Source organism: Rhizobium sp. Root491, from assembly GCF_001427205.1.
Taxonomy (GTDB): domain Bacteria; phylum Pseudomonadota; class Alphaproteobacteria; order Rhizobiales; family Rhizobiaceae; genus Agrobacterium; species Agrobacterium tumefaciens.
In genome coordinates this window covers 57,672-113,391 of the sequence record NZ_LMFF01000020.1, presented here as the reverse complement: position 1 = coordinate 113,391, position 55,720 = coordinate 57,672, and the positions used below count along the sequence as shown (strand labels likewise).

Here is a 55,720-nt window from a genome sequence, read left to right as displayed (position 1 = left end):
TCCGAAGAGCAGGTCGTCCCCAGATTAGAAAATTTACACATTCATTACCACCTCAACTGAGGATGTGATGGTTTTCATCCTTTCAAGGCGCACAACAAGTCGCTTGCCATGTAAGTCCGTCGCTATCCACCGTCCACGAACCCGTCTACGTCAAACGGGTGCTGCTTGCTTTGCACTACTGCACTCGATATTCGCGTGGCGCGACACCGAACTGGTTCCGAAACGATCGGCTAAAATGCGAGAGGTCATTGAATCCCCATCGGAAAGCGATCTCTCCAATAGAGCTGCCACGTTTGGTACGCAGATCGTCCGCGCATTTTTGCAACCTTTGCCGAAGCAAAAACTGGCTAAATGTCTCGCCGCTGTCTTCCAGCAGTCGGTGAACATAGCGAACCGAAATGCGGAAATGTTCGGCTGCCTTCGCCGGTGTCAGTGCCGGATCTGCCGCATGCGAAGTGATGTAATTGATCAGGGAAAAAGCGAGCTGATTGCGCAATGTCCCCCTTGCTCGGTCCCCCTCGCGATCGGATACGCCGAGAACCAGCGCAACCAGTTCCACCAAATGGTTGGTGATGGAAAAGGACGCGGCGGCGTCGAGATGCTCGGCATTCATCGCAATCGATGACAGATAGTCGGTCGCAAGACACGCAAGTGGAGCACTGCTTCCTCGGAGCAGAGTACGATGGTCTTCCTGAACAGGTCAGGACAGAGGTGCAGACCTTCGCTGACGTCAATATCGCCTGGCTAGCGGAGCGGCTGCTCGATGCCGGCCTGACGGATGAGAAGGGGAGCGATGCGCGGGCAAGATCAATCTTCGCCGCGATCGCGGGCGCGCAGCTCCTTGCCCGAAACCGGGCCGATATCTCGCTCTTCAACACGATGATCCAAAGCTATCAAGAGGCAGGCATGTTGCCGGGCGGATAGGAGCGGAGATTTAAAGAAGGGTGTATTGCGGGTGTGCTTCCAGTTTCGGTGCCTCAGTAGAGGAAACAAAATTGATCTGTAAGAAGATCTTTTAGTCCCATATGATCCCTATTGGCTAGTTTGACATACGCATATGCAGTGAGATACGTAAATATATCATAATGGGAAAGATGAATCGTTAAGGTATCATATGAAGTCGGTTCCGGAGGCTCTTCAGGACATAGGGCGGCTGCTCAAGACGTCGCGCAAGACTTTGGGCCTCACCCAGGAGCAGGTTGCGGATATGGCGGGTATATCGCGACCGCGGTACCGCGAGATTGAGGCTGGAGCCAGCGCTGCCCGTACGACCACTCTGATCAACATTGGTCGTGCGCTTGGTCTGGAACTGATGCTCATCCCTCAAGCAATGGTCCCGGCGGTTGAAGCTTTACTGCAGCCAGGTGGCGCCGAAGATGACCTTCCTGCTTTCGTCGCCAGTCCTGATGGTGATGGCAATGTCTGATGCGCCTCTTGATCCAAGATCTATAACCTCACTGGACGTGCTGCTGAATGACCTGAAGGTCGGCGTGATCGTGAGGACGCCGGGAGACTTCAACGCGTTCAGCTTTGAGGAGAGCTATCGACAGACGGGTGGTTTCCCAGTGCTCAGTTTGTCATTTCGCGCGGCACATGGGGGTTTGCGGAAGGACCCGAAGCCTGTCGCAAGGGCTTTGCCATCGTTCTTTGCGAACCTTCTTCCAGAGGATAAACTGCGCGAGGCGATGGAGAAGCACCATTCAGGCAGCGTGCGAGCAGGAAATGATTTCGACCTGCTTGCAACACTCGGATCGGATCTGCCGGGGGCTGTCCGAATTATGCCGAGCGAAGGCAGCGTTGTTTGTAATGAGGGTTTGACACCCCCGAGACCGAAGGCCCGGTTTTCGCTCGCCGGCGTGCAAATGAAACTCTCCGTCATCAAAAACACAGGCAAGGGCGGCGGTCTGACGATCCCCTTAGGCGACGAGCAGGGTTCATATATCGCCAAGTTTCCATCGACATCATTTCCCAGTGTCTCGGAAAACGAATTTGCAAATCTTGCATTGGCCGAAGCGATTGGTATGGACGTGCCGGAACGCGAGCTCGTGGAACAATCGCTGTTCGAGGGTATCCCGGAGGAGTTTGAGACATTGTCCGACGGCAAAGTTCTCCTCGTCAAACGTTTCGATCGCGTTGCCGGTGGTGAACGCATCCATATCGAAGATTTCGCTCAGGTATTCGGCGTCTATCCGTCTCAAAAATATGAGGGGGCCGCATATCATGATATCGCTGTGGCTATTGGGATCGCCGTTTCTTCAGCGGCAGCCCTCGAGTTCGTCCGACGACTGGCTTTGGCAGTCCTGACAGGCAATGGCGACATGCACCTCAAGAATTGGTCGCTGATTTATCATGGGAAGGGTGACAAGCCGGCACTCGCCCCAGTCTATGATGTGCTCTCGACAGTCCCTTACATTCCGTCGGACGCCATGGCACTGTCGCTGGCCGGTGAAAGGCCGTTCAAGGCAATGAACGCCCAGCGATGGAAAGTCTTCGCGCATCGTGCGCGACTGCCTGAAGCTGCTGTGCTGAAGGCTGTTACGGAGACCGTCGAGCGCGTCAACCAGTCTTGGTGGTCTCTGCCTGAACGAGCTGTTTTACCCGATAGAGTGTTGGAACGGATTGATGCCCACATCAAGCTGATGTCGCCGATCCTCGGCACGTGCGCGAATTAGCAATTGGTGTTTTTGCGTAACTCGTTAGCAGTTTCATAGCCCACCAAAACCGATAAGGTCGCTGGTTCATATCCTTTCAAGGTGTTAGGACTTCAGACACATGCTGATCGCCTCGCCCGTCACGCCGTAATATCCGCGGCGTTGCTCCCATTTGTTCTTAGCATCGCCTGACGGATTTGTTGCCGCAACCATGCGCAGCCAAGATCGCTTTCCATATGAAGCGGCCAAACCATTGCCACGGGCGGAAAAGAAAGTGCCAGTGGCACCGGGCTGACCTCAAGTCCCAACAGCGGCCCATAACGAAGCGCGATGCGCGAAGATACGGTGGCAATCACCGCAGACGAACGCGCCGTGGCCAATATCGACATGAAATCGGGAGCCGCCGCCACCACTTCCAGCTCTACACCCGCATGCTCCAGAGCATCCTTGACGCAGCCATGCAGGCTGTCGGTCTGCGAGATCACCGCATGTTGTGCGGCCAAATAGGCATCGATGCTCACCGGGTTGGTAAGCGTTAGCAATTGCGGATTGAAACAGCACAATACGCTGGATTGATAAAGCGGTTCGCAATGGTGCCGTGAGTCCGGCAGGAAACTGCACCCTACAGACAGATCGATGACGCCCGCATCCATCATCCCATCGACTTCTGCCGCATCGCCACCTCGGGCCAGAATACGAATACCCGGGGCGATATCCCGCAACCGCGCTGTCAGATCGGGCAGCAGCAACAGTTCCACCTCGCTGGAAAGCCCCAGCCGGAATGTTCGACGTTCGGTCGCCGGATCGAAGGCATCCGCCATCAACATCGCCGCTTGCGCCTGTCGCAGAGCCTGCCGCACCGGGCCAGACAAATTGAGCGCCCGCGCCGTGGGCTTCATCACCTGCCCGACACGGATGAACAGCTCATCCTGAAACAGCGTGCGCAGGGTGGCTATGTTATGGCTCATAGCGGGCTGCTGGATTTTCAATCGTTGTGCTGCACGCGTTACACTCATCTCTTCCATCATCGCATCGAAGGCGACGAGAAGATTGAGGTCGAAGGAACGAAGATTGAAATGATCGATGACCTGCATGAGTTGTATCGATTTGATTGCTGACTAGCGCATCCTTAGCTGATGGGCAGGAACTTGCAAGCCGTTCCGCACCACAACGTAAGGAGCAAACCCATGCCATCTCGTCGTTCCGTTCTCAAAAGCGCTCTGACTGGCTTCGTCGCAGCGCCCTTTGTCGCGCCATCAATCGTCTTCGCCAAGGCGCCTTTTGCCGCTGTTCAGGCACCGGGTTTCTACCGGCTGAAGATCGGCTCCGTAGAGGTCACAGCCCTGTCGGACGGCACAGTTGCCCTGCCGCTCGCCAAGCTCTACACCAACACTAGCGAAGAACACGCGCAGGGCGCTCTGAATGATGCTTTTCTGCCGGAAATCGTACCAACTTCCGTCAACGCATTCCTGGTCAACACCGGCGAAAGACTGGTGCTGATCGACGCAGGCACCGGTACCTATTTGGGCCCATCGCTCGGCAAGCTCGTGTCCAACATCGAGGCTTCCGGATACAAGGTAGGTGACATTGACGATGTCATCCTCACCCATATTCATACCGATCATTCCGGTGGGTTGATGAGCGAAGGCAAACGCACTTTCCCCAACGCCACATTACGGGTCAATGAGCGGGAGGCGAAATTCTGGCTGAGCCCGGAAAACGCCAAAGCGGCGACCGGCATCGTCAAGCAGCATTTTGGCGAGGCAGACCAGTGCGTGACGCCTTACGTGCGAGCTGGAAAATTTGAAACCTTCGGAGATAACCAAGCACCCGTCCCGGGTCTGGGCTCGATTCTTTATGCCGGACATACGCCGGGTCACAGCGCCATCACGCTGGAAAGCGAAGGCCAGAAGATCGTCTTCTGGGGCGACGTCACCCATGGCGATATCCTGCAATTCGATGAGCCCAGCATCGCCATAGAATTCGATATCGATCAGAAAGCCGCCGTTGCTGCCCGCGACCTTGCATTCAAACAGGCGGTGGACGGTAAATATCTGGTGGCAGGCGCCCATATTGCGTTTCCCGGAGTCGGCCACGTGCGTACAGATAGCACCAATTATGACTGGCTCCCGGTCAACTATTCCTAGGATTAAGATTGACGGTCGGGTTAAGCGATGGCTTGACGAGGCTCAAAATAGCCTCGTCTTCCGCAGCGCCAAAGGTTGTTCTCTACAAGTCCGGCCGGCCCGTATCCACCGTACTTGGTTCAGGTCGAGCGGACGGGAAAGCAGAACCATCTATACGTGCGAGACACGGCGCACCCAGCCAGTTTTCGCCGCGGAAAGCTAGGGCTGTGTCGATCTATGTGCGCGGACATGCTCTATGAGCGCACGCAGCTTGGGCGCCATGTTGCGGCGGTTGGGGAAATAGAGGAAGAACCCGGGAAAGGGGGGCAGATACCCGTCCAACGCCGTGATCAACTCGCCCCGATCGATGTATCGGCGGAACGTTTCCTCCAATGCGAACGTAATACCGGCGCCTGCGAGCGCGGTACGAACCATCAGATGCAGATCGTTCGTGGTGATTTGCGGCTCGACGCCAACGTCGAAAGGTATCCCACCTTCCTCGAACTCCCATCGATACGGCGCAGCACTTGGAGACGGACGCCAGCCGATACAGCGATGATGTACGAGGTCCCGGGGGTGGCGGGGCGTTCCATGGATGTCGAAATATCCCGGAGTCGCGAATACCACTTCTCTCTCTTCTTTTGTGAGTGGCACTGCAACCATAGCTACCGCGTTTTTTTCAGCGGACAGCGTTCGTGGTTGCAGCGTCGACGGTGCGATTCCTGTCAAGAGCTTAATTGAACACATTCATTGCGGCTCGCAGGGCATCGTTGATGCGCTCTTGCCAGCCCTGACCGCCCGCCTGAAAATGCGCGAGGACATCGCTGTCGATCTTCAATGATACAAGCTCCTTGGTGTTCGGGATTGCAGGCCGTTCAACGGCCGGTGCTGCGACCTTCTTTGCCGGTTTGAACAGCGCCTCGGCTGCGTCTTTCGGATTGGACGGTCGTCTGGGTGTTGCCATGGTCATATCCCTTTTGTGTCGTGCGCCTGAATAGCGCAGCCGGTCAGTTTCGTTTCCAGGCTGTATCTCCAACACAGCGGCGGTCGCACCCCACGTGTAGCGGCACGTTTCACTTCAGCGTCCAGGTTCCCATTGACGGAAAACCAGCAACGGTGGGCAATGGCACTCATATAGCCTTTGTTGTCGAGGGTCGTTCGATGGTCGATCGATTTTATGCTGCGGCATTAAAATATGGCGGCAGCGACGATGGGGCTCAGCCGGATTACGATGTCAATTATTATGCGGCGTTCGTCCGCGATCCGGATGGTCACAAGATCGAGGCCGTGACCTATTCCGCGAAATAGCCGCTAACGGAGGCACGTATGCGAACCCTTATGCAATTGTCGAAGCTCCCTCGACGTTGGGCCTGGCCACCGACGGTGCAGACCTCTTGCCCGACCGATTCTTGAGCCTCGGTCTTGCGGAGCGTCTCCACGCGCCACGCCGGGCGGCTGGCGGTGCCTCCTAAGGATCCAACAACCGAGACCGATACCGGTGTCCTAAATGCCAGGGCAATTATGGCGGGGTTACCCGAACTCGCCGACGCGGTGGAAGCGATGCTTGGTAGGGGCGAATTTCCAATCATACTCGGCGGCGATTGCACGATTGTGCTGGGGTCGATGCTCGCGTTTCGACGGCGCGGCCGCTACGGCCTGCTCTCATCGATGGCAACGCGGATTTCTTCTAGCCAGAGGCTGAACCCAACGGCGAGGGTGCCTCGATGGACCTCGCTTTGGCCACCGGCTACGGCCCGTCGCAGTTGACCAATATTGAAGGTCGTGGCCCTCTCGTCCCCCTGAAGACGCCGTCGCGTTCGCATATCGCGACCAAAAGGATCAGGAGGAGTACAGAAGCCAGCCGCTACCAAGGGAACTCAAGGCGATCGATCTTCCCGCCTTGCGCAAAATGGGCATCATGGCTGCTGCGCGCGAAGCGGTTGACCACCTCACCCGGGAGGAACTGGACGGATTTTTCATCCATCTTGATGACGATTGCCTCGACGACGCCCCATGCCGGCAGTGGATTTCCGTATGCTGGGCGGGTTGTCGTGGGGTGAACTGGGAACCGTGCTTCGGGTTGCTTGGCGAGTGGCAAGGCAGTCGGTATCGAAATCACCATCTATAATCCGCTCCTTGATGAAGATAGTGGGGCCGGGCGTGGTCTGGTCGACGTGCTCGCACACTGACCGTAAAAGGCAAACCGAAGCTAGGTTGCGCCGTGCGACCGAGGACGGGTGACATTAAAGCTGCGCAGTGTTCTTTGCCCCGCCGATTGCTCCTCATTCTCCCAGAAGCCGGTAGGGGTTTTGGTCTATCGTGTAAGCGCTAATGCCTTTTCCAGCACGGGATCCCGATCCATGCACAAAACAAAGGCGTCCGTGCAAGAGAGATATTGCGAGGCCTCAAATGCAACGGTCGCTCAACATGTTCGGACGTCCTTGCCTTCTTGTTCGGAGTCTTTGAATTTTGATCTATAGATTACGCTTATCGTCGAGTTGGCAGCGTTATTTTATCGCCTTCAGCCCCAAATTTACTGTTTGGGGTCTTGGAGGTCTGGCAACTAATCATCAATACGGCCACCACCATTGTCACCTCCCTCATGATTTTTCGTGCAGGACTTCCAGATAAGGATTCCGCGGCAATGGAAGCCAATGAAACGCCGGGAGCGGTGGAGAAACCATGATCAGCATGTCTGTGCGTAACACCGTGCATCTGGCTGCTGCTTTAAAAACCACTGCGTATCCAGGGAGCAACGCCTAGCAGCCGGGTCCAGCGAGCGGGTTTAACCGGTTCTCCAATAGTTGAGGTTAGCTGCCGCACGTCGAAGTCGGTGGTCGTCATGTTCTTCTGTATGACCAGGCTTCATCTCACGAAAAAGCACGTTTTTACATGCCAGCAATTATTTTTCGGAACTCTCCGTATGTCGTGCGGTTCGGGAGGCGTCCAATTTCGGACCTTTCGAAATCGTCACATGGAGGAGACGAGCCATGGCAAATCAAGGCGGTACCCATCAGGGCCAGAAAAGCAGTGGCAGCAAGAACGGCAACGACACACGCCAAGGATGACACCAAGCAGGGCGGCACGCATGAGCAGCATGTGAAGGGCGGCCAGCAAAGTCAGAAGAACGACCGGTGATACCGATCTGCAAACGGGTTCCCGTCGGATGGAAGGGAACCCGGAACGAAAAGTCGATTGGCCCCACAGAGGGGCCAAGGATACCAAGCGGAGGAAAAACCAGATGAAAACGATTATTCTCGTTGCGGCATTTGTTGGAGCCAGTGCGCTTTCGGCCTTTGCCCAGCAGGCTCCGGCCGCCAATCCCGGCGGAGACACGCCGGCTGTCGCGACACCGGATAGCAAGAACCCCACAGCGCCGGTGGAAGGCGCCAACAGCTTCACCGAGGCGCAGGCCAGGGAACGCATCGAAGAGGCGGGATATACCGGGGTCAAGGACCTGAAGAAAGACGACAAGGGCGTCTGGATGGCATCGGCCATGAAGGGCGAAAAAATGGTCGCCGTAGCGCTCGACTACCAGGGCAACGTTGTCGCCAAATAAGGCGCGCAGGATTTTTTGGGAGAAATGACATGAGAACCGTAACCGGACTTTTTGACGACTATGACGACGCAAGCGCTGCTGTCAGCGAACTTGAGACCGCGGGCGTGCCGTCAAGCGATATCAGTATCGTTGGCAGTAATGCCGACAGACGGCACGGAGAAGACACGAACGCCGCTGAAGGCGCGGGCACGGGTGCAGGGATCGGAGCCGTTGTCGGAGGCGCGGGCGGCCTGCTGACCGGGCTTGGATTGATGGCAGTCCCCGGCGTCGGGCCTGTCGTCGCGGCAGGCTGGCTTGCCGCGACGGCCGTCGGGGCGGCGGGCGGTGCGGTCGCCGGCGGCGCTGCCGGTGGACTCATCGGCGCCATGACCCGTTCGGGCGTTTCCGAGGATGACGCCAATGTCTATGCCGAAGGCGTAAGAAGGGGCGGCACGCTCGTCACGGCCAGAGTGGAAGAAGACCTTGTGCCAGAGGCGGAAGACATCCTCAGACGGTCCAACTATGTCGATCCGGTGGAACGCCGTGCCGCCTATAACGAGCAAGGCTGGACACGCTTTGACGACACGCTCAGCCCTTATGCGTCGGAAGACGTTGAAAGGGAGCGGACCCGGTATCGTCGTTCCGCAATTTAAGAGGAACCATCGTCGTTCACCAAGGGGTCTCGTCTTCTCAGGGCCCCTTGCCAACTCCTTGCAGGAGCTCCAATGGCCAGAAAACCAGATTCCACCTCGCCCGCCAGGAAAACCGTGACTGTTACCATCCACGACCAAAAACTTGATCGCGGATCCGGTGGCGAATTGCACCAAACCGTCGACGGCGACGGGTCCGTATTAACAACTGCTCAGGGGGGACCGGTCTCTGATGATCAGAATTCTCTTCGGATCGGTGCCCGTGGACCACTCGTCGTCGACGATTTCCATTTCCGCGAGAAGATTTTTCATTTCGACCATGAGAGAATTCCGGAGCGTGTCGTCCACGCCCGGGGTTACGGAGCGCATGGGTATTTTGAGACCTATGAATCGCTTGCCGCCTATACCAAGGCTGACCTGTTTCAGCGGGCCGGTGAAAAGACCCCTGCCTTCGTCCGGTTCTCGACAGTCGCCGGCAACAAGGGCTCAGCCGATCTTGCGCGTGACGTACGCGGCTTCGCCGTGAAGCTCTACACCAAGGAAGGAAATTGGGATCTCGTCGGCAACAACATTCCCGTCTTCTTCATTCAGGACGCAATCAAGTTTCCGGACCTCATTCATGCCGCCAAGCAAGAGCCCGACCGCGCCTTTCCGCAGGCGCAAACAGCGCATGACACCTTCTGGGATTTCATCAGCCTGACGCCCGAAAGCATGAACATGGTCATGTGGATCATGTCGGACCGGACTATTCCGCGTTCCTTCCGGTTTATGGAAGGGTTTGGCGTACACACCTTCCGCCTCATCAATGCGAAAGGAGAATCGAGCTTCGTGAAGTTTCACTGGAAGCCGAAACTTGGGTTGCAATCGGTGGCGTGGAACGAAGCGGTCAAGATCAACGGCGCCGATCCCGACTTCCATCGGCGTGATCTCTGGACTGCGATCCAGTCCGGCAATTTCCCGGAGTGGGAGTTGCAGGTGCAGCTTTTCGACCAGGACTTCGCCGACAGTTTCGATTTTGACGTTCTTGATCCCACCAAGATCATCCCCGAGGAGATATTGGCGCCCAAACCGGTCGGCCGGCTCGTCCTTGATCGTATGCCGGACAACTTTTTTGCCGAGACCGAACAGGTGGCGTTCATGACGCAGAACGTTCCGCCGGGCATCGATTTCAGCAATGATCCGCTGCTGCAGGGCAGGAATTTTTCCTATCTCGATACGCAGTTGAAGCGCCTGGGCGGGCCAAACTTCACACATCTGCCGATCAATGCGCCCAAGTGTCCTTTCGCGCATTTTCAGCAGGACGGCCATATGGCGGTGCGCAACCCGACCGGACGGGCCAATTATCAGCCGAATTCCTTCGGAGAGGGTCCAAGGGAATCGCCGATGCGTGGTTTCCAGCATTTCTCCGCTGAAGAGCAGGGGCCCAAGGCGAGGCTGCGGCCGGAAAGTTTTGCCGATCACTACAGCCAGGCGCGCCAGTTCTACATTAGCCAAACGCCGCCTGAACAACGCCATATCGCATCGGCGCTCACCTTCGAACTCAGCAAGGTGGAAACACCGGTCATCCGTGAGAGGATGGTCGCGCATCTTCTCAATATCGATGAAACGCTTGCTGCGACGGTGGCGCAGAAGCTCGGCTTGCAAGCCATGCCGAAGCCCGCGGATGCCGCCATGCCGACCCGTCAGGATCTTGAGCCTTCGCCGGCGCTCAGTATCGTTCAGCGTGGGCCCAAACGGTTCGAGGGTCGCAAGCTCGGTATTCTCATCACCGACGGTGTGGATGCAAAACTGCTGAAGGGGCTGACCAAAGCGGTGACGGCCGAAAAAGCCGTCTTCGAGTTGATCGCGTCGAAGGTTGGCGGCGTGATGGCGTCGGACGGCACCTTCATCGAGGCACATCATATGATCGATGGCGGTCCTTCGGTGCTTTTCGATGCGGTGGCGCTGCTGACATCGGCGGCGGCCGTCGATGAACTGATCAAGGAAGCAACCGCGAGGGATTTCGTCGCCGACGCGTTCCAGCACTGCAAATTCATCGGCTACGACCAGTCGGCGCTGCCGCTTCTGGAAAAAGCGGGAATTGCGGACGCCATGGATGAGGGGGTGCTGCCTTTGCCAGGCGAGGAGGGACTGGCGGCCTTTGTGTCCGAACTCGGCAAATTGCGGGTGTGGGCGCGCGAGCCGTCGGTGAAACTCGGCAAGGCCTCCGTTCCCGTTAATGAGCAATGACGAACATCTGATTTCCCACTCACCGACCAAAGCAACAGGAGACTAAAAATGGCTGAGAAGACATTGGAAGACCTTTTCCTCAATACGGTGAAGGACATTTATTTTGCCGAGCGCCAGATCCTCAAGGCGCTTCCGAAGATGGCGCGCGCTGCGCAATCGCCGGACTTGAAGGCGGCATTCGAAAAACACAGGGACGAGACAGAGGTCCATGTGGAGCGTTTGCAGAATGTCTTTGAACTGCTCGGCAAGCCGGCGCGCGGCAAGACCTGTGAGGCGATCCAGGGCATCATCGCGGAAGGCGAGGAAATCATGGAGGAATTCAAAGGCTCGTCCGCGCTTGATGCCGGGCTCATTTATTCGGCGCAGGCCGTGGAGCATTACGAGATCACCCGGTACGGCACATTGAAGACGTGGGCGGTTGAACTCGGCATGAAGGAAGCGGCCAAACTGTTCGAACAGACGCTGGGCGAAGAAAGCGCGACGGACACGGCGCTCTCGTCGCTTGCCCAGGCCAGAGCGAACGTGAAGGCCAAATCCAAGGCGGCGTGAGCGGTCCGTCACCTGGGAGGTGCCGCTCAAACCTGCGGCACCTTCGATTTTTCAGTTGTCTCTTTCATGCGAGGCTGAACCATGAGGCTGTTTCGCGACAATGGATTGGCGATTGTCCTTGTCCTGACTTCCGTATTGACGATCGGTGGTATGCTGGCGACCGGTTGGGCGGTTTACAATGAGGAGCTGGCGCAACATCACGCCATGCCTCTCACGTTTTTTTCTTATGCAAAGAGCGGTCATTTTCTTTCCGCTTTGTTTGAAAACTGGGAGAGCGAATTCCTCCAGATGTCGGCTTACGTGATGCTGACCGCATTTCTTTTTCAAAGAGGCTCGTCGGAGTCCAAGGATCCTGACAAGACTGCCTCGCAGGATGAAGACCCTGCCCAAAAAGAAGATGATCCCAAGGCGCCCTGGCCGGTAAAACTTGGAGGATTTATCCGTGCCATTTATTCCTATTCCCTGGGTCTGGCGCTGTTCTTCCTTTTTATCGTCAGTTTTCTCCTGCATCTGAAATACAGTGCCGACACGGCGGCGTTGGAAGCCGCCATGCACGGCGAGCCCGAGACGACGCTGTTTGCGCATCTGGGAAGCGTAGAATTCTGGTTTGAATCGTTTCAGAACTGGCAATCGGAGTTTCTGTCGACTGCGGTCCTCGTCGTTCTTTCCATCTTCCTGCGCTTTCGCGGATCGCCGGAATCAAAGCCGGTTGCCGCTCCTCACGGCGAGACCGGCGGGTAGGGAGGAGGCATGATCAAATTTTCGGACGAGGGAGACTGGCGGCACCTGTGCGTCGATATGCAGCGCGTTTTCGCCGAGGATACACCATGGCATGTCGAATGGATGGACCGCATCAGCGAAGAGGTGGAGGCCGTGGTTCAGGCGGATCCAGCCCGCTGCATCTTCACCTGTTTTACGCCGCCGAAAACCGTAGAAGAGGCTCCCGGTGCATGGCGGGCCTATTATGAAAAATGGCCGATGATGACGCAGCAGGCCCTGCCTCGTGAGCTCATCGAGGTAATCCCCTCCCTATCGCGCTATATCCCACCCGCCCGTATCTTCCGCAAAAGCGTCTATTCGCCGTGGCAACATGGGGGTCTCGGCGAAATCCTGCGGAAAGAGCATGTATCGACGATTGTGATAACAGGCGGAGAAACGGATGTCTGCGTTCTCGCCACCGTTCTGGGTGCGATAGACCAAGGTTTCCATGTCATTCTGGTAGAGGACGCGCTTTGCAGCGGAAGGGATGCGACACACGACGCAGCGTTAAAGCTGCTCTCCGGCCGTTATTCGACGCAGCTGCAGGTCTGCGATACGGCGACACTCCTCGGTGCTCTTCCGTCGCAATCCGCTCGGTGGCTCATAAAATCCCCGTAGGCCAGCGTCACTTTTCTTCCGGGGCAACCATTTTGCGGTGTGTTTTGGTAGGATCTCGGATGAGGTCACGTTTGCCGCAGCCGACATCAGCTTGTTTTTCCAGCCGGACACGACGTCACCGTCGCCATTCATCATCGCATCATAGCCGATTTGCGCGACGAAGCCCGGATCGTCCTTCTTCTGTTTGCCGACCGGCGTATCGAGCATATCTGCGCGCTCGAAAAATGCCGTTTCTGTTGCTCCGGGCATCAGGCAGGTAACGGTAACGCCGGTGCCATCCAGCTCTTCACGAAGTGCGAATGAGAAGGAATTAATAAACGCTTTTGTCGCGTTATACACCGCCTGAAAGCTGCCGGGCATGAAACCGGCAATGGAGCCCGTGAACAGGATCCGGCCGCTGCCGCGCTGGCGCATGCCGTTGCCTATCGCATGCACCAGCGCAACGGTGCCGCTGACATTGGTGGCTATCACCCGCTGGATCGCATCCATTTTCTGATCCAGAAAACCGTTGCCCAGCCCCTGTCCCGTGTTCGCAAACAGCAGATCGACCGGGCTCTCTTTCGTCGCTATGCGGGAGAGAATTTTTTCCAAGCCTGCCTGTGTTTAAAGGTCGGCTTGCACCGCCTCCACTTCCATTCCCGCCGCCCGTAACTTCGTAGCGGCCGTTTCAATTTCCGCTTCGTCAGCCACGATGATGAGATTGTAACCGTCCTGCGCGGCGCAACTTGCCAGTTCGTACCCGATGCCTGACGATGCGCCAGTAATCACAGCAAGGCCCTTGATGGATTTTTTCGCAGGCATGGTTGTGCTCCTATGGCTTCAGGACGACCTTGATGCAGCCATCGTCGCGGTGGCTGAACATTTTATAAAGATCAGGGCCTTCATCGAGGGTGGCGCGGTGGGTGATGACGAAGGAGGGGTCTATCTCTCCCTTCTCGATCCGCCCCAGAAGGGTGGGTAGATAGGCCTGCACAGGTGTCTGAGCCATTCGTAATGTCAGGCCGCGATTGATCGCGGAGCCCATCGGGATCTTGTCGAGAAAACCGCCATAGACGCCGACGATCGAGACTGTGCCGAAGTTACGGCATCAATAAATAGCCTGCCGCAGCACATGTGGACGGTCCGTCCCCATGAATGTCGCCACCTTGATACGGTCGAGCCGCGAATCCCATCCGGCGGCCGGATCCGGTTCCGTCCCCACGGCGTCGATGCAGGCGTCGGCGCCGCGACCATGGGTCAATTCCATGATCTGCTCGTAAATATCGTCATCCAGATAATTCAGTGTGAGCGCGCCTGCGGCGGCCGCAAGGGCGATCCGTTCGGGTACGGAATCGATGGCTATGACGCGTTCCGCACCCAAAAGGAAGGCGGAGCGGATGGCCATCTGGCCGACATGTCCGCAGCCCCAGATGGCAATCGTATCGTCGGGCTGGATATTACAGAAATCCGCCGCCATGTAACCGGTCGGAAATGTCTGACAGGAACAGGACCTGCTCGTCCGTCAGCCCGTCGGGAACCTTGACAGGCCCGACATCGGCATCGGGAACCCGCATATATTCGGCCTGGCCCCCGCTGAAACCGCCCAGAAGGTGCGTGTAGCCGAACAGCCCGGCGGGGGAGTTTCCCCACATCTCCCGAACCTTATGCGGGTGGGGGTTGCTGCGCTCGCAGCCGGAGTAAAACCCTCTTTTGCAGAAGAAACATTCTCCACAGGCAATGGTAAAGGGAACGACGACCCGGTCTCCGACCTTCAGGGTCTTGTTGTCCCTACCGACGTCGACAACTTCGCCCATGGTCTCGTGGCCCATTATGTCGCCGCCGTGCATTTCGGGCATGATGCCGTTGTAGAGATGAAGATCAGAACTGCAGATTGCGCACGCGGGCACCTTGATAATCGCGTCGCGGCCGTGCTCCATTTATGGGTCGGGGACACTCTCACAGCGAATGTCGTGCTTACCGTGCCAAGTCAGGGCCTTCATGGTCGGTGTTCCTTCCAGATGGTGGAGCGGCATGTGCGCCGGGTCCACGCCTAACCGGGGGTCCTCATCAAAGTTCCAGGCTTTTTTGGCGACCGCGGCGCACCACGACGCGCAGCAACGGGCGCCGAGCCCAATCCATCGAACTGCTGATCGAGGACCTGACACGGTGAAAATTGCGATTTTCGACCGGATTAACCCCTGAAATCGCCCTCGTTGGTGTCCCGTTCGTCGTAGTTCAAATCCCAGTCTTTTTCGGGCTTTTTGACCCCGGGTGGCAGCTTGTTGGCGGTTGCATCGTCTGAGCCGGTGATAACCCTTGGCTTGGCGCTCGCGATGCCGTTGTTATCAGAGGTTTTTTTGCCGCGTGCAAATTGCGGTTCGCTGTCCTTGTGGATCTGCTTCAGCTTGTCGTCCTTGTTCATGACATCCTCCTTGATCCGTGCCTAACCATTTTCCCGCGCCAATGTTCCCTCAAAGCCTTCGTCACGCCGGAACATCCCTCCGGCGGCATGGTTAGAAAACTGCGGGGGATGCGGATCCCTCATTCCCGAAACCACAAACGGAGATGAAGCGATGAGCCCACCAGACGATGACACCAAGCCAGAGCCCGGTACGGATGATGCTCGTTCCGGCAATAGCGACGATAGCCGAAAGGACAGGGAAGAGACGAGAAAAAACGCGGAACGCATGATTGAACAGAGGCATCCGAAACGACCACCCGGCAGCGCGGACAGCGCCTGAAACCACGTTGGCTTGACGTAAGCATGCCCGCCCAGGCGTTTCCGATAAGACCTTAGAATCGTCGCAGATTTCGCTATTGTACGTTGGCGTACAGCAACCAATGCGTCTGCCGAGACATTTGCCCATAGTGAAAGGATGGGAAAATGGCCAAGCACGCTGTGAGTGGAGTTTCCGGAAACACATTAAATGATGCGCAGCTGGAGGTGTTGCGTATCGGTATTGCGGATCTGGCGCCGGCCTTGACGGCTTTTGCCCGCCGCTTTGTCAGAAACGAAGAGGATGTCGACGATCTCGTTCAAGAGACGATGTTGCGAGGACTGCGGTCCCTGCACGGTTTTACGCCCGGCACGGCGTTGAAATCATGGCTCTTCACCATTTTGCGCAACACGTTCTGTACCCGCTACAAGGTGTCTAAACGCGAATGCGTAGGCTTGCCCGTTGGTATCGAGCAGACCATGTCTACCCCTGCTGGCCAGGAATGGCGTGTGCAGCATCAGGAAGTCATGCGGGCGATACGGAATCTCGACAAGGATCAAAAAAAAGCTCTGCTGCTTGTCGCCGGAGGGACGAGTTACTCCGATGCCGCGGCCATTTGCGGCTGCCGGGTGGGCACCATCAAAAGCCGGGTGAACAGGGCAAGGGAATCGCTTCGGCGCAATCTTGACTAAAGTGTAATTTCTCACAGTGCGGACGCCTCGTCCGTCCAACCGCATGCACTCGAGAGCGCTTTTCCGGCGGATCGCCGGAAATCATATTTCGGTGAGTTGAACCGGCCGCGCAAGACATTGCCGCGGCCGTTTTGTTTCTTTGCTCCTGTCAGCGGTCACCGATCGCAAATTGCAGGGCATAATCGCCATAGCTTGTGCCCTCGACACTGCCGTGCGGAAAAAGGTTTCCCCCTGCGCGGCCGGAAGACTGGTGAGGTTTGGCGAAAGGTTGGCGCGCATTTCCAGCCGTCCCGCGCTGAAATACCAGTCGATCGCCAGACACTGGGTCTCGCAGTCAAGGGAAACCTCCCTCTCGAAATCCGAGCACAGTAGCGGCCAGATGTAGCGGCGCCGTTTCTCAAGCAATGCCTTCATCCTTTCCCTGGGCAGCTTCCCCTCGGTCGTTTCCGCCTCATCCCACTTCAGGGTGGAGATTTGCATCGTGGGCAGATCATTCGGATCCAGCACCACCTCTGGGGCCTCGGGAGGTAATTCGCCCTGGAAGCTTTCCGCCTGTTTCAACCGATTCTTGATCTCCTGCTACCGGTCGTTTTCCGGGTGGTCTGAAAAAAAGAAGAACGGGTTGGTCGAACCATGGTCGTCGCCCATGAACATCAGCGGCGTCTGCGGGGCGAGGAGGAGGATCGTCTCAAGCATATCGAAAAGGGAAGGTTGTATCAGGGAACGCAGCCGCTCCCCGCGCAGGCGGTTACCGGCCTGATCGTGGTTATGCAGAAAGTTTACGAACCGGTGGGGCGGGAGATGGCTGCTGGGTTCACCGCTTCCGGCAAAATTATGAGAAGGCCGCGGGTGGCCTTGATAGACAAAGCCGGTTGCGAGCGAGCGGCGAAGACCGTATAGGGCTGGTTGGCGAAATCTTCGTAAATGCCACCGTCCTCATGCGTGGTGGCAACATGGATCACGTGGTGAAAGTCGTCGTTCCATTCGGCATCGACACCGACGAGGCCATCAGACGAAGGTGTCATGGGTGAGGCTGCATTTCGCGCGTCTTCCGTCACGATATGGACATGCCTGCTTGTTATCGTCCATTTCACGTGCCCTTCCATCTCGATCAGAAAATCGACGTCTCCGTCGCCGCCGGCGAGATGGTCGGCGGCATCGATCCGCAGCCCGTCAAACCGATAGGCCTCTAGCCAGTAGAGCGCGTTCTGGAGAAAGAACGACCGCAGCTCTGCGCAGTTGAAGTCCGGCGCGGTCCCCACGGCGTCCCGCCCTGCTTAAAGAATGTGGGAGCAAACGCCTCAATTGCGTTCCCCGTGGTGCCAAAGTGGTTATAGACGACATCCAGCAGCACCATGATGCTGTGGGCGTGGGCCTTATCTATAAAGGGCTTGAGGTCTTCGGGCGTGCCATACTCTCGCTGGGGCGCGAACTGCAGAACGCCGTCATAACCCCAGCCGCGACTGCCCGAGAAGGTCGCCAGCGGCATGAGTTCGACAACCGTCACACCGATGCTTGCGAGATATTCAAGCTTCTCCGCTGCGGCCGCAAATGTTCCCTCTTTTGTAAAAGTTCCGACATGAAGCTCATAGACGACCGCTTCGTGCCACGGCCGGCCTTTCAAGTCGGGGTTTTTCCAGCGGAAGTCATGGTTGACGATAAGGGAGGGGCCGAGCGGGCCTTCGTCCCCGCATGGCGAGATGCAGGATTATCGGAAACCTGGGAGGTGAAAAACTAAGCTGAAATCGTGGCAGGATGCCACCCGTCAGACCTGGATGTCAGCCGACACGCAATTTGGTTCGGAAATAGAGAGCGGCCAATTGCTGGAGTTTCGACGGATCGACGACGCCGCGATCATACATTTTCAGGACATAGCGGGCGACCTCTGCAGGGCATAGATCGGGGTCGCGTTCCGCAGACACAACATTTTCGTAGGCTGCCTTAACGATATTGATGTCTTCGTTCAGAAAAATTCCAGCACTCAGGTATTCGTGATTGGTTTGCATTTCACCTCCTTGAAACGCGCTCGGCGTTTCACAGCATGAGGGAAGATGCATTTATCTTATAGAGAAACGACCAAAGGTAAATGTTCGCAAGCGTACCAACGGCAACTGAGAACGGCCGCCCGGCCTACCGAACTCCCTCGCTCGCAATAACAGTCAGGTCGTCAAGCGCGGAATCAGAGCTGTTTTTGCGCATAAAACGGGCGAGCATTCGATTGTTTTCCTCCTCGGGCACGCCGTAGAGATCGCCGGCATAGGTCTCAAGCATCTCGCGGTTCTTGATCGTAATTCGTCCCCTTTCGGAGCGAATGAACCCAAGGCTTTCCAGCACGTGGAGAGCGTCCGTTACGCTCGCGCGTCTGACTGCCAGCATGGTTGACAGGAATTCGTGGGTCAGTTGCAGCTGATTGCTTTCCACCCGGTCGTGGCACATCAGGAGCCAGCGGGCGAGGCGCTCCGTTACGGACTGGGTGGCATTCGAAGATGCCGTGAATTGTATCTGTGTTCTTGAGACGTGCAGGGCGCAGACCAGAATGTCGAAGAATACCCGATGTTTTGAAACAAGCGCGTCAAACGACCTGATATCCATGAAAAGTGCTTCGCCCGGAGCCTGCGTGACGATTTCAGTCAGGTTCGTTTCCGCGCCTGCTACGGCTCCCGCCGGCACGAACCCCTCTTTGCCGACAACTCCCGCCTCGGTCTTGCGCCCCGATTTGGTGACGACAACAACGGAAGCTATGCCGGATGACAGGAAGAAGACACCCTCGATTGCCCCGCCGGCGGGTATCAGCACGTCGCCCAGTGCGAGCTTGATAGGCCTGCATGCGTCTGCAACCTCAACCCGGACGTCATCGGGTAAATGCGAAAGCAGAATATTCGCTTCGCCATGGCTATCGGGTTGCTTCAGCATGACACGTGCCTCCCTTTAATGTCTTATGCCTCCTCCTTGCGCCATCAAGGCGGAAACAATGTTTTCAATGTCTTTTGAACGATTGGAGAGGACAAAAGGTCCCGGCTCGCTATCGATGACCACGTCGGGCACGAAAAAAAGATAGGGAATGGCTTCGCCATCCAACTGCCCGGTGAGGCGTAGCAGGATGTTTGCCTCGTAACGAACGTCGATAATCGCGGCGGTAAATTTCAGAGCGGCTTCACTCTCTATGAAACTTGCGGAATACGGTCCTTCAAGGCCAATCTGCGCGTGAAACCAGGCCATTCTGATTTCCGGCGTCACGGTATCAGTCATGCCAATGATTGCGATGGTGAGGCGTTTGACTGTCTGCATGCTCTACTCCTCGCATACCACTGCATGCGTGTGCCTTTCCCCTTACCATAACGCCTGAGCAGGATGATTTCAGCCGCCCCCAGTCGGAATTTATCAAACAAGCGCGAGAGGGCTGGCGCGGCGTTGGGCATCGCGTCCCGATGATGAAAACCTCTTGCGGCGGTTTTCCTCGCCGCCGTCCCGCTTCGGGGGCGGAACAATTGCGGATGGGCGGGGTTGGGATGCCGCGCGCCCATGAGGAGGTATCGGATGCAGGCAAAAGACAATGACTTGGCTGATCCGCCACGGGAAAGCATCAGGCTTGAGCAGGATATAAACCGACCGGTAAGTGAAAGGCTCGATTCAAAGTTTTCACCCATCGGCGTAGATGACGGCGATTTTCGCCGCCGCGAACGCACCTGGAAAACCATGATGGTCTATGCGCTTGTGATATTTGCGCTGGCGGCCGCCATTGCGCTCTATTTTTTAATCGCGACGCATCCCGGTCGCACCGCGTGAGCCGGCGCCGGCCCGTCGTTTCGCCTAGACTTTACCCGCCTCCAGATTGTGACCATCAGTCGACGGCGGAACGCTGATTTCTGCGCTTCTGCGTCGCAGGGGAACATCCACCTGATGGGGCACCGCCACCATTACCTGAAGCGACCGGGACACCCGATTGGGGGCTGCGGTATCGGTCAGCGTCATATGGGTAGTTTGAGCGAAGCGTCTCGCCTCTTCGGTCCGCAGCATATCGTTCTCCAGCAGCTTTGCTGCCGCGAGCGCGAGATGTCGGCTGGGATAAACTCCTCTTATGATATCAGAGATGACGACGGCCCATCCATTTTCATGCGCCGTGATCTGGTATTCGGTGTTCTTTTTCATGGTGTTCAAGCCTCCCTGTTTGGCAGCCCCTAACCACGATTGGAAGAGCTTGTTCCAGATATTGAAGGCGGATGCGGCGGATTGCTTTCGCTAAGTCGTCCCGGCAAGAATTTCGCCTGTTCGGCCATTCCCCGATGCAGCAAGGGACCCTCCTGCAAATTCGTACGGAAACGTACTCACTGTTTTCATGCGATTTTCCGCTGTTAATATGACCGCTGCATATTGTTGTTTTCGAGCAAGGGGCGAACCGGGCGAACCGCTATGCTTGGATCTGATTTTCTTGTTTATAACCTGCTATTGAAAACCCTGGGCATGGAAGGGCTGTCACGGCTCGCGTCTCGAATGGAGCACGTCGATCTGCCGGCGGGGTATCAGCTCGTTGCGCCTGGCGTGCCTGTTTCCCATCTCTGTTTCATCGAAACCGGTCTGGCATCCACCGTCGTTCATAACGATAGCGGTAAAAGTATAGAAACCGTGCTCGTCGGCCGGGAGGGGATCACCGGCTGGCCCGCTCTTCTGGGCGCGGAAACCACGCCGGATGAAACCGTCATGGGTGTCGGCGGCCGTGGCTTTCTGATCCCCGCCGTCGAACTGCGACAGGAGATGGAGAATGACGTGCGGCTGCGGGAGCTTTTGCTGGGCTATATCAATATCTGTCTGCTTCAGGTGGGCCAGCTTGTGCTGGCAAATGGGCAGTACAGTCTGCGCGAAAGGCTCGCGCGCTGGCTGCTGATGTGTCATGACCGGCTCGGGACCGATGATCTGCCGATCACCCATGAGTTCCTCTCCACGGTTCTTGGCGTGCGGCGGCCGGGCATCACCAACGAGCTGCATGTTCTCGAAGGCATTCATGCCATCCGTGCCAGCCGAGGAAACGTCCGGATCGTCAATCGAAGCATATTGGAAGACGTCGCCGACACGACCTACGGCGTCCCGGAAAAAGAATATGAAAAACTGATAACTCGTATGCGGACGGACGTTGCAACGCCATCAGTCATTTCTGCTTAGCGCGTCAGCGAAGCGGACGACTTTCAATACTTCCTGCTGTTTATTCCGGATGATGATGCATCCTTCCGAGATATCGCGCCCTTGCAGGATTGCCTCGCTCATCAGCGCCCGGGCATCTTGGAGCGCCTCCTCGATCGCCCGGTCGAGCGACGGCAGATCGCTGCCTTCCGGATCATCGAGGATGTTTTTGCCGCTGATCACGGTGAAGAAAAATCTTGGCATGTTGGTTCCTCAGGAAAGACATGGTCGCCGTAGGCGCACCGCGGAGCCATTCTGGAGATGCGATCGGATTTGCCGGATTTGTCCGTCATCGTCATGTTCCCTCGGATTGGATTTTCTCTCTCGCGCCTAACCGGGGCAACGCGAAATTGTTTCGAAAAAAGTTGCCCTGCTGTGTCGTTGTCTTCGCGGAACATCGTCGCCGCAAAGAGGTTGGGTGGGTTCGCAACCCAACCGGAGGCAATGATGACCAATAATTCTCCACGAGATGGCGCTCCCGGCACCACCGACCAATCACCCCGCTGGGAGGGGCCGAAGGAAACCCGCCCCAGAGGCTACATGGAGCCCGCTGACGATCCCGAGCACGATCGGGATGCTGTTGGGGAGAACCTCAAAAACCCACGTAAGAAGCGTGTTTCCGACGCAATGAAAACGCGCGACGACAAGTAATGCGCGGCTCGTCCGCTGCGACAGGAGGAAGACATGTCCACTTCAACAAAAATACCGGCCAGCATCTGTCAGGGCGGGCCGGGTGCATCGCATGAAAACGCGAAGGCACCCTTGGAAATCAAGAAACCCGCCGCAGATAACGACAAGCGTTCGAAGAACAGGGTTTCCGGAGGAGGTCGTGGGCGTGACAGTCACCATACCCATGACCCATACCGAAAATCATGTGTCGCCGGGAGAGAAACAATGAAAAAGGCTAAAAAGAAATGGTCGCAGAAGGTGACCAAGGAAAGCGACGCGCTCGATCTTGAGAAAGACGTGTTCACAAAAAACGATGCCTCGGAGATTCCCAGATCGCTCAAAGCCTCGGCAGAGCAATCTGATAGGCGCAAGGTCGATGTTACGGGATTAGCCCACTGATTTATCGCGGTCGATTTGCGCAACGGCCGAAATAGACAGGGTTACCCTGGAGTATATCGGTCAGCGTTGGTTAAGCGCCGAGTTCGGCGCTGATTGGTCCGCAAGCTTTCCTCGCGACTTTTACGATTCATGCAATACATATGCCTCGCGCAAATCCAGCATCAAGACGGTTCGCGGTGAGCCTACCGAGGATGGCGATGCTGCGGCTCTGGGGGTCGAATGCGTGTGCCAACGACAAAGAGAATGGCGCTGATGGCTGCCAGCCCGGCAAAGAGCAGGAACGTGCCTGGTCCGCCAAAGGCACACCAGGCACGTTCCTGCCTAGCGTCGGTCCCTTTAAAATCTCCGATGGTTGAGAACGAGTGAGCGCCAAAATAGCTGCCTCTGCTATGGTCGTGCGAGATACCCTCGACCAATATGTACTCCACCGCAGGGCACGAAGAGAATCTCTCCGATCGTGAAAACATCCATCGAGGCTACCGGACCCCAGGAGCCCACGCACTGAGAAAGCCGAGTTGGGCAAACGCAAGCAGCATGCAGCCGATTACGAGGCCGCGGATTGCGGCTGTGCGCTCGATGTACTGGCGCGCCAACGCGTTCCCGATCAGGACAATCGCGGCATTGATCAAAACGAGATAGGCATATCCATGCCTCCAGCGACATGGCTGGTAAGGCACGGAGCGGGTGTCGTTGACCGCTGGTCGGCATGGAGATGGAACCGTGCCAGTTGACCAGCCTCTTGTCGTCATTTGCAAATCGTGCTCGGAACGCTGGGTCTCTGCTGCCGACACCGTCGCGCACAAACTCGGCCACCAGACGTTTTGGATCTGTCGGCTTTCCGCAATATCGGTACCGTCGAGCACGGAATATCTTGAGAACGCTGCGGCGTCGCTTGCGCTCACCAATACGACCGGAACGCCCAGTGCTTTCAGTCTCAGGTCGCCTCCAGTCACCTTTCCCGACCGAGATTAAAGTCGAGAACGCGACTTCACCCGGACAGTGCGTCCCGCATTCCAGAAATGGTGCTGCTCACCCCCGGGGCGACTGCATGGTCTTGGCTGGCAAGACAGCTCCGCGCATCGACAACGACAGTCACAACTCTGGTGAAGTTGACGGGCGCGTGATCGATCAAGCCCTGAATGGCGCCAGTTTGATTGCGGCTGCCAGGGGGGCATACGCCGCCCGGCCCGATGCGGTGATTTCCGTGGAAAGAAGCCCGTTTTCGCACAGTCGGCCGTCGTCCCATCCCGGGTGATTGACGATCGGATAAAGGCACACACCCTCAAGCGGAACGCCGTACTGCATGGCAATCTGCACTTCGGCGCAAACATATTCAAACCAGGATGCCCTGCGTCCTCCCTCCGTACCGGTTTCAGCGATCAGCATGGGCTTGCCGTAACGCGCATAGGTCTCGATGAGAATTTTGCTTAGCGGTTTGTACAGCGGATGGCCGATATCGACCGGCGGCCCGCCGTGGATCCACTGGTTATTGAAATAATAGTTCACGCCGACGATATCGAGATAACGCTCATCACCGCCGATCTGCGGCCACATCCGGCCGGAGATCAAGTCCCAGCCCTGGAATTGAGACTGGCGGTGCCCTTCCGCCATGCCTGCTTCCCACGGGCGCGATGGATCGGTGATGACGTTGATGACAGGATCACAATGGACAAACCGGGCGCGGGGATCGACCGAAATTATCGCGTCCACGGCACTAATCGCCGCTCGTGCCAGCTGCACTTTCAGTTCGAAGCCACGACCTCGGCTAAACGGGTTGAGATATCCCGCATCGCCTCCGCCCCAGGCAAAAAACGAAATTTCGTTGACGGGGCAATAGAAGGGAATGTCGTCGCTTTCCTCACGCACCAGGCGGGCGCAGGCTGCGGCGTAGCGTGCAAATCGGTCAACGAACCGTGGCGACCAGATGTCCAGATCATCGGGCCAGCCATAATGCAGCAGATCCCAGATAACCTGCGTTCCCGTCTCCCTGGCCGCCCGCAGCATCGGGCGAATGCTGGACCAGTCGTATTCGCCGGCACCGTCGATCAAATGCCAGCGAAAGCCATCCCGCACCGTGCGGATACCGAATTCGGCAAGCTGGCGATAATCCCGTGCGGCATTTATGTCGTGAGTGATCGTAGAAATCATGTCGAGCCGCCGGCCGTTGAGTTCGCCGTCCCTTGGCCGAAGGCGATGGCTCGAGCACTCGAAACCGCCTTGCAGGAAAGATTTGAACAATCCCGTCGCTCGCGCCGCTTTGCGCTCCTTATTCACTTCGGTGAACAATTGCTGCCAAAGCGGTATCACCGCTTGAGCGGAATAGGTCGCCTCCACTTTCCGCTGCAATGCGGAGCCAAGGGAACGCCGGCGTTCGCCAGAGGCAATCAGAAAACCGATCCTCTCGGCGACAGCAACCGGATCGTCATAGTGTACGAACAGGCCCGAGACACCGTCCTTTATCTGCTGCATCGCGCCGTTATCCGGCGTTGAGATGACGGGTAGACCTGCGGCGCCTGCTTCCGCGATCACATGTGGCATGCCTTCGCCGCGGGAAAGCCATGTAAAAATATCGAAGGCTGCGAGAAGATCGGCAACGTCTTTTCGGTCGCCCAGAAATTGAAGGACGTCGGAAAGCCCATGTTTTGCGGCTAATTCCCTTAATGTGGTCGCGTATTGCGGGAGGAAGGCATCAGGCCCGCCGACGATGACGAAGCGGGCGCGGGCGTGGGCGCGGCTGACGATTGCTGCCGCGTCGATGAAATCTTCGACGTTCTTTTTCGGATCGAGGCGGCCGACCCAGCCGATGAGGATCTGATCGTCGGTGATGTTGAGACTGCGGCGCATCCGGTCTCTTTGTGTCGGGTCAAAGGCCGACAGATCGACCATCGACGGAATTTCGATGGCGCACGCTTCGCGGCCCGGCATGTGGGAGGCAGCGGCATCGCGGATCGTGCGGCAGACGCCGACATAACGGCTGGTGAAATGTTTCGGCCCTGCAAGCGCCTCCGAGACGAGGCCACCATGTTCGATAAGCAATGGGCGCAGGTGCAGGCGCTCCAGCGCCGGGTAGATGTCGGCAACGTTTTGGCAGGAAACCACGATGTCGTAGCCGGAAATCTTGCTGGCGAGATAGGCAACCGTATCGTCGAACGAGAGGCTGTAGGGCGTGGTGTCAACGTCAACCCCGAGCGCGCGCAGCTGTTCGTGCGTCTGTTCCGGCATGCCCGGTTTGCGAAAGCAGGCAACGACGTCAATGCGATATCGCTTCCTGTCTAGGTGCTTGGCGAGTAGCTGGACTTCCGTTTCCTCTCCGCCGACGACCAGCCAGGCGAAAACGAACAGTATCCTTAAAGGCGCTTGTTCGGCAATCATTCGCTCACCTGGAACACGATTTGCAGAAAGTCCGGTCTGTTTTCGACCAGATCGGCAAGAAAGGCCGGGGCCTCGTCCATGGCGATGACATGCGTGATCATGTGTTCGCGGATCAAGGCACCCTCAACGGCAAGGAGATCCACGGTTGCGCGTGCTAGTCGTTCCCTGTTCCAGAGCGGCGCAAGCCCACGCGGCACGCGGTTTATCTGCGCGCACCGGATGTTGAGGCCATTGTGATGAAATTCCTCGCCCAGCCGCAGATGATCGGAGCCGCCCTGATAAAAGGCAAGGTCGATCACGGTTCCCTGTGGTCGCAGGGCTTTCAGCGCCGTGTGCAGGCTTCCGGGATGTGCTCTGGTCTGAAATACGATATCTGCGCCACGCCCCATCGTGCCGTCGTGCCAGCGAGCCTTGGCGTGCTGCCATGCCTGCTCTTCGCTCATTGCGGTCAGGCCGATGGCTTCGGCTTTTCCGCGACGGAAATCGGACGGGTCGGTGATGATAACGTCGGAGGCGCCAAGCTCTCGGGCAAACAGTGCTGTCATCAACCCTACGGTGCCTGCCCCGATGACGATTACGGGGCGCCCTTTGACCCCCGCACCCAGCGTCGGCACATTCACGCCAAAAGCTTCCGCATCGGCATGAAGGATGCCGTTTGCCGCAATCGGGCCCATCTGCGCAACAAAGATGCCCAGCAGCGGATCGAGGGTCGGCGGCAGGGCGACTAGCACATCGTGGAAAGGGTCTGCCGTATGGCCGGTTTTGTGACCGTAGGCCGAGGCGATGATATCCCCTGATGCAATTCCTGCTGCGTGAGACTGCGATACGCGGGCGACCTCCATGTATCCGAGGAACGGCACAGGGTAGTGCAGGTCCGGCTCGTTTTCGATGAACACGCCGCGACCATGGTCAAAACGGGAGCGGAAATAGGGATTGGTGTTCTTCAGAAACGTCAGCTCGGTTCCTGCGGAAAGACCGGTATAAAGAGTATCGAGCCGAAACTGACCATCGGCTGGCGGACCTTCGTCATAACCAAAGAAGTAGGCCCGACCCGGCGCTTCGACCCCGAGCGACCTCACGTGGCGGTGGCCGGGCGGCAGCCCCTGTGGTGCTTCCGGGCGCGGCTGGAACTGCAAGGGGGCTGGTTGCACGCGCACAAAATCCGGCTTTTCAAGACGGACAGGTTCCCCGCTTTTTGCCGATGACATGACCGCAAGAGCGAGACGGTGCGTGGCGAGGGCTTCTGCATAGGGGCAGCGAATGCAGTTTTCACCGCCACGCACGGCGTCGATAAAATCTCTGTCTTCGCGCCAAACCGGGTCGCCATCTGCGCCGCGCACGGGGCGTCCCTGTCCCACATCCACCATGATATCCCTGTCGGTCAGCTCTATGGCCAGCCGGTCAGCAAAAATGTGGAGACCGACACGGTGATTCCAGCCGAGCAGGCAGGTGGAGGCGATATTGGCCACCACGCCCGTCTCGAAAGTCAGGTTTGCAGTGGTAACGGTGGGCACGTCGAGGCCGGGGAACTCCGGTCGGTCCTTGTGTCCGATGCGGCCATAAACCTCGGTCACCTCACCGACAAGAAAGCGGACGAGGTCGAGAAGATGTGTCGCCTGCTCCACCATTTGCCCGCCGGATTGGTCCCGCTTCCACCACCACTGAGGCGGCGGCGTTGAATCGAGCCAGTAACCGGACAGGAGCTGAGCAGGATTTTCGGCCAGAAGACCACGGGCCTCGTCTATAATGTCGAGATAACGCCAGTGATACCCGACCGCTGTGATCAGATTCTTGCGCGCGACGCCTGCAGCAATTTCCTGCGCTGTTTCAATGTTTAGTGAAACGGGCTTTTCGACGAAAAAAGGGATGCCCCGCTCGATCAGATCATGCTCTGGCTCCCCGTGAGCAAAGGGTGGGATGCAAACGTATACGGCGTCCGGCAGAACAGCATCCAGCATGTCGCGGTGATGCTGGAAGGACTTCGCGCCGAAACGCATCGCCGCCTGGTCCGCCCGTGCGATATCGGGGTCGGCGAAACCGACAAGCTCGACGTCATCAAAATCGGCCAGAATGTCGAGGTGCCGCTGGGCGATGCCACCGACACCGATGAAGGCGAGGCGTGTCTTCTGCATGGAATTGTCCTTTTGATTTTGCGTTGCTCGCCTTCCGAGCACCCGCTCGTAGACTGCGCCGGTCTCCGCTGCCATCCGGTCAGCGGAGAAGTGTTTCTGGAAACGCTCGCGGCCCATATCGCCAGCGGTGGCCAGACGACGAGGATCGCTCAGTGCCTCTATGATGGTGCACGCCAGCGAGGCGGGCAGATCGGGTTCCGCAAAAAAGGCGTGGACTTCCCCCAGCGCTTCAACCGTTCCTCCAACACGCGTTGCAACTACGGGCAGGCCAAGCGACATGGCCTCCAGCACGGCAATCGGCAGCCCTTCGAAACGCGACGGAAGCACAAAGAGGTCGGCGACGCCCATGATCGCAGCGATATCCGATCTCTGACCGAGGAAACGTACGTGGTCATCGATGCCCAGTTCCGCCGCCAGCCTTTCCGCATTTTGCTGTTCCTCGCCCGATCCCACCAGCAGCAGCACGAGCGACGGATATGATTGCAGGACTTCCGGCAATGCATGCAGCAGCTTCGCGTGGTCCTTCTGCGCCGTGAAGCGGGCGACGGTCAGAAGGACCGTCTTACCCAAGAGGCCGAGGTCCTGCTTCAGCTGGGACGATGAACCGGCCGGGCTGAGTGGAAAAATGCCGTTGCGCACGATCGTCAGTTGTGTGGGCGCGATGTGGGAACGGAAACTTTCCATCGACGAAGAGGACACGACGATATGGTGGGCAAGGTGTCGGGTCTCGCGCCTGTAAAGCTCCTGCTGACTTGGGTCGGTTAGAAGATAAGGAAGATGCTCCGTCCTGATGATGGGAATTCTCTTGACGGTTTCTGCCGTGGCAAGATCATGCCCTTCCCATCCGATGCCGGCGTGGACATGAAGAAGGCTGATATCTGTCTTTGCGAGCCATGCGTGAAAGTCGCTATGATTTGCAGCCAGTTTCACACCTAGCCCGTACCGCGCCGCACGCGGCAGCAGACCGGCCTTGTCCTCGAGGATCAGGGACAGCGTTACGTCCCAACGACTTGACAGCGCCCGACCGAGCGCAAGCATGTGCTCTCCCATTCCGGATGGGTCGAGGCTGTCGGTTGCAAGAACGATGCGGGGCCTGTCAGTCACCCTGGGCATCGACCATAACCCCGCCGCCAACCCGCTGTGACCGCAGACGTCTGTAGGTCGCGAGAGCCTGACCTACAACCTGATCCATATTGTAGTATTTGTAGGTGCCAAGCCGCCCGACGAATGTCACGTCATCCTGTTTGCGGGCCAAAGCCTCGTATTGTTTGTAGAGGGCCTGATTTTCCGATCGAGGAATAGGATAATAGGGGTCGCCCTCGGCACAGGCATATTCGTAGCTGATGCTCGTTCTCGGATGGACCTGGCCGGTTAGATGCTTGTATTCCGTCACCCGCGTATAGGGCACGTCCTGCGAGGGATAGTTGATGACAGCCACCGGAAACATCCGTCCGATATCATGGGTCTCATGGTGAAATTCCAGACTGCGGTAGGGAAGATGGCCGAAGCGGTGGTTGAAATATTCATCGATCGGGCCGGTAAAGATCGTATGTCTTGCAAGGCCCGCATGCCTGATGTCGGCGAAATCTGTGCCGAGCATGACGGTGATGTTCTCGTGGTCGAGCATGCGCTCGAACATGCGGGTATAACCGTCGCGCGGCATGGCCTGAAACCGGTCTAGGAAATAACGGTCGTCCACGGTCGTGCGGGTCGGCACGCGTGCGGTGACGGAACGGTCGAGTTCCGATGGGTCGAGGCCCCATTGTTTTCGCGTGTATCCCTCGAAGAACGTCTGGTAGAGTTCTCGTCCGACCTGCGATATGACGACGTCCCTCGATGTCAGGATAGAATCACATGGCTGCGCTCGACCCGCGAGGAAAAGGGCAGCCGCGGCTTCATTTGCGAGATCAAGATCATAAAGTGCGTTCAGCGTCGTGCGGTTGATCGGTATGGGAAGGCGTAGATCGCCGACCTGCGCAAGAACCCGGTGTTCGTAGGGCCTCCATGCCGTAAACCGGGAGAGATAGGCAAAGATGTCCTCGCTGTTGGTATGGAAGATATGCGGCCCATATTTATGAACCAAAATACCTGCCTCATCGTAATGATCATAGGCGTTGCCGGCGATATGGGGCCGCTTGTCGCATAGGAGGATTTTCTTGTCCCCGTCTGCGGCCAGACGTTCGGCCAGGACTGATCCTGCAAATCCCGCGCCGACGATGAGATAGTCGTAAGTCTGCGGTTTATCGCGGCGAGCCTGTCTGAGAAACGATCTGTCGGGAGTAACAATCGGCATCCCGATGTTTGTGGCCGCCCTGTTGACCAGAAGTGACATGGCGTCGAATGTTGCGTCCCACGATGAACGCGCAAGGACCTCGTCCACCGCCTGAAGCCAAGGGTCGCCACCTCTCGATATGGCAAGTGCTGCGTCACAGGCCGACGCAAAGTCACCGGTGCCGTTGGCGATGAAAACGCCGCGGACATCGCCGTAACCGCGTACAACATCTGTAATATGCGTGCTGACGACGGGGCATCCCGCCGCAAGATATTCCGGGGTTTTGGTCGGACTGATGAAACGCGTCGCATCATTGAGGGCAAAAGGCATCAGCGCGACGTCCCAGCCGCTGAGATAGGCGGGAAGGTCCTCATAAGCCTTCTGACCGAGATAATGGATATTCGATGCCGTTGGCAGGTCGGCGGGTGAAATCTTCAGAACGGGGCCGACAAAAACGAATGAGAAGTCCGGGCGAACCGCCGCCATCTTGCCGATAAGGCCAAGATCCAGCCGCTCGTCAATCACGCCGTAATAGCCGAGACGCGGATGGGGAATGGACGACTGATCGGCTGGCTCCGCGATATCCCTACGCGCCGTGTTGAAATGACCGGTATCGACGCCGGAGGGGAAGGGGTGGATGTTATCGTGCCGGTGCTTCTTTGCTTCGTAAAGGCTGATGCCGCCTGTGAAAACTACATCCGCCCGCCTCATCAGCGCCTGCTCGGCGTCCCTGATCTCCGGTGGAGCATGCTTGAAGTTGGCAAGCTCATCCATGCAATCATAGATCACTGCTGCGGCATCGACGTGTTTTGCAAAGCTGAACATTATGGGTGTGTAGAACCAGAGGATGGGTTTACTGCCGCCCTGTAGGTCCAGCAGTTCGTCAAGTATCCGACCCAGTGCAGCATCGCGCTCTTCGGCGCTCCACCAGTGAGGAATGCGGGGACGGATCGCCTTGACGCTGGTTCCCTCAAACGAATGGATTTCAAGATAGGCAAGGTGATGGTCGGTCGGAATGAATTCCTCGAAAAAGAACACCTGCCGTTCGCGTGAGAAGCGCTGCATCAGGTGCTGCGGTCTTTGCAGAACAAAATCCCATCTGAGATGGGAAAAACAGATAAGGGGGGAATTGGCCGGCACGCCGACATCAGCCGATTGCGGGTGGGAATTCAGCAGGTTCATCAAACACCTCGCAATAAAGCGCACGTCACATTGACGGTCTTCGAACCACCGGTCGGTCCTATAGTTCCTGAGATGTCATAAAAAACGATCCGGCTAATATTCGCCGAGGATGCGTTCCAGCTTTCGGATGCTGTGCGGCCACGTCCAGTTTGCGAGGACGACGTCACGGGGCCGATAGGAATCAAGTCGTCCAAGCATGCTGCTTATCCCCTCGTGAAATTCCTCTGGGGTCGCTGTGCCGCCGGTATCTGGCGTGATGTATTGCAGGCCACAGCTCAACCGACTATTGGCGAGAACCGGAATGCCCGCCAGCATATATTCGGTGAGGATCGCAGGCGCGCCGTCGTCAACCCCGCAGACGACGCCGATCCTTGCCATGTTCATCAGCCGATTGACTTCGGCGAAGGCGACACCCGGGGGATCGACGAAATCGACATTTATTCCCAACTCCCGGGCCTTGCGGTGCAAGTCACCGATCATTTCCCCATAACCGCAAACACAGAGCGTGCGTAGCGAGCGAGGTAGCCTGTCGAGAGCCGCAAACAGGATGTCGTGCCGTTTGTATGGCTGGGCTGCGGCAACATAGATCACGTCGTATATTTTGCGCAGGCCCAGGGGTCGAAAGGTCAATTCGGACGCAAATTCCGGACCGATTGGCATGATCGCGGTCGCCATCTCGGGGTGACGTATGCGTACCTCTTCGGACTGCCACTCAGCGCCCGTCAGGACAAGATTGAAATGACGGCTGACCTCAAACGGCACTCTTAACGCCGGCGCATCGATCGAATTGTAGATTTTGTAGCTGTCCCGGCACGCCTCGAGAATGTTCTCATCGACGCCAAGGCCCCAGACGCAGAGGATCGACGGCACCCCGAAGGCCTCAACGTGACCGATCATGTCGTTCGACGAAAAAGGTGCAGCCTCGCCGTTCATCCTGAACATTCGGCGCCTCAGGTGGGAGCCGGGAAGGATCGTGTCCCTTGGAGGCGTTTCTCCGCGCCAGTGCGTCCATATCTCGGCGCAATTGACCAGTCCTGTTTTAAGGGCGGCAAGGGGCAATCGCTCAATATAGCCGCCAACAACCTCCACCGGTTTTGGTGATTGTGATGGATGTGGATAATTTCCACGGGAGCCTGCAAGCCATTGATTGCGAAACCATTCAACGCTCTGGACACCGGAGTGATCGGGCCTGCCATCCTGAAAATCGCTGATGATGACTATTCTACGTATTGCAGCGGGCGAACAGTTCGCCATGGTTTGCCTCCTGGTATCGTTCAAGTCTGCACTTCCCCGCCAGTCTTGATGAGATCCGCCGAGCCGCGACGCCTCATGGAAAGTCGCTGATGCGTCCTGCAAGATCAGCTGAAACGCCTCGCCAAAAAACGCTCAGCCCGCCGCATCCAGATTGATGGCGTTGCAATCACCAGAACCCAATCCATCACCTGTTCCTTCATTGAGCGCAGCGTAAATAAGGCCAGAATTGCCGTTCAGTTCTCGGTCCAGTTCACGTGGCCAATCGCAACGCTCGTGAAAACGATGCGGTTCAAACCAGGCGTAGCGGACAGATTGACCTCAATGGTGCTGCCGTAATGATGACTGACGGTGATTGGAGCGGTATCGATAACTTCCTTTGGAGGATTGACGGGTCGGGTGGGACCAAACTGTCGCGATCAAAGTAAGTTCCGCAATCTTCAAGCCACGAAGTGTCCCAGCACGGCCGCCGCGTTGAATGAGGAGCCCCTGGGCGGCCATTGCGCCAAGGCGCATGATGGGAAGGTTCGGATCTGCGCTTGGCCGCGATCGACGAAGCGCTCGGTGCCGTCGACGGGGTGATGCAATTTGCACCACAGCGCAATTACGGATCGCTTGATGATCTCAAAACCTTCATAGATACCGCGCACGGTTGCGGCATGATGGTTTTGCTGGATGTGGTGTACAACCGCGGCGCGATTCCGTAACCTATAGTGCGTAGAATTCCTCTGGAAGTCTTCGCCTGCTGTCGACCGACACGCCGCTTTGCATATCGTGGTCCTCAGGACTAAACATTACGTCTATAACACCGTCCAAGTCGAAGCGCTCCAGGCGGTACGCGCTGTAAAACGCCATGGACTCCGTATAAGCGACGATCTTCGTGCCTTGGCCATTAATCCGCCGCAGGGACCTCAAAACGCTTGGGTAGAGTTTGAGGCTGAGGTCCCGACCCTGCCGCGACAATTCGATAGCTTCTCGGAACGGAGATGTTGTTCTCGTCGGTCACAGCTACGGGGGCACGATCATCACGGCAGCAGGTGATGATCCTAAGGTCAAGGCACTTGTTTATGTCGCAGCGCTCCAACCTGAAAAAGGTGAAAGCACAGCACAATTGCTCCAGTCTATGCCGTCACTCACCAAGGATATTAAGCCGTCGAAGGATGGGTTCCTTCTTATCGACCGGTCAAAGTTTGCTGCTGATTTCGGGGCAGATCTGCCCAAGGATCAAGCCGAGTTCATGGCCCGGTCTCAAATGCCTGTTGGCGTCGTCGCCACCAATGCGCAGGTTTCGGTCGCAGCGTGGCACGTGAAGCCTAGCTACGCAATTGTAGCGAAGGACGATATGACGGTAAACTCCGACTTGGAGCGCTGGATTACAACCGTGCCGGTTCAACGGTGACAGAGGTAGAGGGCAGCCACGCTATCTACATCTCGCAGGCGGCTGCAGTCGCAAAGGTTATCGAGGAAGCAGCCAAAGCTGCCAAGTAGCGGCGGCATGCATTCTGCAAAAGGCGCCTGTCTCGATGAACTTGCTAGCTGTGTCACGTTTGGGACGCGGCCGTCTCTGGCTCAACGATGAAGAGCGTCATCGGCTGAGTTGGCCCGACGCCTTGTACAGATGCCACTCCGGCGGGCGAAGTGAAGGACTGTCGGACATCGCTGGCCGTTTGTACTTTTTCATTCAGCGGCGCTTGAAAATTCGCGACGCTTGTATCAGTGCCGCTAGCAACCAGCAAAGATTGCGAGGACCCCTATGGATCGAGAGATCATTATACCCGACGAGATGCAGGAGATCGTCAGCCGAGCCGGCTATGCTCCCGCGGTTAAAGTCGGAGACACAATCTACGTCGTCGGCCAAGTCGGGCGGACCAAGGATCTCACGATTATTCACGATCCTTTAGAGCAATTCAGAGCTATGTGGGACAATTTACGAATTGTCCTGGAAGCCGCTCAATGCACGTTCGATAACATCGTGGAAATGACAAGCTATCACGTCGAAATGTCCAAGCACATGGACGTGTTCCGGACTGTCAAAAACGAGGTGTTTCCGACGGGAACCTATGCGTGGACCCGGATAGGTGTCTCTGAGCTCGCGCATCAGGGACTACTCGCTGAGGTGAAATGTGTTGCCGTAAAACGATGATGGAACCCGTGTGTAGCGAACGAACCGTTCCACGCTGAGCATAAAAGCTACAGCAGCGTAGTGTATCGGAGGTGGTGGACTTTGGTTCGATTCCCTTCAAGAGCTTAAAAGAAGCCATACGCAGATAATGGCAGCGCGAATTTTAGCTAGAAAGCGTCATTCAACTGCATTACTATCTAGTTGAATCAGGAGATAGCCATGGCCGCCAACGCACTCGTCCAAACACGTATTGATGCCGAGGTTCGGGATCGTGCTTCTGCCGTGCTTGAAAGCATGGGCCTCACGGTATCTGATGCTGTTCGTATCCTGCTCACCCGGACTGCGAATGAGGGGGCTTTGCCCCTTGAGCTTCTTTCAGGCAGTGAAGCGCATGACGCCTGGTTTCGGAGCAAGGTGCTCGAAGCATTAAATGATACTCGGCCGGATTTATCAGACGAAGCCGTTGAGGCGCATTTTTCCGAACGTCGAGCAGCAGCACGTCTTAAAGCTGGTGTGCCCAAATCGTGAAACTTACTTGGTCTGCATTTGCGTTATCGGATCGCGACGCGATATTCACTTACATTGAGGCAGATAATCCTGCGGCCGCCGTTCTGATCGATGAGCGGATTGTCGCCTCTACCCGCCGTTTACTCGATTTTCCTGCCAGTGGGCGCGTGGGCAGAATTGCTGGGACGCGCGAACTCGTCATCAACGGTACGCCCTACGTCGCGGCTTATACCATTACTGAAACGACAGTTCGAATTCTTCGTGTGCTTCATGGCGCACAGGAATGGCCAGAACATATGCCGCCAAGATAACCGCCCCGCTCTCTCGGAGCCGGTGGTTCGATTCCTATCAAGGCGTTCAGGCATTGCGAGAGTGCAAATTCGGTATCGACGGAGGCAAGGTTCAGCGGGAAAATTAGTTTCCGTTTTATCGGCTGCCGCCATCTCTATTGGCCAGAGACTTGGCAATCGGTGACTTTGTCAAATTGAATAAAGGCGTGGCGTTCGTATTCCATCAAGGCTGAAGGCGCGAATCGCTACGGCAGCTTTGCACCTGCGCACAAGACATTGCGGTAGTATGAAAATCGGCTAACGTCGCAACGTCGACAGACAGGAAGAGCAACGAGGTGGCAATGATTGAACCCGGCGGGGATGAGCAATTAGTTACCCCACGTGACGACGGAGCAGCCAGGCATTTACCCGGGATGGAGTTGCCTGGCATTGGTTTGGTTGCGACGGATGGCACGACCGTCGATCTGCGTGAGCCGGGGTTAACCGTGGTCTATGCTTACCCCCGGACAAGCCCGCCCGGAGGAAAGGCGATTGACGGATGGGACGCAATACCCGGCGCGAGGGGATGTACACCACAGTCCTGTGCCTTTCGTGATCATTTCGCTGAACTGAAGGCATTGGGAGCAACGCGTCTGTTTGGCCTTTCTACGCAGACCACTGAGTATCAGCGAGAGGCAGCAGAGCGGCTTCACCTGCCGTTTCCTCTGCTTTCCGATCATTCACTCCTTCTGGTGTCAGCCCTTCGCCTTCCAACGTTCCAGGCTGGAGGCCTGACGCTGCTCAAGAGGCTCACGATGATTATCGAAACGGGCGTTATCAAGCATGTCTTTTACCCGGTCCATCCGCCAGAGAAGAATGCAGATGCCGTCATCGATTGGTTGAGTGCTACGACATGATCAGCCCGCCATCGACATTAATTGTCTGGCCGGTGATGTAGGCCGCATCCTCGGAGGCGAGAAACGCCACCAAGGCTGCCACTTCGGCTGGTGTTCCTGCGCGGCGCATTGGAATGTTGCGCACCCATTCGGCCATGAGTTCGCCGGGCTTGTAGTCACCGAGCATCTGGCCCCAGACTCGGTCGTTATAATCCCACATTTCGGTGTGGATGATGCCGGGGCAAATGGCGTTGACGGTGATGCCTTCGGGCGCCAGTTCCTTGGCCAGACTTTGCGTGAGGCCGACGACGCCGAATTTTGAAGCGGCGTAGTGGGGGGTATAGATAAAACCCTGGCGGGCCTGGCCGGAGGCGGTGTTAACCAGGCGGCCCTTGGTGCCACTTGCGCGGAAGCGGCGGATCGCCTCCTGGCAGCACAGGAACGCGCCCTTCGTGTTGACATCGAGGTTGAAATCCCACTGTTCTTGCGTCAGCTCCTCGATCTTGGAGATGGTGATGACGCCGGCGTTCTGGACGGAGATGGAAATGGGACCGATTGCCTCTTCGGCTGCGCCATAGGCCTCGCGCACCGCCGCCGCATCCCGCACATCGAGGATCACGCCATGGGTGACTGAGCCGGTTTCGTCCGCCAGCTTTTTGGCGGCGTCATTGGTGTCCTTGTCGACAGAGGCGATGGCGACTTTCGCGCCTTCCTCGGCAAAACGGCGGGCGATGCCGTAACCGATGCCCTTGTTGCCTCCGGTCACGAATACGGATTGACCTTCAAAGCGCCTCATGTCTCCTCCTTATGGGATAACGGCTATGTTTCTGTGCCGACCAGTCGTTCGGCGGTGAATTTGTCGGTGACAAGGACATCGATCACGCCGGTTCTGAGCGCGCCGGCGATCGCCTCGGTTTTTTTCGAGCCGCCGGCGAGTGCAATGACGCGGTCGACATTGGAGAGGTTCTCCAGCGGAAGGCCTATGACCCGGTCATCGAGCGGTGTCTTGACGGGCTTGCCGTCCTTGTCGAAGAACCTGAGCGAAATATCGCCCACGGCGCCCGCCTGTGCGAGATCGGCAAGCTCCTTGGCGGAAAAGATATTGCCCGAGCGGGCAAGAAGCTCCGATGGCTCGACGGCACCGACACCGACGATTGCGAGCGTGATCGAACCGAAAAGATCAATTGTTTCTCGCACGAAGGGATCGGCCAGCATCAAAAGCTTGGCCTCGCGAGAGGTGGCGACGCCGGGGACCGGCAGCAATTTCGGTTCGGCCTCCGTCAGCCGCGCCAGCCGGGTGGTGATCTGGGTCGCGTGCGTCTGCACGGAAGGATCGCCCATGCCGCCCAGCGTCTGGACGATGTAACGCGCTTTGGCGCCCTTCAAGGGATGGATGTTTTCCACCATCTTGAAGATCGTCTGGCTCCAGCTGGAAACGCCGATGATCTCGTTTTGCGACAGCGTCACCTCGAGAAAATGCGCGGCAGCCTCGCCGATGCGGGCCATGATCGCGCCGTCGCGATCCTCGCTGCAATCGACGACAATGGCTTCCGGCAGATCGAAGCGTTCGCGAAGCTGTGCTTCAAGATCGCTATAGGTACCGGGCGGCGGAATGATGCTGGTGCGCACGATACCTTCCGTTTCGGCACGCTTCAGCATGCGCGAGACTGTGGCCTGCGAAAGATTGAGATGTTCGGCAATCTCCGCCTGCCGCCTGTGCTCGCTGAAATACATCTGCGCCACGCGGGATATCATCCGAAGTTCGTTGATCCTGCCCATAAGCCCTCCAGGGTGAATTTTTATTCACCCTTACCCGACGTCACAGGTAACGTCGAGCGCGCAATCGCGTCGCGCCAGACGGCAAGCCGTTGCCTGCCGTCACCGGACGAAGGCGCGATGGCGTTGCCGTGACTGTTGAGCGCGGCGATGGCGTCGAGATCTCTCCATAGACCGAGGGCGAGGCCGGCAAGATAGGCCGCGCCAAGCGCGGAGGCTTCCGGCGCGTCACGCTGGATGACGGGGTGGTCCAGCATGTCGGCGACGCATTGCATGAGGAAACGGTTCTGGCTCGGTCCCCCATCTACGAACAGCTGTCCGAAGCCGGAGGGCGACTGCGCGCTCATGGTCGAGAAGACGTCATAAACCTGAAAGGCGATGGAATCGGTAACGGCGCGGGCCATCTGCGCGCGACTTGTGCTGAAATTGATCTGCGAAAATAGCGCGCGGCAATTGGAATCCCAATAGGGCGCGCCAAGGCCGACAAAGGCCGGGACGAAACCGGGGCCATCTGGTTCAGCGGTCGCGGCAAGCTCCACAAGAGATGCGACATCTGGCAGGCCGAGAATGTCCGTCATCCACGGCAGGGAGGCGGCAGACACAAGAATATTGCCCTCGAACGCGAAAGTCGGCTTGCCGTGAAGCCTCCAGGCAACTGTCGTCGTGATGCCGCGCTCTGGCGCGATGAAATGCGGCAGCGTCGTCATCACCGATGAGCCGGTGCCGAACGTCACCTTGCCGTCACCGGGATTGAAGGCGCCGTGGCCGAAGAGGGCGGCGTGGCTGTCGCCGACGGCAGCCAGAATAGGCGTTCCGTCCGCGATGCCGGGAACACCTGATGTCACGCCGAAGTCGCCGCTGCTGTCGCGCGGGTCGGGCAGGGTGTTGATGTCGATGCCAAAAAGGTCACAAAGCTCTTCGCTCCAGACCTGCCGGTTGAGATCGAGCACCTGGCTTCGGGCCGCGTTGGAGGCGTCGCAGGCATGCACCTTGCCGTCGGTCAGGCAGTGGATCAGCCAGCTATCGATGGTGCCGAGGCGAAGGCTGCGGCCCTTCGGCGCACGCTCCAACAGCCAGCGCATCTTGGCGCCGGGAAACATCGGGTCAATAGGCAGGCCGGTCAGCGCCATGACACGTTCGGAATGGCCCTTGCCGATGAGATCGGTGCAATCCTGCGCGGTGCGACGGCATTGCCAGCTCAAGACCGGGCCGAGCGGCTCGCCGGTTTCACCGTCCCAGATCGTCACCGATTCGCGCTGGTTGGAAATGGCGATGGCTTCAATACTGACGGCAAAGGGTGCCGAAGACAGGCAGGCGGAAATCGCTTCGCGCACCGAGGCCCAGATACGGTTCGGATCCTGCTCGACCCAGCCGGGCTGCGGATAGGTGATGCCGACCGGCGATGAACCGCGCGCCAGCAATTCTCCTGTTTCAGAAACGAGAATGGCCTTGGAATTGGTGGTGCCCTGATCAATGGACAGAATGGCGCGCATCACTTGAGTTCTTTCGTCGGCAGTTTTTTCGTTTCAGCCTTGCGGTGATTAAACGACGATATTGCAAAGGGTGTCGCCGCGCATCCGAAGACACGCGACGACCCTGGGAGGAGACTTACTTTCTCTCGAGCAGCGCAGCTGCAGCCTCCGCGATGGCCGCGGGTGCCATGCCAAACTCATCGAGCAGCCATTCTGCCGAGCCGGTATGGGCAAAGACGCCCGGAACGCCGAGGCGCTTCATCGGCACGGGGGCATGATCGACGACAACTTCGGCGATGGCAGAGCCGAGACCGCCGAAGATCGAATGTTCCTCAGCCGTCAGGATTGCGCCGGTTTCCTTCGCTGCGGCAATGACGGCCGCCTCGTCGATCGGGCGCACGGTCGCCATGTTAAGCACACGCGCCTTGATGCCACGACCGGCCAGAATATCGGCGGCCTTGACGATGCGGTGTGTCAGCGTGCCATTGGCGATCAACGTTATGTCGGAACCTTCGCGAAGCAGGTTGGCGCGGCCGAGTTCAAAGACGTTGCCATCAGGCAGAAGGTCCGGCACGCCGACGCGCGACAGGCGAAGGAAGCAGGGGCCGGCATAGTCCGCAGCCCATTTGACGGCGGCGGCCGTTTCGATGCGGTCGCAGGGGGCAATCACCGGCAGGTTCGGCAGAACGCGGGTCCAGGCGAAATCCTCGATCGAGTGATGCGTCGGACCCAGTTCGCCATAGGCCATGCCCGAGGAGATGCCGATGAGCTTCACATTGGCGTTGGAATAGGCGAGGTCTGCCTTGATCTGTTCCAGCGCGCGACCGGTCAGAAAACAGGATGCGCCGCAGACGAAGGGAAGCTGGCCGCCATTGGCAAGGCCGGCACCGACGCCCACCATGTTCTGTTCGGCAATGCCGACATTGACGAGGCGCTCGGGGAATTTCGACTTGAAGCCGCCGAGCTTCGAGGAGCCGACCGAATCGTTGCAGACGGCCACGACCCTGTCGTTTGCAGCGGCCAGCGCTTCCAGCGTTTCGGCGAAGGCGTCGCGGCAATCATAGAGTTTGGCGGCGGTTACGGGCGCGTTCATTACAATGCCTCCGAAAGTTCTTTGACGGCAATTTCGTATTGTTCCTTGCTTGGAACCTTGTGGTGCCAGTCGACGCGGTCCTGCATGAACGAAATGCCGTGACCCTTATTGGTGTGCGCAACGATGCAATGCGGGCGCTCGCCACGATGTTCGAGCGCCGGAACGATCTCTTCCATCGCGTTGCCGTTGATTTCGCTCACCTCCCAGCCGAATGCTTCAAGCTTCGGGCGAAGCGGCGCGACGTCGTTGGTTTCCGAGATCGCAGCACCCTGCTGGAAACGGTTATGGTCGATGATAAGCGTCAGATTGTTAAGCTCGAACTGCGCGGCGGACATGATGGCTTCCCAGTTGGAGCCCTCCTGCATCTCGCCATCGCCGGTCATGACATAGGTATGGTAATCCGCTCCCGAAAGCTTGGCCGCCTTGGCCATTCCGACGGCAACTGGAAGCCCGTGGCCAAGCGGGCCGGTATTGGTCTCGACCCCAGGTACCTTGTTGCAGTTGGGGTGGCCATTGAGGCGGGAATTGGGTTGCAGGAACGTCGAGATTTCCTCTTCCGGGATAAAGCCACGTTTGGCGAGCGTCACATAAAGCGCGCAGGCGGTGTGGCCTTTCGACAGCACGAAACGGTCGCGGGCAGGGTTCTTCGGTTCGTCCGGCCAGATGCGCAATACGCGGAAATAAAGGGCGGTCATGATGTCGATCGCCGACATTTCTCCGCCGATATGGCCGGCACCCGCTTCGAAAACAGCCTGGACGTCGCGAAGGCGAATCTGGCGCGCAATGCGCTCTAGCTCTGTGGGCTGCATGGGATCCTCTTCAAAACATGCGTGTGAATATTTATACAGCTGTTTATATAATTGCAGACACGGCGTTTCTGTCAAGCCGGAATTGTGAATTGTCCTGTTTCAATCTGTGCCGATTATTTCTGCCGCTTCATTTGCACCAATGATGAAGCGCGCCTCCCCGCCTCATTCCTGGGCTCGTCACGGGACCCTGCTCAACCTAAGTCCTTTGGCTGAAAGGGCTCTCCTTGCCACACAGGCGCGCTTGCGCTGGATTCCCGCGATGTGCACCGGAACGGGATGGGAGGCGCGCGTGTGCAGCCATCCCATCACCCGCAAGGCTCGTCCCGCCCTCCAAGCCTATTGACAAGTTTCTCTCAACTGGCATATGCATGTTTCACCGAGCATGAATAATTATTCTAATCGGTTTAAAAAATGCAAGATAGCCACTTGGAGGAGCCATGTCCGTGCTTGAACGCAATGAGGGGGTTACGCACACCAGAAGCCCGCTTGCCTGGCTAAGCGGTGCGACCGGACCTCTTTTGGGCCTGCTGCTGCTGTGTGTCTTCCTGACCTTCACCAGCGAAAATTTTCTGTCGCTTCGAAACGGTCTCAACATCCTCGACCAGATCACCGTGCTCGGCATCATGGCCGTTGGCATGACCTTCGTCATTCTGCTCGGCGGCATCGATCTGTCCGTCGGTTCGGTGCTGGCGCTTTCGATGATGATCATGGGCTGGACAGCCAATGTCGCGGGCATGCCCATGGGCATGGCCATCATGCTGGCGCTCATCGCATCCGCAGCCTGCGGCCTTGTCGTAGGCGTTCTCGTCACCGCCTTCCGGGTTCCGGCCTTCATCGCGACGCTTGCCATGATGTCGGTGGCGCGTGGCCTTGCCAATATGATCACGGACGGTCAGCAGATCGTCGGTTTCCCTGACTGGTTCATGATGCTGGCCATCGACCGCCATTTCGGCGTGCTGACGGCGACCGTGCTGCTGATGCTGGTCGTTGTTCTGGTGTCGTTTCTTTTCCTGCGCTTCCGCTCCGAAGGCCGCACCGTCTATGCGGTTGGCGGCAACCCGGAAGTGGCGCGACTTGCCGGCATCAACGTCGCCTTGGTGACGATCTGCGTCTATGTTGCCTGTGCGGTTCTTGCCGGTCTGGCGGGTATCGTTCTTGCAGCCCGTCTCGACTCGGTGCAGCCCTCCAGCGGTTTTGGCTACGAGCTGGATACGATCGCGGCTGTCGTCATCGGCGGGACCTCGCTTTCGGGCGGTGCCGGCGGCATCGGCGGAACGCTGATCGGCGTGCTCATCATCGGCGTGCTGCGCAACGGCCTCAACCTGCTCAATGTTTCACCCTTTCTGCAACAGGTCATCATCGGTGTGGTTATCGTGCTGGCCGTGGGCGCTGAAACATTGCGCCGGCGCAGAAGCTGAATTTGCCTGCGGAGGGCGATGAGCCGTCCGCGCAATAGACGACCCTCCCGGTATGGGAGGCGTGAAAAGCGGCCGAAGGGGAGGAGGTTTGATCTGCCCGAAGGTCAAAAATCAACAAATGGAGGAATAATCATGAAATTTTCACGCATTCTGCTGACATCCGCCGCCCTTCTGGCCCTGTCGCTCGGTTCGGCCAACGCCGCCGAAGTCAAGAAGATCGGCCTTGCCGTTGCCAATCTTCAGGCGAACTTCTTCAACCAGATCAAGCAGGCCGTCGAAGCCGAAGCCAAGACGCGCGGCATCACCGTTGTCACCGTCGATGCCAAGGGCGACGGTCCGACGCAGGTCAACCAGATCCAGGATCTCCTGACGCAGAACATCGACGCGCTGATCTATATTCCCGCTGGTGCCGCTGCGGCGACCGTTCCGGTCAAGCTTGCCAAGGCGGCCGGTGTGCCTGTCATCAACATCGACCGCAATGCCGACGGCGCACCGGGCGATACCTTCCTCGCCACCGATTCCGTCGCTTCCGCCAAGTCGGTCTGCGACTACATCATCAAGCAGGCAGGCGGCTCGGGCAAGATGGTCATCATTCATGGCCAGAAGGGCACGACACCGGAAGTCGACCGCACCAAGGGCTGCATGGAATCGGTCAAGGCCAATTCCGGCGTGAAGATCGTTGCCGAACAGTGGTCCAACATGTGGAGCCAGGATGAAGGCTTCCAGATCATGCAGAACATGCTGCAGGCCAATCCGGACGTTTCCATCGTCTTTGCCCAGGCAGACGGTCTGGCGCTCGGCGCGGCACAGGCGATCAAGGTCGCCAACCCCTCGCAGAAGATCGTCGTTGGCGGCTTCGATGGCGACACGGCAGCGCTTGAGGCGCTGAAGAACGGCGTCTTTGACGTGACAGCGACGCAGCAGACCCAGAAGATGGGCCGCACGGCTGTCGAGATGGCCGTCAAGATCGTCGGCGGCGAGAAGGTTCCGGCCGTGCAACTCTCCGAGGCGACGCTGACGACGAAGGAAAACGTCGACGGCTTCATTGCCAACCATCCCTGATGCATCCGCCCCCGCGCACTCCAGCCGGATGCGCGGGGGCGTCATCTGTTCGTTTTCAGGCAATTCGGACGCAAAGCCGTGGCGCATCGCTGCCACGCGTGTTTCCCAGGAGGTCCCGTCATGCGCGAGCCGGTTCTTTCGCTCCGTGGCATCAGCAAACGTTATGGCCCGCTCGAGGTTCTGAAAAGCGTCGATCTCGACGTCTATCCGGGTGAAGTCGTGGCGTTGCTGGGTGAAAACGGGGCGGGCAAGTCCACCCTGTCAGGCATCATCGCCGGTTCCCGCGAGCCGTCCGAAGGAAAGATGACCTGGCTTGGCCAGCCCTATACACCCGCTTCGCCGCGTGAGGCGATAGACAAGGGCATTGTACTCATCCATCAGGAGCTGAAACTTCTGCCGGAGCTCTCCATCGCTGAAAACGTCTTTATCGGCCGCTGGCCGATGAAGAACGGCATCGTCGACCGCGCCGAAATGGTGCGAAGGGCGCAGCAGCAGCTGGCGCGGCTCAATCTGCATATTCCCGCAACCCGCAAGGTGGCGGGCCTTTCGACCGCGAACCAGCAGCTGATCGAAATCGCCAAGGCGCTGGCGCTCGATGCCAAGCTCCTGATCCTCGACGAGCCGACGGCGGCCCTTGGCGGTGCGGAAACCCAGGCCCTGTTCGAGCAGGTTCGGAAGCTGCGCGCCGAGGGCGTGGGCATCATCTATATTTCCCACCGCATGGAAGAGATCAGGCAGATCACCGACCGCATCGTCGTGCTGCGCGACGGTGAGCGGGTGCATGAATTTGAAGACAGCGCGACACCGGTTCGCACCATCGTCGAAAGCATGGTCGGCCGGTCGCTGGAACGCCTGTTCCCGGCGCTGCCCGAACCGCAGGAAAAAACGGTGCTGGAGGTCAAGGGGCTGACTGGCACGGGCAATTCTTTCCGCGACATCAGTTTCGGCGTCCGTGCAGGCGAAATTCTTGGAATTGCCGGGCTGATCGGCGCGGGGCGCACCGAACTGGTGCGTGCCATTTCCGGTGCCGATCCGACCAGTGCGGGCGAGGTTTTGCTCGATGGACAGGTGCTGACGCTGAAAAGCCCGGCGGATGCGATTGCGAAGGGCATCGTCATGGTGCCGGAAGACCGCAAGCTTCAAGGGCTGGTTGTCGAGCATGAGATCGGTGAGAACCTGATCTACGCCAATCTCGACCGTGTCGGCACCGGCTGGATAACGCCTAGCATCAAGCGTGCTTTTACGAAGGAGGCAATTGCCAAATTCGGCGTGAAGGGCCGCAGCGAACAGCCTGCCTCGGATCTCTCCGGCGGCAACCAGCAGAAGGTCGTCATCGCCAAATGGCTTGCACGTAACCCGCGCGTGGTTGTGCTGGACGAGCCGACGCGCGGCATCGATGTCGGCGCGCGGGCTGGCATTTACGATATTATCGTCGGTCTGGCCAAAAGCGGCGTTGCCGTCATCGTCGTCAGTTCCGATCTCGAAGAGGTGCTGGGCGTTTCAAACCGTATCCTCGTTCTTGCACAGGGAAAACAGGCCGGAATCCTCAATCGCGACGAGGCCAACGACGTCTCGGTCATGGAACTGGCAACCATCTGAAGAAGGAAATAGAGATGTCCACCATCACGCTCAACGCGCCGAAACTCTTCGATCTTTCCGGCCAGGTGGCGTTCGTCACCGGTGCCGGTTCCGGCATCGGCCAGCGGATCGCCATGGGGCTTGCCCAGTCCGGTGCCGATGTCGCGCTGCTTGACCGCCGCACCGATGACGGCCTGGCGCAGACGGCCGATTTCATTGCCAGGGCTGGTCGCAAGTCGATCCAAATCGCCGCCGATGTTACCAGCAAGCAGGCGCTGAGCGAAGCGGTAGCACGCACGCAGGCCGAACTCGGTGCTCTCTCGCTTGCCGTCAATGCCGCCGGCATCGCGAACGCCAATCCTGCCGAGGAAATGGAGGAAAGCCAGTTCCAGACGATGATGGACATCAACCTGAAGGGTGTGTTCCTCTCCTGCCAGGCGCAAGCCAATGCCATGCTGAAGAACGGTCGCGGCGCAATCGTCAACATTGCCTCCATGTCCGGCGTCATCGTCAATCGCGGCCTGATGCAGTGCCACTACAATGCATCGAAGGCTGGCGTCATCCACATGTCCAAATCCATGGCGATGGAATGGGTGGGGCGCGGCATCCGCGTCAACACCATCTCGCCGGGTTACACCGCGACGCCGATGAACACGCGGCCGGAGATGGTGCACCAGACGAAACTGTTCGAAGAGCAGACCCCGATGCAGCGCATGGCGGGCGTCGATGAAATGGTCGGCCCGGCGATCTTCCTGCTGTCAGATGCGGCGAGCTTCGTGACGGGCGTGGACCTTTTGGTAGATGGCGGGTTCTGCTGCTGGTAGGGTTTGCGCGGCAGCGCCGCCCGAATTGATGACCACGTGCAAGAGGTAAGGTGGTCTGCCTTTTGATTTTACGCCCGGCTTTCGCCGGGCGTTTTTTATTCACCGCACAGGCGCGTGAAGACTAGGCAACCTGCTTCTGCGCCACTTCCTCGACAACCTCGCCCTTCAGATAGGCAACGAGGTCCTTGATCGTCACGACGAGCAGACCGTGGCGTTCGGCGAAGATTTCGAGCTGGGGCAGGCGGGCCATGGTGCCGTCGTCATTGGCGACTTCGCAGATGGTGCCGCAGGGGTACTTGCCGGCCAGGCGGCACAGATCGACGGCGGCTTCCGTGTGGCCGGTGCGGCCGAGCACGCCTGCAGGGTTGGCGCGTAGCGGGAAGATATGGCCGGGGCGGGCGAAGTCTTCGGGACGCGAGCCTTCCGATACCAGCGCACGCACGGTTTTTGCCCGGTCTGCAGCGGAAATGCCTGTCGTGGTGCCGGGAATATAGTCCACGGAGACGGTGAAGGCTGTCTTGAGGGATTCGGTATTGCGCGACACCATCAGCGGAATGTCGAGCGCGTCGAGGCGCTCTCCCGGCATGGCGACGCAGATCAGCCCGCGCGCGTGGTTCATCATGAATGCGATCTGCTGCGGGGTTATGCTGTCGGACGCGGCGATGATATCGCCTTCGTTTTCGCGGTCTTCGTCGTCAACGACAATTACCATCTCGCCACGGGATATGGCTTCGATTGCGTCTTCAATTTTAGCAATGGTCATTTTCTTTTAAGCCTTTCAAGGGTTATGCCGTTTTGCGGCATTTTCGCGCTTCAAGAAGCGCCAAATATCCCTTGGGCGAACAATGCAATGCGAAGCCCGCTGCATGCGGGCGTCTTTTGCCTTGTCCTCTTCCATCCGGACTATACCGTCGGCTCCGGCCTCTCACCGGATCTGCTGACCTTCCGGCTTTGGAGACCGGAAGCGCTCGCGGGCTCCGGGAAAATCCCGATACCGCCGGTGGGGAATTGCACCCCGCCCTGAGAACATTGCCAACATAAGTTATCAAATGGGGAGGAAGCAAGCGGCAATATTTTGCAAGCTTATGCGCGCGCGAAACGGATATCCCGATTATATCCGATAGCGGGTATTTCATTTCGAAATAAGAATTGTCTGGGGCGAGAGACCGGACGGTGGCGGTTACGGGTAGCGCAACCGCAAGTTCGGCGACGAGAAGCATTTGGTAGGCTGCGTCGCGGTCGATTCAAAAGGAAGTCTATTCAATGAGCTGAGCTGTTCTGAGGAAGCGAACTCGAGGCACTAGATCTCCCAAGTCTTTCAGCGTGCCTTTCCTCGAGGGGGATTGATGATTTCGATCAGGTAAAAATCTCCCTCATCATTGGTGAACAAGCAGCTATTGGATTGAGCAATGGCAGCCACGATTGTGTCCAACCCGCTTCGCGGGCTGCCCACTGCCTTTCCTTGCGCCATTAGCTTTTCCCAAATGAGCGCAGCGTCCTTATCAAGCGCAATAATGCGACCTACAGGTGGGTTGCCCTTCTGGCGTGCCTGTTTGTAGAGTCCGGCGTAGCCGTGCTTCCGGCTGAATGCGGCGCGCGCTCAGTTTCGCCGATGCTTCTGGAGATGATACATCGATTGCGAAACCGTCCAAAAGTGCGGCGAGCAACGCTCATGTCGATGGCCTCGTCCGGGTCATGCTTGATGAGCTCGCGCTGATGCCGAGTGGAGGCGGGAGCTACTCGTATCTGAACATCCAAAGATTGCCCTGATCACTGCGGCTCTTCTGCCAGAAAAGAGCAGCCGCCGCACCGTTGGCCAATGGACTGAACATGTGGCCGTCAGTGAGCGATCGCATTTGCTTGGGCTGTAATCGATGCAAAACGAGCGGAATGTTCAAGAATTAACATTACCCGCAGTGTCTCATTCATCCGTGACATTCTGGTCGCAAACCCTTTGGTAGCGGCTTCTAATAACACTTCAAAACTCAGATACGGAGATCATGCCCCATGAAGGGTCTTTTCATTCTTGCTGCTTCTTTCGCTGCTCTAAGTGCGTCGACTTCTGCCTACGCTGCTGATGTCGTTGACCGCATCCCCACTGCTCCGGTTGCGAACGACACCCCGTCGGAGTTTTCCTGGAGCGGCGCCTATATCGGTGGCCATACCGGTTATAGCTGGGGTACCGGCAAAACTGATGGCCTAGGTTCCGACAGCTTCGATGGCTGGCGGCTAGGCGGCTTCGGCGGTTACAACTGGCAGTTTTCGAACGGCTTCGTCGCCGGTGTCGAAGGCGATCTCAACTATGACTGGGCCGACAAGAACTATAGCAGCGGCCTCAAGCTCGAAAGCGGTGTCTCGGGGTCCGTGCGCGCGCGCGCTGGTTTCGCGATTGATCGTACGTTGATTTACGCCGCTGGCGGCTGGACGGCGACAAACGTGAAGCTGAAGACGCCAGCGGGCAGCGATGACGACACCTTAAATGGCTGGACTATCGGCGGCGGTGTTGAACACGCTTTCACAAATAACATCTTCGGCCGTCTTGAATATCGCTACAACGACTTTGGCAGAGCCGAACTGTTCGGCAGAAATGTCGACTTTAAGCAGAACGTTGTGCAGGTCGGCGTCGGTGTGAAGTTTTAAGCGTAGTCATAGGATGCCGATGAGAAGCCGTTAGTGCCAAGGGTGCTGGCGGCTTTGCTATCGCAAACATGGTCCGGTCCGAAATCTCTTTTGTCGGGAGTGATGTGACTGAAGTATCCAAAACAGATCCGGTTGGTATGTGGCCTTTTGGGGCAAAGAACAATAGGAATTAGGGAGGCGAAGCAACCGGACTCATTTCGCAGATTATTCGCCTCGCAGATAAACCTGGTCTCAGCGCCGCCGGATGCGCAAACTTCTATTTGGCGATCGGGAGACCTTGGGGCTGCAACGCAAGGCTTGCCTGCCAGCTACGCGAAAACGCCGGGATGGTATAATCCGGCTCCGGTAAGCTTGCCAAGCAGAAGGATAGATTTGCGCTTTCCGAATATTCTTCCGCTTTGCTGGAAGCGGCAGACGTGCTCAAGACGCCTCGGATGGTAGTCGATAGCGGAGTTGCGATCGCTATTGGAACACGAAGCAGCTGATTGAGCTGGAAGAACACAATCAGCCTAATCGAGCGCCCTGACCGCCCGAACGGATCCCCAGTGAAATGCTGCGCCGACGGCCGCCCCAAGCAATACTTCCAGCACCCGCCCAACCCCGGAATCCCAAAGATCGATTCCAGGGCTCCGACTAAGATAGACTAAAGGGGCGGTCCACATGGCGACCCTCATGTCTGGAAATTTACGGGTGAAAATTGCACAGAACGCGACGCTGATCCCGATGTCTTCAGTCGTAGAAGCGCCCATCGGTCTAGTTAAGGCCCCAACCAAAACGGCAATGGCGATCCCTGCGCAGGTTCCAATTACGCGCGCGACGGCTGCCTTCTGGGTTGCTCTTTCATCTTCCTGCAAAACGATCAGCGATGACATAGCTGCCCATACCGGGTGTTCCAGATTTAGGGACACTGCGGCGAGATACGATACCATCGCAGCTCCCGAACATCGAAGCACGAAGATGCTATAGTTCAAAATCGATTTTATTCCATGTTTCTCTTTAAGGTCATCCATTGGGCTTATCCCCGTTGCTGGAGTCGGGTGATGTCTGAATTTCTCCGTCGAGAGCGGCTCTGTCGGTCTTCGCGCGCTTATGTCTCCGCATTTTCAACGAGCGGCTTTCTTGCGCTCATCAAAAGCGCTTCGACAATGCTGTCCACGTCGCGCTCACCTCTCCGCAGACTGGACTCCAGTCTGCAAGGTAGAAGGCCACAATGATCGGCGAACCTTTGAGTTCTGCCAACGAGAGCGACTAATCGGGTATTGCCAATAAAGTGCAATCCGGTGCGGCGGTACCCGACTGCAGAGGCGCAGATGACGCGTTTCACATTTGATGCTCCGAACGCCTTGAGGATTTTCGAAAAGCCGTTGTGGTGAAACACAGCGGCCATAAGAGCGGGCCGTGCAACATTCACTGCGGGGGTTCCCAGACAGCTCGCGAGGGGCTGGTGCCGACGGGCTGACATTTGCCGGACAGCGCATAGCGATTACCTCGTGGGTATCCGGGTACCGGCTCGAGCGGGTAGCCGAAATAGACCCCGTTGACGGAAGACGTGGGTGGATAGGTAATCGATGGTTCGCTATCCGGGCTCGTGCAACCGGCGACCCAGCCGCGATCGTGATGGCCATCGCCTTTGACGTTGCGACCACGATCGTGCCCTTCGGCGAGGGCAACCGGTGCAAATGTACGGCTCGCTGCAACTACGAGGCATACCGACAGAATTGCTCGTTTCATTGCCTTGGATCCTTTTAGTCCTGCTATCTGGGCTCATTTTACGACCGCGTTTTCCTCGGGATTGAGCGCCGCCATGACTGTGTCATTGAGATTGAGGTGACCGCGCACGAGGTCGGGAGGCGTTAGAGCCATCCAGCGGTTGAGCGAGATATCGCTGCAGATCAGGCTGTTGAAGACATTTATGACCGTGACCGGCGTGGTCCCCGTATTCTCGATATAATGGCCAAGGGTTCGGGGAACGAAGCCGACGTCGCCAGCGCGATAGTTGAAGGTGCGTGCCTTGGATGTGGCATCGAAGACGGTCATGCGTGCTTCGCCTGCAACATAATATTGCCATTCGTCGGCATTTGGATGCCAGTGCATTTCGCGCATGCCGCCCGGCTCGATTTCAATGATCAGCGCAGACAGCGTCGTTACCGGAAAGTTCCTGGAATCGATCGTCTTCACCGTGCCGCCACTGAAGCGTTTCGCCGGTAGCTGGGAGGAGGCATAGACATACGGGTTCGGTATTGGTCTGTTCGGAAGCTTGTTTCGGACCAGATCGAGCGGTTCCGGTACGGGCATCCGGAAAATGTACTTTTCCTTCTTCGGAAGGTTCGCGAAATCCGCGGCAGTCACGCCAAAGTTTTTTGCCAGAACGCTAAGTGGCGTATGGGCCATGTATTCGGTGATCAGCAGGGTTTCGTTCTCAGAGAAATTTCCGTCGTCAAAGACAAGCAGAAACTCTGTCCCGTCTTCAAGCCCCTGGATCGAATGTGGGATCCCGGCCGGAATAAGCCAAACATCCCCTGGAGCAAGATCGTCGATGGAGAGGTTTCCGTCCGCGTCTACTGTAGTCAGCCGGACAGTGCCGGTCAGGATATAGGCCCATTCCGCTTCCTTATGCCAGTGCAACTCGCGCACCACACCCGCGCCGAGCCGCATGTTTACCCCAGCCATGGTTTTAGAGACAGGAAATTCGCGCATCGTGATCTCGCGGGCCCAGCCACCGTCTTCAAGACGATTATGGGCCATCGAGAAGGGAAATTTCAGGTTCGGCAGAGATCCGTTGTCGGTTTCCGGTGGGACAAGGGAATCCGGGTTTTGCCGATCGAGTTCGACGTTGCGAGGCCCTGGATCATCTGCGCCGCTCGATCCCCGAACAGGCTGTATAATGGCGTCAATTTCCATGGAATGTTTCCTGTCGGATCCGGTTCTCATCCTGAAGGCTCAGAGAACACTGGTTTTTTGAATGGCTGTTGATAACCGCGCCTACGCGGTGGCTTGCATAGAATTGTTCACCTTTGCGGCGCCGATCACAACTATACGTAGGTATGAAAGCATCCGACCTTGGTCCATGCGGCAGACTTGTGAAAACGCGACATCGTCAGGGAATTCGGCGCGCGCAAGTGGCCGCAATAGTCGTGATGACCAAGACGGTGAGAACCGCAAATAGATTGTGCTCAGTCTTCAGTTCGAAGCTGTCATTGCGCGACAGGGTGAAGCCCAAGATCGTCATAACGAAGCAGACAAGCCCGGTATACGCGACGCCGGTTGAGGAGAATGTTAAGATCGAAATCATCATGAGAGGAGCATACAGGCCACTCGTATAGGGAGCGAAAGGTCCGAGGATATCGAGAAGGAAAATTGCTGGCGCTGACAGGGGGATGCCGATGAGAAGCGCGTATCATCAAGCCGTAACTTAATGTGTCCAGCTTCGATTTGTATATTGTTACTGTATTCTTTTTATCCATCCAGCATGCCTCTAGCGTGAGTTATCGAAATCGGTGAAACTGCACGCTCAACGACTGAGATGAGCTGCCCAGCTCTGCTCTGCCTCTCGAACGGGAAAGTTACCAGCCTTGGACCAAGAGTTGACTATCGGACCTAAAATACAGGCCGAGAGGACAACGGACAGTTTCGGATGCCCGTTTGACAAGCTCTATCACAATCAGGCGCTTCAAGGCGCCGATATCAGCTTTTTTCGCAAAGGGACGAGGGAAACGAGCTTGGAGCAGGTGGCCACAGCTGCCAGTGATCGGGGATTTGCGATCGGGATTTCCACGATGGGTGGACATACCCGTCGCATTTTCCACGAGCATCATGCGACCACCTACCAGTTTACCGAGGATTCGATATATATCCGCAATCTCGGCGATCCCTACAAGGCGGATCTAGGCGGGCCCTTCGATTTCCTGCTGCTCGAGATCTCTCCGGCCTCGCTCAATCGCATCGCTCAGGAAAGCGATCTGGCGGGAATTTTTTCACTGGACGTCACGACCGCATTGAGCGATCCTGTTCTCGCCAATCTCGTGAAAACACTGATCCCCGCACTTGAGCGGCCTGACCGGGTAAGCCGGTTGTTTGTTGATCAGCTGGCATCTGCGATCGGCACGCATATCGTCCAACAGTATGGTGGAAAGCCTGTTGCTTCTAAGAACGGCAGGAAACTGTCCAGGTCCCACGAGGCGTTGGCAAAGAACATCCTCCTGAACAATCTAAAGGGCAATATCTCGATCCTGGACGTAGCAAAAGCCTGCAACCTTTCTCGCGGATATTTTATCCATGCTTTTCGTGAAACGACAGGGATGACGCCCTATCGATGGCTACAGAACGAGCGGATATCGCGCGCATGCGAACTTCTACGAACCTCTAAATTGTCGCTTTCCGAAGTGGCAACCGCTTGCGGATTTACTGACCAGAGCCATTTCACACGCGCGTTTGCGAGCGCGCTCGGCACCTCGCCAGGCGCGTGGCGGCGTAACGCCTGAGCTTCTACACGTCGACATCCAAACGTGCTTGCATCGGCATCGCCTGCGCGTACCCTTGCCTTTTGGTTCTGGACGCCCGCACTGCCAAGGGGCAGGTCATTGCCGCAACCATACTTGCGTATGGTCGCCTTAGACTGAGAGCTATCACACCTGTATTTCAGTTGAGTTTCGACGCGTCTGCGTGACTGGCACAATTTCGGCCAGTAACTGCTTCACCAGCCGTATCGGAGACCGACCATGCATTTAGAGAACGCCTTCGACCGGTACGCCTCTAGCAATCCGGCGAGCTTGGGTGCCGATGACGCCGAGCGTCGTTTATCGGAAGCAGGGAATCTTGGATCGGCAGCGCTGGCCGATATAGCTTCAAAGTCTACGATGGGGGGATTGGCACCGTGGCAGATCAAACGGGTCACCGACCATATCGAAGCGAACATTTCCGAGAAACTCTGCCTCGATAGGCTCGCCGCCCTGGCCAGATTGAGCACGAGCTATTTCACTGCAGCTTTCAGGCGTAATTTCGGAATTTCGCCCTATGCCTACATTACCAGGCGTCGGGTGGAATTCGCCAAGCAACAGATGGCCGAGGGCAGCCTGCCACTCTGCGAAATCGCTCTCGAATGTGGTTTTGCCGACCAGGCGCATCTTTCACGTGTTTTCCGGCGTGTTACCGGCATGACGCCGACCGCCTTTCGACAAAGACTCAAGCGTCGGGACCTCAATCGCGCAACGCCTAATCCCGTGCTCATCTAACTTGTCAATTTGGTTTGACACGGCTGTCTTTTAGGCGAGGATGACCGGCCAAACGATTGCATACAGCCGGCGCATCTCGTAAAATTCAGTCAGGTGGCGGGCGTCGAGGACGCCGCTGCGCGGTTCGGCAAGTTTTCCTGGCTCGCTCCGCCCTGCTTTTTGACCACATATTCGCAAAGCTTGTCCGAAAGTTGGTTTGGGCACTCTTGCTGCCGACCCTTATCATTTCCAGATTCAGTCTGCTCATATCGGTCGTGAACTCCGCCCTTGCAAAATCCGCTGACCAAAAGAGTCGAATGCGGGGAAATTGAACGTGCCTTCCAGGACCTGAGGATTCAGTGTGTTTCGCCATCTTTGGAAATCTTGCTGCCATGTGAAACCTGCCCTCAATGCCGATAGATGCGAGGCTAAACGCGGACTGGAGTAACAGAGCGGGCCATAGTCTGGGTGCCACCGGTAAACCGGCAGAAGGGGCCGAACGAGGTACTTAACCCGCCGGAATTTGTTCCCCAGATCGATCGCAAAGGCGTCATCTCAACAAACCCGACCCAATCCAAGGGATTGGTGCGGCCGTCCAGAGTCGATTGAGCCGCGCTTGGTGGAGGTGTTGTCTGTGCCGACATCAATCTCTGCGGAATTGGGGTCATCCGGCGTTGGCGCAAGCCAAAGCTCACTTGGGGACGTCGACACCAGGTTAAGGGATCAAATCACACTCGATTTTCCCGCCGCCGGAATTTGGCATCGCGGATTGTCAATGCAAAGAACCGCCCCCACACAGACAACATGTCCATGGCAGGGGCGGTCAGATCAGCTGGTGAACGTCAGCCGATCGAGAACGGGACTGTCACGAAAGTCTTGTCTTCGCCGCGTTGGATAAGAAGCAGCACGGCCTTCCGGCCGGCCTTTCCAGCATCCGCGACCGCGGCTTTGGCTTCGTCCGCAGACTTCACTGGCTGCTGGTTGACCGCGACGATAATATCGCCAGGCTGAAGACCAGCGTCAGCTGCCGGCTTGTCAGGCGAAACGCTCTCGATGACGGCGCCCGTTTCCTTCTCTGGCAGGT

At 57.5% G+C, this 55,720-nt stretch carries 55 protein-coding genes, 7 pseudogenes and 1 riboswitch (1 of these 63 running past the window's edge); of the genes and pseudogenes, 33 read left to right on the top strand and 29 right to left on the bottom strand.

Annotation, left to right across the window (positions count from 1 at the left end; translation table 11 throughout):
• Positions 1 to 175 precede the first annotated feature (175 nt).
• Positions 176 to 613: a helix-turn-helix domain-containing protein gene (locus tag ASD46_RS25770; RefSeq protein ID WP_320187778.1), complete on the bottom strand. Its 438-nt coding sequence runs from the start codon at positions 611 to 613 to the stop codon at positions 176 to 178.
• Positions 614 to 711: 98 nt separating this feature from the next.
• Between ASD46_RS25770 and ASD46_RS25765 the strand changes: the two genes are divergently transcribed.
• The 3 genes from ASD46_RS25765 to ASD46_RS25755 all read left to right on the top strand — a co-directional run bounded on the left by ASD46_RS25765 (position 712) and on the right by ASD46_RS25755 (position 2,672).
• The gene (locus ASD46_RS25765; protein WP_320187777.1) at positions 712 to 924 is read left to right on the top strand and encodes a hypothetical protein; all 213 of its coding nucleotides are present in this window, start codon (positions 712 to 714) and stop codon (positions 922 to 924) included.
• Between the two features lie 190 nt (positions 925 to 1,114).
• On the top strand, positions 1,115 to 1,426 hold the full coding sequence (locus ASD46_RS25760; RefSeq protein ID WP_060642997.1) for a helix-turn-helix domain-containing protein: 312 nt from the start codon (positions 1,115 to 1,117) through the stop codon (positions 1,424 to 1,426).
• Positions 1,419 to 2,672, top strand: a complete 1,254-nt coding sequence (locus ASD46_RS25755) for a type II toxin-antitoxin system HipA family toxin (protein WP_060643050.1) — start codon at positions 1,419 to 1,421, stop codon at positions 2,670 to 2,672. The genes ASD46_RS25760 and ASD46_RS25755 overlap by 8 nt, the downstream gene beginning before the upstream one ends.
• Before the next feature lie 119 nt (positions 2,673 to 2,791).
• On the opposite strand, the gene ASD46_RS25750 is transcribed toward ASD46_RS25755, so the two are convergent.
• Complete coding sequence (locus ASD46_RS25750; protein ID WP_060642996.1) at positions 2,792 to 3,745, bottom strand: LysR family transcriptional regulator; 954 nt, start codon at positions 3,743 to 3,745, stop codon at positions 2,792 to 2,794.
• A 93-nt stretch (positions 3,746 to 3,838) separates the two neighbouring features.
• Between ASD46_RS25750 and ASD46_RS25745 the strand changes: the two genes are divergently transcribed.
• Positions 3,839 to 4,798: an MBL fold metallo-hydrolase gene (locus ASD46_RS25745; RefSeq protein ID WP_060642995.1), complete on the top strand. Its 960-nt coding sequence runs from the start codon at positions 3,839 to 3,841 to the stop codon at positions 4,796 to 4,798.
• Positions 4,799 to 4,996: 198 nt separating this feature from the next.
• Here ASD46_RS25745 and ASD46_RS25740 read toward each other — a convergent pair.
• Together ASD46_RS25740 and ASD46_RS25735 are read right to left on the bottom strand one after the other, a co-directional pair.
• Positions 4,997 to 5,440 (bottom strand): annotated as a pseudogene (locus ASD46_RS25740) (LysR substrate-binding domain-containing protein); the annotation flags it as partial.
• Positions 5,441 to 5,510: 70 nt separating this feature from the next.
• On the bottom strand, positions 5,511 to 5,741 hold the full coding sequence (locus ASD46_RS25735; RefSeq protein ID WP_060643049.1) for a BrnA antitoxin family protein: 231 nt from the start codon (positions 5,739 to 5,741) through the stop codon (positions 5,511 to 5,513).
• Here ASD46_RS25735 and ASD46_RS27900 point away from each other — a divergent pair.
• The 9 genes and pseudogenes from ASD46_RS27900 (at position 5,732) to ASD46_RS25695 (ending at position 13,120) form a co-directional block, all read left to right on the top strand.
• The gene (locus ASD46_RS27900) at positions 5,732 to 6,085 is read left to right on the top strand and encodes a VOC family protein (RefSeq protein ID WP_156390112.1); all 354 of its coding nucleotides are present in this window, start codon (positions 5,732 to 5,734) and stop codon (positions 6,083 to 6,085) included. The genes ASD46_RS25735 and ASD46_RS27900 overlap by 10 nt on opposite strands.
• Positions 6,082 to 6,966, top strand: a pseudogene (locus ASD46_RS26850) (arginase family protein). The gene ASD46_RS27900 and the pseudogene ASD46_RS26850 overlap by 4 nt, the downstream one beginning before the upstream one ends.
• A 359-nt stretch (positions 6,967 to 7,325) precedes the next feature.
• On the top strand, positions 7,326 to 7,463 hold the full coding sequence (locus ASD46_RS26845) for a low affinity iron permease family protein (protein WP_306627472.1): 138 nt from the start codon (positions 7,326 to 7,328) through the stop codon (positions 7,461 to 7,463).
• A gap of 555 nt (positions 7,464 to 8,018) precedes the next feature.
• Complete coding sequence (locus tag ASD46_RS25720; protein WP_060642993.1) at positions 8,019 to 8,336, top strand: hypothetical protein; 318 nt, start codon at positions 8,019 to 8,021, stop codon at positions 8,334 to 8,336.
• Positions 8,337 to 8,365: 29 nt separating this feature from the next.
• Entirely contained in the window at positions 8,366 to 8,968 is a 603-nt protein-coding gene (locus ASD46_RS25715) for a general stress protein (RefSeq protein WP_060642992.1), read from the top strand.
• A gap of 72 nt (positions 8,969 to 9,040) precedes the next feature.
• A complete protein-coding gene (gene catE / locus ASD46_RS25710; protein ID WP_060642991.1) occupies positions 9,041 to 11,194 on the top strand; it encodes a catalase C in 2,154 nt (717 codons plus the stop codon).
• Positions 11,195 to 11,242: 48 nt separating this feature from the next.
• Positions 11,243 to 11,743 carry a ferritin-like domain-containing protein gene (locus ASD46_RS25705; RefSeq protein ID WP_060642990.1) on the top strand — a complete coding sequence of 167 codons (501 nt, stop codon included), beginning with the start codon at positions 11,243 to 11,245 and terminating at the stop codon, positions 11,741 to 11,743.
• An 81-nt stretch (positions 11,744 to 11,824) separates the two neighbouring features.
• Positions 11,825 to 12,484 (top strand): DUF6766 family protein, encoded by a 660-nt coding sequence (locus ASD46_RS25700; protein WP_060642989.1) that lies wholly within the window; start codon positions 11,825 to 11,827, stop codon positions 12,482 to 12,484.
• A 9-nt stretch (positions 12,485 to 12,493) separates the two neighbouring features.
• Entirely contained in the window at positions 12,494 to 13,120 is a 627-nt protein-coding gene (locus ASD46_RS25695) for a cysteine hydrolase family protein (RefSeq protein ID WP_060642988.1), read from the top strand.
• A 30-nt stretch (positions 13,121 to 13,150) separates the two neighbouring features.
• On the opposite strand, the pseudogene ASD46_RS25690 reads toward ASD46_RS25695, so the two are convergent.
• From ASD46_RS25690 to ASD46_RS25680, 3 genes and pseudogenes are all read right to left on the bottom strand, one after another.
• Positions 13,151 to 13,921 (bottom strand): annotated as a pseudogene (locus tag ASD46_RS25690) (SDR family NAD(P)-dependent oxidoreductase); the annotation flags it as partial.
• A gap of 10 nt (positions 13,922 to 13,931) precedes the next feature.
• A pseudogene (locus ASD46_RS25685) lies at positions 13,932 to 15,099 on the bottom strand (zinc-dependent alcohol dehydrogenase).
• Between the two features lie 191 nt (positions 15,100 to 15,290).
• The gene (locus ASD46_RS25680) at positions 15,291 to 15,521 is read right to left on the bottom strand and encodes a hypothetical protein (RefSeq protein ID WP_060642987.1); all 231 of its coding nucleotides are present in this window, start codon (positions 15,519 to 15,521) and stop codon (positions 15,291 to 15,293) included.
• Positions 15,522 to 15,983: 462 nt separating this feature from the next.
• On the opposite strand from ASD46_RS25680, the gene ASD46_RS25670 reads away from it, so the two are divergent.
• On the top strand, positions 15,984 to 16,508 hold the full coding sequence (locus tag ASD46_RS25670) for a sigma-70 family RNA polymerase sigma factor (protein ID WP_060642985.1): 525 nt from the start codon (positions 15,984 to 15,986) through the stop codon (positions 16,506 to 16,508).
• Between the two features lie 81 nt (positions 16,509 to 16,589).
• On the opposite strand, the gene ASD46_RS27895 is transcribed toward ASD46_RS25670, so the two are convergent.
• The 6 genes from ASD46_RS27895 to ASD46_RS25650 all read right to left on the bottom strand — a co-directional run bounded on the left by ASD46_RS27895 (position 16,590) and on the right by ASD46_RS25650 (position 19,796).
• Positions 16,590 to 17,069 carry a DUF3459 domain-containing protein gene (locus ASD46_RS27895; RefSeq protein WP_323455155.1) on the bottom strand — a complete coding sequence of 160 codons (480 nt, stop codon included), beginning with the start codon at positions 17,067 to 17,069 and terminating at the stop codon, positions 16,590 to 16,592.
• 218 nt (positions 17,070 to 17,287) lie between these two features.
• Positions 17,288 to 17,770 (bottom strand): hypothetical protein, encoded by a 483-nt coding sequence (locus ASD46_RS27890; RefSeq protein WP_323455154.1) that lies wholly within the window; start codon positions 17,768 to 17,770, stop codon positions 17,288 to 17,290.
• Positions 17,698 to 18,132 (bottom strand): alpha-amylase family glycosyl hydrolase, encoded by a 435-nt coding sequence (locus tag ASD46_RS27885; RefSeq protein ID WP_320188088.1) that lies wholly within the window; start codon positions 18,130 to 18,132, stop codon positions 17,698 to 17,700. The genes ASD46_RS27890 and ASD46_RS27885 overlap by 73 nt, the downstream gene beginning before the upstream one ends.
• Before the next feature lie 154 nt (positions 18,133 to 18,286).
• On the bottom strand, positions 18,287 to 18,514 hold the full coding sequence (locus ASD46_RS25660) for a hypothetical protein (RefSeq protein WP_060642984.1): 228 nt from the start codon (positions 18,512 to 18,514) through the stop codon (positions 18,287 to 18,289).
• A gap of 124 nt (positions 18,515 to 18,638) precedes the next feature.
• A complete protein-coding gene (locus tag ASD46_RS25655) occupies positions 18,639 to 19,421 on the bottom strand; it encodes a Crp/Fnr family transcriptional regulator (RefSeq protein ID WP_060642983.1) in 783 nt (260 codons plus the stop codon).
• Positions 19,422 to 19,436: 15 nt separating this feature from the next.
• On the bottom strand, positions 19,437 to 19,796 hold the full coding sequence (locus tag ASD46_RS25650) for a hypothetical protein (protein WP_060642982.1): 360 nt from the start codon (positions 19,794 to 19,796) through the stop codon (positions 19,437 to 19,439).
• Between the two features lie 249 nt (positions 19,797 to 20,045).
• Between ASD46_RS25650 and ASD46_RS25645 the strand changes: the two genes are divergently transcribed.
• Positions 20,046 to 20,294 carry a hypothetical protein gene (locus ASD46_RS25645; protein ID WP_320188089.1) on the top strand — a complete coding sequence of 83 codons (249 nt, stop codon included), beginning with the start codon at positions 20,046 to 20,048 and terminating at the stop codon, positions 20,292 to 20,294.
• Between the two features lie 24 nt (positions 20,295 to 20,318).
• Here the strand turns inward: ASD46_RS25645 and ASD46_RS25640 are convergent, their stop codons facing one another.
• Positions 20,319 to 20,657 (bottom strand): hypothetical protein, encoded by a 339-nt coding sequence (locus ASD46_RS25640; protein ID WP_060642980.1) that lies wholly within the window; start codon positions 20,655 to 20,657, stop codon positions 20,319 to 20,321.
• A gap of 261 nt (positions 20,658 to 20,918) precedes the next feature.
• On the opposite strand from ASD46_RS25640, the gene ASD46_RS25635 reads away from it, so the two are divergent.
• Positions 20,919 to 21,665 (top strand): Crp/Fnr family transcriptional regulator, encoded by a 747-nt coding sequence (locus tag ASD46_RS25635; protein ID WP_060642979.1) that lies wholly within the window; start codon positions 20,919 to 20,921, stop codon positions 21,663 to 21,665.
• Here ASD46_RS25635 and ASD46_RS25630 read toward each other — a convergent pair.
• Positions 21,648 to 21,887 carry a DUF6894 family protein gene (locus tag ASD46_RS25630; RefSeq protein ID WP_060642978.1) on the bottom strand — a complete coding sequence of 80 codons (240 nt, stop codon included), beginning with the start codon at positions 21,885 to 21,887 and terminating at the stop codon, positions 21,648 to 21,650. The genes ASD46_RS25635 and ASD46_RS25630 overlap by 18 nt on opposite strands.
• Before the next feature lie 243 nt (positions 21,888 to 22,130).
• Between ASD46_RS25630 and ASD46_RS25625 the strand changes: the two genes are divergently transcribed.
• The 4 genes and pseudogenes from ASD46_RS25625 to ASD46_RS27275 all read left to right on the top strand — a co-directional run bounded on the left by ASD46_RS25625 (position 22,131) and on the right by ASD46_RS27275 (position 23,482).
• Positions 22,131 to 22,334 (top strand): hypothetical protein, encoded by a 204-nt coding sequence (locus ASD46_RS25625; RefSeq protein ID WP_060643048.1) that lies wholly within the window; start codon positions 22,131 to 22,133, stop codon positions 22,332 to 22,334.
• A gap of 33 nt (positions 22,335 to 22,367) precedes the next feature.
• A pseudogene (locus ASD46_RS27555) lies at positions 22,368 to 22,553 on the top strand (hypothetical protein); the annotation flags it as partial.
• 24 nt (positions 22,554 to 22,577) lie between these two features.
• A pseudogene (locus tag ASD46_RS26835) lies at positions 22,578 to 22,724 on the top strand (DUF3175 domain-containing protein); the annotation flags it as partial.
• A 542-nt stretch (positions 22,725 to 23,266) separates the two neighbouring features.
• The gene (locus ASD46_RS27275; RefSeq protein WP_112286142.1) at positions 23,267 to 23,482 is read left to right on the top strand and encodes a hypothetical protein; all 216 of its coding nucleotides are present in this window, start codon (positions 23,267 to 23,269) and stop codon (positions 23,480 to 23,482) included.
• A gap of 397 nt (positions 23,483 to 23,879) precedes the next feature.
• Here ASD46_RS27275 and ASD46_RS25620 read toward each other — a convergent pair whose 3' ends face one another.
• From ASD46_RS25620 to ASD46_RS25605, 4 genes are all read right to left on the bottom strand, one after another.
• Positions 23,880 to 26,123 (bottom strand): glycosyltransferase family 4 protein, encoded by a 2,244-nt coding sequence (locus ASD46_RS25620; RefSeq protein WP_060642977.1) that lies wholly within the window; start codon positions 26,121 to 26,123, stop codon positions 23,880 to 23,882.
• Complete coding sequence (locus ASD46_RS25615; RefSeq protein WP_320188091.1) at positions 26,120 to 29,359, bottom strand: glycosyltransferase; 3,240 nt, start codon at positions 29,357 to 29,359, stop codon at positions 26,120 to 26,122. The genes ASD46_RS25620 and ASD46_RS25615 overlap by 4 nt, the downstream gene beginning before the upstream one ends.
• The gene (gene glf / locus ASD46_RS25610; RefSeq protein ID WP_060642975.1) at positions 29,352 to 31,709 is read right to left on the bottom strand and encodes a UDP-galactopyranose mutase; all 2,358 of its coding nucleotides are present in this window, start codon (positions 31,707 to 31,709) and stop codon (positions 29,352 to 29,354) included. Before glf ends, ASD46_RS25615 begins: the two co-directional genes overlap by 8 nt.
• Positions 31,710 to 31,802: 93 nt before the next feature.
• On the bottom strand, positions 31,803 to 32,963 hold the full coding sequence (locus ASD46_RS25605; protein ID WP_082546271.1) for a glycosyltransferase: 1,161 nt from the start codon (positions 32,961 to 32,963) through the stop codon (positions 31,803 to 31,805).
• Positions 32,964 to 33,532: 569 nt separating this feature from the next.
• Between ASD46_RS25605 and ASD46_RS27270 the strand changes: the two are divergent.
• The 6 genes and pseudogenes from ASD46_RS27270 to ASD46_RS25575 form a co-directional block, all read left to right on the top strand.
• Positions 33,533 to 33,649 (top strand): annotated as a pseudogene (locus ASD46_RS27270) (alpha-amylase family glycosyl hydrolase); the annotation flags it as partial.
• Positions 33,650 to 33,891: 242 nt separating this feature from the next.
• Entirely contained in the window at positions 33,892 to 34,359 is a 468-nt protein-coding gene (locus tag ASD46_RS25595; protein ID WP_320188090.1) for an alpha/beta hydrolase, read from the top strand.
• A gap of 354 nt (positions 34,360 to 34,713) precedes the next feature.
• Entirely contained in the window at positions 34,714 to 35,103 is a 390-nt protein-coding gene (locus ASD46_RS25590) for a RidA family protein (RefSeq protein WP_060642973.1), read from the top strand.
• 198 nt (positions 35,104 to 35,301) lie between these two features.
• On the top strand, positions 35,302 to 35,610 hold the full coding sequence (locus ASD46_RS25585; protein WP_060642972.1) for a type II toxin-antitoxin system RelB/DinJ family antitoxin: 309 nt from the start codon (positions 35,302 to 35,304) through the stop codon (positions 35,608 to 35,610).
• Positions 35,607 to 35,900 (top strand): type II toxin-antitoxin system mRNA interferase toxin, RelE/StbE family, encoded by a 294-nt coding sequence (locus ASD46_RS25580; protein WP_060642971.1) that lies wholly within the window; start codon positions 35,607 to 35,609, stop codon positions 35,898 to 35,900. Before ASD46_RS25585 ends, ASD46_RS25580 begins: the two co-directional genes overlap by 4 nt.
• Positions 35,901 to 36,220: 320 nt before the next feature.
• The gene (locus ASD46_RS25575; protein WP_060642970.1) at positions 36,221 to 36,775 is read left to right on the top strand and encodes a peroxiredoxin; all 555 of its coding nucleotides are present in this window, start codon (positions 36,221 to 36,223) and stop codon (positions 36,773 to 36,775) included.
• Here ASD46_RS25575 and ASD46_RS25570 read toward each other — a convergent pair.
• From ASD46_RS25570 to ASD46_RS25550, 5 genes are all read right to left on the bottom strand, one after another.
• Complete coding sequence (locus tag ASD46_RS25570; protein ID WP_060642969.1) at positions 36,765 to 37,550, bottom strand: SDR family oxidoreductase; 786 nt, start codon at positions 37,548 to 37,550, stop codon at positions 36,765 to 36,767. The two genes, ASD46_RS25575 and ASD46_RS25570, sit on opposite strands and share 11 nt — an antisense overlap.
• A gap of 23 nt (positions 37,551 to 37,573) precedes the next feature.
• On the bottom strand, positions 37,574 to 38,533 hold the full coding sequence (locus ASD46_RS25565; RefSeq protein WP_013637520.1) for a sugar-binding transcriptional regulator: 960 nt from the start codon (positions 38,531 to 38,533) through the stop codon (positions 37,574 to 37,576).
• Positions 38,534 to 38,553: 20 nt separating this feature from the next.
• Positions 38,554 to 40,023 carry an FGGY family carbohydrate kinase gene (locus tag ASD46_RS25560; protein WP_060642968.1) on the bottom strand — a complete coding sequence of 490 codons (1,470 nt, stop codon included), beginning with the start codon at positions 40,021 to 40,023 and terminating at the stop codon, positions 38,554 to 38,556.
• A gap of 115 nt (positions 40,024 to 40,138) precedes the next feature.
• Positions 40,139 to 41,095: a transketolase family protein gene (locus ASD46_RS25555; protein ID WP_060642967.1), complete on the bottom strand. Its 957-nt coding sequence runs from the start codon at positions 41,093 to 41,095 to the stop codon at positions 40,139 to 40,141.
• Positions 41,095 to 41,904 carry a transketolase gene (locus tag ASD46_RS25550; protein WP_003517086.1) on the bottom strand — a complete coding sequence of 270 codons (810 nt, stop codon included), beginning with the start codon at positions 41,902 to 41,904 and terminating at the stop codon, positions 41,095 to 41,097. Before ASD46_RS25550 ends, ASD46_RS25555 begins: the two co-directional genes overlap by 1 nt.
• A 437-nt stretch (positions 41,905 to 42,341) precedes the next feature.
• Here ASD46_RS25550 and ASD46_RS25545 point away from each other — a divergent pair, with 437 nt between their 5' ends.
• From ASD46_RS25545 to ASD46_RS25530, 4 genes are all read left to right on the top strand, one after another.
• Positions 42,342 to 43,322: an ABC transporter permease gene (locus ASD46_RS25545; RefSeq protein WP_003517084.1), complete on the top strand. Its 981-nt coding sequence runs from the start codon at positions 42,342 to 42,344 to the stop codon at positions 43,320 to 43,322.
• Positions 43,323 to 43,454: 132 nt separating this feature from the next.
• Positions 43,455 to 44,384 carry a sugar ABC transporter substrate-binding protein gene (locus ASD46_RS25540; protein WP_003517083.1) on the top strand — a complete coding sequence of 310 codons (930 nt, stop codon included), beginning with the start codon at positions 43,455 to 43,457 and terminating at the stop codon, positions 44,382 to 44,384.
• Between the two features lie 120 nt (positions 44,385 to 44,504).
• Positions 44,505 to 45,983 (top strand): sugar ABC transporter ATP-binding protein, encoded by a 1,479-nt coding sequence (locus tag ASD46_RS25535; protein WP_019565851.1) that lies wholly within the window; start codon positions 44,505 to 44,507, stop codon positions 45,981 to 45,983.
• A gap of 14 nt (positions 45,984 to 45,997) precedes the next feature.
• A complete protein-coding gene (locus tag ASD46_RS25530; RefSeq protein WP_003517081.1) occupies positions 45,998 to 46,786 on the top strand; it encodes an SDR family oxidoreductase in 789 nt (262 codons plus the stop codon).
• A gap of 121 nt (positions 46,787 to 46,907) precedes the next feature.
• Here the strand turns inward: ASD46_RS25530 and ribB are convergent, their stop codons facing one another.
• A complete protein-coding gene (gene ribB, locus ASD46_RS25525; protein WP_013637525.1) occupies positions 46,908 to 47,549 on the bottom strand; it encodes a 3,4-dihydroxy-2-butanone-4-phosphate synthase in 642 nt (213 codons plus the stop codon).
• A 119-nt stretch (positions 47,550 to 47,668) separates the two neighbouring features.
• A riboswitch (FMN riboswitch) is annotated at positions 47,669 to 47,818 on the bottom strand.
• A gap of 975 nt (positions 47,819 to 48,793) precedes the next feature.
• On the opposite strand from ribB, the gene ASD46_RS25520 reads away from it, so the two are divergent.
• Positions 48,794 to 49,426, top strand: a complete 633-nt coding sequence (locus ASD46_RS25520) for an outer membrane protein (RefSeq protein WP_060642966.1) — start codon at positions 48,794 to 48,796, stop codon at positions 49,424 to 49,426.
• Between the two features lie 509 nt (positions 49,427 to 49,935).
• Here the strand turns inward: ASD46_RS25520 and ASD46_RS25515 are convergent.
• The 3 genes from ASD46_RS25515 to ASD46_RS25505 all read right to left on the bottom strand — a co-directional run bounded on the left by ASD46_RS25515 (position 49,936) and on the right by ASD46_RS25505 (position 52,327).
• A complete protein-coding gene (locus tag ASD46_RS25515; protein ID WP_082546270.1) occupies positions 49,936 to 50,436 on the bottom strand; it encodes an FUSC family protein in 501 nt (166 codons plus the stop codon).
• 397 nt (positions 50,437 to 50,833) lie between these two features.
• A complete protein-coding gene (locus ASD46_RS27260; protein ID WP_156390110.1) occupies positions 50,834 to 51,157 on the bottom strand; it encodes a hypothetical protein in 324 nt (107 codons plus the stop codon).
• 33 nt (positions 51,158 to 51,190) lie between these two features.
• Entirely contained in the window at positions 51,191 to 52,327 is a 1,137-nt protein-coding gene (locus ASD46_RS25505) for a cupin domain-containing protein (RefSeq protein ID WP_082546269.1), read from the bottom strand.
• Between the two features lie 671 nt (positions 52,328 to 52,998).
• Between ASD46_RS25505 and ASD46_RS25495 the strand changes: the two genes are divergently transcribed.
• Together ASD46_RS25495 and ASD46_RS25490 are read left to right on the top strand one after the other, a co-directional pair.
• Positions 52,999 to 53,907 carry an AraC family transcriptional regulator gene (locus ASD46_RS25495; protein ID WP_323455153.1) on the top strand — a complete coding sequence of 303 codons (909 nt, stop codon included), beginning with the start codon at positions 52,999 to 53,001 and terminating at the stop codon, positions 53,905 to 53,907.
• Between the two features lie 237 nt (positions 53,908 to 54,144).
• Positions 54,145 to 54,657: a helix-turn-helix domain-containing protein gene (locus ASD46_RS25490; protein ID WP_082546268.1), complete on the top strand. Its 513-nt coding sequence runs from the start codon at positions 54,145 to 54,147 to the stop codon at positions 54,655 to 54,657.
• An 821-nt stretch (positions 54,658 to 55,478) separates the two neighbouring features.
• On the opposite strand, the gene ASD46_RS25485 is transcribed toward ASD46_RS25490, so the two are convergent.
• Positions 55,479 to 55,720, bottom strand: partial view of a DegQ family serine endoprotease gene (locus ASD46_RS25485; RefSeq protein WP_060642962.1) — the 3' end only. Its footprint extends 1,282 nt past the window's final position; the window shows 242 of its 1,524 coding nt (coding positions 1,283–1,524); the start codon falls outside the window, past its right edge; its stop codon occupies positions 55,479 to 55,481.

Bases quoted from the DNA above. Each gene is read 5' to 3' on its own strand.
- ASD46_RS25620 (WP_060642977.1), bottom strand. From the start codon at position 26,123: ATGATTGCCGAACAAGCGCCTTTAAGGATACTGTTCGTTTTCGCCTGG.
- ASD46_RS25645 (WP_320188089.1), top strand. From the start codon at position 20,046: ATGCAGGCAAAAGACAATGACTTGGCTGATCCGCCACGGGAAAGCATC.
- ASD46_RS25705 (WP_060642990.1), top strand. From the start codon at position 11,243: ATGGCTGAGAAGACATTGGAAGACCTTTTCCTCAATACGGTGAAGGAC.
- ASD46_RS25545 (WP_003517084.1), top strand. From the start codon at position 42,342: ATGTCCGTGCTTGAACGCAATGAGGGGGTTACGCACACCAGAAGCCCG.
- ASD46_RS25585 (WP_060642972.1), top strand. From the start codon at position 35,302: ATGGCCGCCAACGCACTCGTCCAAACACGTATTGATGCCGAGGTTCGG.
- ASD46_RS25570 (WP_060642969.1), bottom strand. From the start codon at position 37,550: ATGAGGCGCTTTGAAGGTCAATCCGTATTCGTGACCGGAGGCAACAAG.
- ASD46_RS25530 (WP_003517081.1), top strand. From the start codon at position 45,998: ATGTCCACCATCACGCTCAACGCGCCGAAACTCTTCGATCTTTCCGGC.
- ASD46_RS25700 (WP_060642989.1), top strand. From the start codon at position 11,825: ATGAGGCTGTTTCGCGACAATGGATTGGCGATTGTCCTTGTCCTGACT.
- ASD46_RS25635 (WP_060642979.1), top strand. From the start codon at position 20,919: ATGCTTGGATCTGATTTTCTTGTTTATAACCTGCTATTGAAAACCCTG.
- ASD46_RS25605 (WP_082546271.1), bottom strand. From the start codon at position 32,963: ATGGCGAACTGTTCGCCCGCTGCAATACGTAGAATAGTCATCATCAGC.
- ASD46_RS25520 (WP_060642966.1), top strand. From the start codon at position 48,794: ATGAAGGGTCTTTTCATTCTTGCTGCTTCTTTCGCTGCTCTAAGTGCG.
- ASD46_RS25680 (WP_060642987.1), bottom strand. From the start codon at position 15,521: ATGAACAAGGACGACAAGCTGAAGCAGATCCACAAGGACAGCGAACCG.
- ASD46_RS25770 (WP_320187778.1), bottom strand. From the start codon at position 613: ATGAATGCCGAGCATCTCGACGCCGCCGCGTCCTTTTCCATCACCAAC.
- ASD46_RS25630 (WP_060642978.1), bottom strand. From the start codon at position 21,887: ATGCCAAGATTTTTCTTCACCGTGATCAGCGGCAAAAACATCCTCGAT.
- ASD46_RS25625 (WP_060643048.1), top strand. From the start codon at position 22,131: ATGACCAATAATTCTCCACGAGATGGCGCTCCCGGCACCACCGACCAA.
- ASD46_RS25490 (WP_082546268.1), top strand. From the start codon at position 54,145: ATGCATTTAGAGAACGCCTTCGACCGGTACGCCTCTAGCAATCCGGCG.
- ASD46_RS25715 (WP_060642992.1), top strand. From the start codon at position 8,366: ATGAGAACCGTAACCGGACTTTTTGACGACTATGACGACGCAAGCGCT.
- ASD46_RS25505 (WP_082546269.1), bottom strand. From the start codon at position 52,327: ATGGAAATTGACGCCATTATACAGCCTGTTCGGGGATCGAGCGGCGCA.
- ASD46_RS25760 (WP_060642997.1), top strand. From the start codon at position 1,115: ATGAAGTCGGTTCCGGAGGCTCTTCAGGACATAGGGCGGCTGCTCAAG.
- ribB (WP_013637525.1), bottom strand. From the start codon at position 47,549: ATGACCATTGCTAAAATTGAAGACGCAATCGAAGCCATATCCCGTGGC.
- ASD46_RS25735 (WP_060643049.1), bottom strand. From the start codon at position 5,741: ATGGCAACACCCAGACGACCGTCCAATCCGAAAGACGCAGCCGAGGCG.
- ASD46_RS25535 (WP_019565851.1), top strand. From the start codon at position 44,505: ATGCGCGAGCCGGTTCTTTCGCTCCGTGGCATCAGCAAACGTTATGGC.
- ASD46_RS25590 (WP_060642973.1), top strand. From the start codon at position 34,714: ATGGATCGAGAGATCATTATACCCGACGAGATGCAGGAGATCGTCAGC.
- ASD46_RS25540 (WP_003517083.1), top strand. From the start codon at position 43,455: ATGAAATTTTCACGCATTCTGCTGACATCCGCCGCCCTTCTGGCCCTG.
- ASD46_RS25565 (WP_013637520.1), bottom strand. From the start codon at position 38,533: ATGGGCAGGATCAACGAACTTCGGATGATATCCCGCGTGGCGCAGATG.
- glf (WP_060642975.1), bottom strand. From the start codon at position 31,709: ATGAACCTGCTGAATTCCCACCCGCAATCGGCTGATGTCGGCGTGCCG.
- ASD46_RS25515 (WP_082546270.1), bottom strand. From the start codon at position 50,436: ATGGATGACCTTAAAGAGAAACATGGAATAAAATCGATTTTGAACTAT.
- ASD46_RS27260 (WP_156390110.1), bottom strand. From the start codon at position 51,157: ATGAAACGAGCAATTCTGTCGGTATGCCTCGTAGTTGCAGCGAGCCGT.
- ASD46_RS25695 (WP_060642988.1), top strand. From the start codon at position 12,494: ATGATCAAATTTTCGGACGAGGGAGACTGGCGGCACCTGTGCGTCGAT.
- ASD46_RS25640 (WP_060642980.1), bottom strand. From the start codon at position 20,657: ATGAAAAAGAACACCGAATACCAGATCACGGCGCATGAAAATGGATGG.
- ASD46_RS25575 (WP_060642970.1), top strand. From the start codon at position 36,221: ATGATTGAACCCGGCGGGGATGAGCAATTAGTTACCCCACGTGACGAC.
- ASD46_RS25670 (WP_060642985.1), top strand. From the start codon at position 15,984: ATGGCCAAGCACGCTGTGAGTGGAGTTTCCGGAAACACATTAAATGAT.
- ASD46_RS25550 (WP_003517086.1), bottom strand. From the start codon at position 41,904: ATGCAGCCCACAGAGCTAGAGCGCATTGCGCGCCAGATTCGCCTTCGC.
- catE (WP_060642991.1), top strand. From the start codon at position 9,041: ATGGCCAGAAAACCAGATTCCACCTCGCCCGCCAGGAAAACCGTGACT.
- ASD46_RS25660 (WP_060642984.1), bottom strand. From the start codon at position 18,514: ATGCAAACCAATCACGAATACCTGAGTGCTGGAATTTTTCTGAACGAA.
- ASD46_RS25650 (WP_060642982.1), bottom strand. From the start codon at position 19,796: ATGCAGACAGTCAAACGCCTCACCATCGCAATCATTGGCATGACTGAT.
- ASD46_RS25555 (WP_060642967.1), bottom strand. From the start codon at position 41,095: ATGAACGCGCCCGTAACCGCCGCCAAACTCTATGATTGCCGCGACGCC.
- ASD46_RS25755 (WP_060643050.1), top strand. From the start codon at position 1,419: ATGTCTGATGCGCCTCTTGATCCAAGATCTATAACCTCACTGGACGTG.
- ASD46_RS25560 (WP_060642968.1), bottom strand. From the start codon at position 40,023: ATGCGCGCCATTCTGTCCATTGATCAGGGCACCACCAATTCCAAGGCC.
- ASD46_RS25750 (WP_060642996.1), bottom strand. From the start codon at position 3,745: ATGCAGGTCATCGATCATTTCAATCTTCGTTCCTTCGACCTCAATCTT.
- ASD46_RS25745 (WP_060642995.1), top strand. From the start codon at position 3,839: ATGCCATCTCGTCGTTCCGTTCTCAAAAGCGCTCTGACTGGCTTCGTC.
- ASD46_RS25655 (WP_060642983.1), bottom strand. From the start codon at position 19,421: ATGCTGAAGCAACCCGATAGCCATGGCGAAGCGAATATTCTGCTTTCG.
- ASD46_RS25720 (WP_060642993.1), top strand. From the start codon at position 8,019: ATGAAAACGATTATTCTCGTTGCGGCATTTGTTGGAGCCAGTGCGCTT.